This window comes from Turicibacter sanguinis (assembly GCF_013046825.1).
GTDB classification, from domain to species: Bacteria; Bacillota_I; Bacilli_A; order MOL361; family Turicibacteraceae; genus Turicibacter; species Turicibacter sanguinis.
Window position 1 is genome coordinate 621,201 of sequence record NZ_CP053187.1, and the last position, 57,671, is coordinate 678,871.

The following is a 57,671-nucleotide window of genomic DNA, read 5'->3' on the forward strand; positions in this document are numbered from 1 at the left end:
AACAATATCTGGCTGATACATCGGAACTAATTCATACAGTGAGCCACCTTCATAATAACGTAAGTCAATGAGTTTCATTTCACCAACCGTTGTGGATAAAAAAGCAGCCAATGGTAACATAAAGGAATCTTTAATCATTAAAATTTTAGGACCATTCTCATATAAATTATTTTTAATCCTTACTTCTCCATAATTTCCACCTAAATAAACCATATAATGGTCGGCCTCTATCCCTAGATCCTCAGATAACCAATGGGTTTGAAGAACGGTTTCATCAAATGTACCTGTTACCATATTCCCATCCCAAGTATAAGTTAAATTCGTTTCAAACATTGGCTTAATGACTATAAAATCATCCATTCCTGCATAACCATAACCGATTCGTTTTCCTAAAGAACCCAGAAATGATTGAGGATAACTAATCTGTTCATACTGATTTAAGTCCGTATAACCTTCATCTAACTCCAAACCATATCGCTCATTCAAAAATGAGACAACCTGTGTAAATCCCCAAAAGGCAGTCCTTGGTGTCCAGTGGTGATCAGTATCAAAAAATAAATCAGACGGTTCGATCCCACTTTGTAAAATACCCTCTCGTAAATCGAGATAATCAATCTTATCTTCAGACAACTTTCTTAAAAATTCATCTGCTCCCTCATTTGCATAGTTATAAGGTAATCCTTTACTAAAGGTCGTATAACCCTTAATAACTTTATCCGGTGGCATAATAAATGCTACATCCACAGCATACAAATCCAGATAATTTTTAAAATTTTTCATTTCTTGATTAATCTCACTCATATCATTAGGTCCTTTTGAAAAATAGGAAAAATGTAATTTTCCCTGTTCATCTCGGATCACATCAAAATTATCTACCTCATTTTTTCCCATCCATTTTTGAATCACTCCATAAAAATCTACAAACTGAATCTTCCCAATAAAATTCTCATTAAAGTAAGCTTCAAGTTGTGTAGGATTATCGAGTTCAACCTCCTTCGGTATCTGAATCAGATGAAAGATATTGAGTGCACTCATCCCTAAAATTGAAACCATCAATACACTAGTCGTCACTGACTTTACCTTCATCCTATTCACCTCCTAAAAATTAAAATAAATAAATGGATTATACGTTCCCTTAACTAAATAAGTAACACTAATCATGAACAATAACCACATTGCAATGGGAGAGATCCACTTCATTCCCTTAATAGGTTTTAGTGGAACCGCAAAAATTAATCCCGCCATTAAAAAAAGCCCATACTCTTTTAGATACATTAAATCCTGTGAAATCAAGAAGTGAGATTTTAATGGATTAAGCATGGAACCAAAGTATGAAAAAGCGTCGGTCATACTATTCGATCGAAATAAAACCCACCCAAACAATACGACCAATAGCGTATAAACTCTTGGCCAAACTCGACCTTTTTTTCGCATCCACTTCGTGAAAGGAAATAGCTTCTCAATTAAAATAAAAATAAAAAACCAAAGTCCCCATACAATAAAGGTCTCCTTTGCTCCATGCCAAATACCAGTTAATAACCAAACCACAAATAAATTACGAATCAATATATCCGGGTTACTAACACGGGAACCTCCGAGTGGGAAATAGACATAATCTCTAAACCATTGACCGAGGGAGATATGCCAACGACGCCAAAATTCAGAAACAGATTGTGCGATATATGGAAAGTTAAAGTTCTCATCAAAATGAAAGCCAAGCATCAACCCGAGTCCAATTGCCATATCCGAATAACCACTAAAGTCATAGTAAATCTGAAGTCCATAAGCTATAGCACCTACCCATGCAAACACCAATGACAATCCATCATTAACCTGTAAAAACGCACGATCGGCCACAATTGCAATCGTATTAGATAACAATACTTTTTTTGCTAATCCAATCACAAATCGGTTCATTCCCGTACTGAAATCATTCCAATTTTCTCGACGATTTTCGATTTCCCAAGCAATGGTATTATAACGAACAATAGGTCCTGCTATGAGCTGTGGAAAGAATGAAATATACAACCCAACATTTAAAATATTATGCTGGGCCTTAGCATTTTTCCGATAAATATCCACAACATAAGAAATACTTTGAAACGTAAAAAATGAAATTCCAATCGGTAATAAAAAATCAGGAATCGGTAACTGATAATTTCCTTGCGTATTAATGAACATCATCGTTGGTCCTAAGTACTTAAAGACAAATAAAATACCGATGTTATATAAAAGCATCCAAAACATGAGCCACTTACCTGCTTTAGATCCGTGCTCTACCTTCTCCGACCACAAGCCTAAAAAATAATTAACGACGATGGAAGTGATCATCAACCAAACAAAAATAGGCTCTCCAAAAGCATAGAATAAAAGACTAACAATTAATAAAAAGACATTACCAGCTCGGCGAAATGGTTTTAATAAAAAATACCCGATCCAAAAGAAGGGCAAAAATGCAAATAAAAAGATTGTAGATGAGAATAACATCATTCAAAACCTCGCTTTACCTAACTACCCTTTACAAGTAGTATGTGATAAAAAGACTTTATTAAAGATTGGCAGTCCATCTATTTGGGTAAAACATTCACCAAACTATTTCATCCATTAAAAAGACATTCTTTCATTAAAAAGAATGTCTTTTTCTAGATTTTGAAAATAAAATAATGCCTATAAAACCAATTAGGCTACAAATACTCACAACCAAAGTGACCTTTTGTAGGATCGTTCCTTCGTATGAAACCACAATCATCCCTTCGCCTACAATATCTCGAACAATGACACGAACGACTCCATTGTCTCCACTCCCAACCTCTAAAGATTCGTCATTCAATTTCGCCCCATATCCTTTGTAATAAAGTAATGGGACCTTAATCTCTAAATCAGGCTGTGTTTGTCCACTAAATTTAATCGTAATCGTCGTCCCCACTTGATTCGCAACATAATCAATATCCTGATTAACAAAGTACTGATTCTCACGTTCGATCATCAAATCATTATCTGTCTCAAGAGGAATATACTCCCCATTTCCAACCGTATAATGGCGATCTGTAATCGAATTTGATGAGGTATCGGTTCTCGCTAAAGGATCCACTAGAATTGGATCATAATAATTAATCGTTTCATACTCAGCTTGAACCCCAAGCCACACACTCCACGCTACAATAATGATACCTAGAATCTTTCCAATTTGACTTGATAACGAGTAAAACAAGGCAAAAGCCAACGTTAAAAAAGACGTCGCAATCATTAATAATCGCCATGGAAACTGAAGACGAGCAAAAATCGGGATATATTTCAAAACAAAATGCCACGGAAACAAATGACTTGTCATGATTAATACCATAAAACTAATGATAACTCCTATCCAGGCTACATTTTTTTGCCTTTGAGTGGCTTCTTGACGTTGTGCTAACATGCCGAGTAAGACAATCCCAATAATAGAAATCCCTACTCCACCTGGAAACCAATCATCAGGAGATCCACTAATCGAATACGTTAAAAACACATCCTTTAATGAAAATAACCAATTCAAATCATAATTTGAGTTGTCAGATACCCTAAATTTTTGATTCATTAACAGCTCAAACATTGGAAACAAACAATAACTAACCAATAAGATGGACATCATAGTCGCTTTAATCAAGCTCCATAATCGCTTTCGATGTCTAAATAATTTAATAATCGAGAATAAACAAATCGCCACCATAACTTCACACCACATCGAACCACTCAGTAAATGCGATAAAAAAACACCACTAAATCCAATAGTTAGCTCATACCATTTTCTCTCATCATCAAAAAAGATATAGTAAATTCCAAGAAGGATAAACGGAATAAACATAAACGCTAAAACTTCACCGAGTGCAGCTCGTGTCCACACATCCACAATGCGATATAAAGACACGGTATAAAGCAGCATTCCAAGTCGTGATGCCCACTCATGATGCGTGATTTTAATTAAAGCACGATATATAAATATGGCAGTCAGTGCAGTATAAACTAAAATCATGATTTTATAAGCTAAAATAACATCAACACCGACTAAACACAATAAAGCAGCGGGATATAAAAACAAATCGGGATACATGATTCCATTTGCGTAACCATAACCATAAAAGTAATCTGGATAAATTCGCACCGGAAATTCACCAAATTGTAATCCTTTTGAGATAGCTTCGATTCGTGATAAATGAAAAATTAAATCATGCCCGCCGGGAATCGTTTCGTTAAGTAATCCAAAACAACTTAAACAAATGGCGAGCAATAAAAAAATCCACAAACCTATATTGAATTTCTTCATGAAAAAACAAGCCTCCTAAAAAAACAGTCCTCCTTATATTTCCACTTTTTGAACATTATATACGGAAAAAGGAAAGTCTTTCGACTTCCCTTCTCTAATAATAAAATAAAGAGATCTCCCTTAGGAGCCCCCTTTGTTTTATATTTTTTTAAGTTTGGAACGGCCTATAATTACAATAAAAACAATGAAACTAATAATACTAATACCAAGCGTTATATGTTGTAATGTTGTTCCTTCGTAGGAAACCACAACTATTCCATTTTCTACAACTTCTGGAATAACAAAACTAACAGCTCCATTGCTACCTGATATCACTTCAAGTGATCGACCCTCTAGTTTAGCACCATAACCCTTGTAATAAAGTAGCGGCACTTCAACTTGTAAGTCTGGTTGAGTCTGCCCTTCGAATTCAATGGTAATCGTTGTCCCCTCTTGTTTTGTTTTGTATTCAATTTCTTGATTTACACGATATCGATTTTCAAGTCCATACATATTGATAATATTAGTTTTTAAAGGGACATATTCAGAATTTCCAACCGGATAATCACGATCATTAACTGCATACTCTGATATCTCCTCGCGAACTAAAAGACTTGAATCTACTTTCGTCATATATCTCAACGTTTCAATTTGCGCTTCTACCCCAACTATGACACTAAGGATTACCGTTAAAATCCCTAACACTTTAGCATAGCTCGTTGAATATGAATAAAAAATAGCAAAAGCTAAAACTAATAATGACGTTGCTATCATTAATAATCGCCACACAAACTGAAGACTTTCAAAGACTTTAGCATACTTTAAAACTTCATACCATGGGAAAATATCACTCATCATCACTAATACAACAAGACTAATGATGACACTTCCCCAGGCAACAACTGATAATTTTTTAGGAATTTCTTGAATCTGTGCTGCCAAACCTATCGCAATAATCCCCATTACTGAAAATCCAATTCCACCAGGAAACCACTCATTAGGATGACCTTCAATTTTTGAATCTAAAAAAATAGCCTTTAATGGTAAAACAGAATCACCTAAATAATACGCAATATCTTCAGACATTTTAAGTTTTTGGTCCATTAACTGTTCAAACATTGGAAATAGGAAAAAACTAACTAACAAAATCGTCATTCCTGTTGCTTTAATTAAATTCCATAATCGTCTAGGTTCTTTAATCATCTTTGGAATAAACACAATACAAATCACAACCATAACAGATGACCACATAGCTCCGCTCAGTAAATGAGATAAGAAAATTCCTGTAAATCCAATCGTTAACTCATACCATTGTCGGTCATCATCAAAAAAGATATAGTAAATTCCTAGTAAAACAAATGGAATAAACATAAACGCTAGCACTTCTCCCAGTGCTGCTCTTGTCCAAACATCAACAACTCGGTATAACGATACCGTATAAAGAAGCATCCCAAGTCTTGATGCCCACTCCTGACGGGTAATCTTTATTAGCGTACGATACATAAAAATAGCAGTCAAAATTGTACACACTAAAATCAAGCCTTTATATGCCCAAATGACACCTATCCCTGTTAAACAAAGAAAGGCAGCGGGATATAAAAATAAATCGGGATACATAAGACCATTTGCATATCCGTACCCTTTAAAATAATGTGGATAAATTCGAACCGGTAACTCTCCAAATCGGATCCCTTCAGATAACGATTCAATTCTCGCTAAATGAAACGATAAATCATGTCCCTTTGGCAAGTCATTCATAAATAATCCAAAGCAACTCAATCCAACAGCTGCAACTAAAAATACTAATAACCCTACATTCAATCTTTTTGTTAGAAAATTCATTCTCTAAACCTCCTGCTATAAAACAAAAACCTATTTTATCCAATTCAAAAAAGAAAGTCAAATGACTTTCCTTTTCTAAAATAAATTAAAATACCAATCTAATAACGACTGCCCATAAAACAAACAAATATACGAGGCCATTGCAATAAATGGCCCGAACCCAATGACTTTTGCTTTATCTTTCATAAATAATAAAATATAACTTAAAGCAATAACTGACGCGATAAAAATAGATAAAAAGGTTGGTGCTATCCCAAGAACAAAACCAACGACAGCATAAAGTTTGATGTCTCCACCACCTAGTGCCTCTTTCTTAAATAAAAGTTGTCCGAGTAATCCAATGACGTAAAGTGTCAAAAAACCAACGACTCCACTTACCAAAGCACTCATCAAATCGAGTTGTGGATAAAGCACATATAAAAAAACGATGATAGCTCCCCAAAACAGCAACACCTTATCAAGAATCAATTGATAATAAATGTCCGACACGGTGATGATGATTAGCATTGAGAGAAAGGCCCACGCAACAAAAATATGTCCTGTTTCAAATCCTTCAAAACCATAAAACCAAACCGGGAACACAAATAGAAGTCCCGCTACGATTTCTGATAATAAATAAATCGGCTTAATGTGCATCTGACATTCACGACATTTTCCACCCTGAATGATATATGAGAGAATCGGCATTAATTCAATAGCTGTCAGTTGATGTCCACACCCCGGACATCTCGAACGGTCGCTCACCCAGTTTTCTCCGATTGGCATCCGGTAACCCACGACGTGGTAAAAGGACCCAAGAGCAGCTCCCAAAAATAAAAGTAATAAGTAAAACAAACGAAAACCTCCTTTCATCATACTATACGCTACTTCTCTACCACTTCTTTTTATTCTAAATATGCTTTTGCATCTTCCATTCCAATGACCCCATACATCATCTGTTCTTTAATTGCCATTTCCATGGTTTGCATCCCCATCTCTTTACTCGTTTGGATGACACTTGGAATTTGATAAACTTTTTCTTGACGGATTAAATTTGCGATAGCAGGAGTATTGACCATAATCTCACACACAGCTTTACGACCATCACTATCTTGACGCTTAAATAGACGCTGCGCTACTACCCCAACTAGACTTCCAGCTAACTGCATACGAATTTGAGTTTGCTTCTCTGCTGGGAAAACATTAATAATACGTTCAATCGTTGAAGCAGCTGATGAAGTATGTAGCGTTCCAATCACTAAATGACCTGTTTCAGCTGCTGTTAAAGCAATTTGTATAGTTTCTAAATCACGCATCTCCCCCACTAAAATAATATCTGGATCCTGGCGAAGGGCAACACGTAATGCAGAATTAAAATCCTTCACATCTGATCCAATTTCCCTTTGATTAATCACACATTTATTATGTTTATGCTGAAACTCAATCGGATCTTCAAGCGTAATAATATGCTTATGGGCGTTTTGATTCACATAATTAATCATGGCAGCTAACGTGGTTGATTTACCTGAACCTGTAGGACCAGTTACTAACACAAGCCCGCGTGGTTTATCCATAAAAGCTTTTAAAATAGGAGGTAACTCAAGTTCTTCAAATGTAGGAATTTTATTTGGAATCGGTCGAATAGCCAGTGCCATTTGGCCACGTTGATAATAAGCATTTACACGAAAACGTGAAACCCCCGGAATACTATGAGAAAAATCTAGCTGATAATTTTCTTGAAAGCTTTCAAAATGATCTTGCGGAATAATTTCATGTACTAATGCTGTCACAATTGACGGTGCTAAGACGTCATCATTTAAGGGGCGTAATTCTCCCCTTAAACGAATCATCACTGGTACCCCTACTGTAATATGAATATCTGAGGCTTTAAGCGTAATCGCCTCCGTTAAAATCTCATTAATTGATTGCATATACTTTCTCCCTTAATTACTAAATATAAAACTATTTGAATTGTATTTTTGTAATAAAAAGCTACACATATTGTGTAGCTTTTTGTTTTTTTATTAGAACAAGTCTGGAAGATATGAATTAGGGTCTGGAGTTATTATGACCTCTTCATTTACACGTATAACAACATCCTCATTTGTTGCTCCAACTTGTAGAGTATTGGTTAAATAATTTATATCTTCATTTGCAACTAATCCCGTATAGTAAATTAACACTTTAACATCCGAATTCGTATTTTCTGGTAAAGTAATATGATACGCTTGTTCAACTTGAGTAACCATTGCACCCACAAAAGGTTTTATAGTTAAGGCACCTGAACTAGTATCTTTCTCTAATTTATAAATTTTTATTGAGTCTTTTTTAAAATTATTTAATTTATTACTAACTGTTAATATGGCATCGTTATTTCTGTGTTTTGTCGTATAAGTCGCTGCAAAATTCACTAGTGTATTTCCAGTCACTTGCTTCGGATTCTGATATATTGAAGGTTCTATTACAATTTGGTTATTAGATTGAGACTTAAACAAACCATGTACTAAGTCAAATCTTACTTGATTCAATTCAAAGCTTAATTTTTCAATATTTTCAGTATAAGATACAGATGCTGGATGCAAAGTCTCCCAATTAACCAATGATTCAGTTAAAGATTGTAATATATAATCATCTTCTGATAATGTATCCGGTTTAATTATTTTCACGAAATAATCTCCACTTGATACAGCATCAAAAATAACATTATTTGAATTCGTAACTCTTTGAGTTGTTAATATATTTTTATTACTATCTAGAAGTTGAATTGCAACTTCATAATCATTAAATAAAGTAGCTACGTTAGAGCTAAATTCAACAATAATCTGCCCACGTTTAACATTAAGAACTGCTGTTTTGGTATCGGGGGTTTCTGGTAATTCCACACAAGATTGACTATTAATGTTTAAACAGTATGAATAATTAGCTGATACATTTACCGCTTTATTGTTATCAGTTTGAATATCCGTATGGTTATTAACTATAAATTTGAACGTTTTATTTAAAGTTTCATTTTGACCAATATTAAAATTAAAGCTAGTTAATCCAACACTCGATGACTGTAATGAAATTAAAGAAGAAATAGGAGTTAATAAACTGAAGATTCCATCCTTAGCACTATCACCATTCGCCTTAATATTTGCTGTCACTACCGCCTCATCACCAATTAAATATCCTATCTTATCAGCCGTAAAAGAAACATCTAGCAATGCTTGATTCGTTAGTTGAATTACCAATTCAGCTGCTTGAGAACTTGCATGATGTTCATCAGTTGCAACAACTTTAATTTTTATTTGATCAAAGTTAGTCAATTTATTTTTAATATCAAACTCGACGTCTACACCTACTCCATTAACTCGAACAAATTCTGAATCTTTTTGTTCTAAAATTGATGTATCAGAACAGATGTTATTTGTGCATCCAAATACCTCAATTGATAACTTCATTTGATCTAAATCCATATCGTAAGGAATAACACTAAAGCTTAAATCACCTTGATGTTTTGAAATAACTGTACTCTTACTAATATTAACAAGTTCCACTGTTGGCGCATGATTAGCTCCACGTTCTGCCTTAATGATCGTATTAACAAATAATTTCATTTCTAAATCTGGATAAGGAGCATTTTCGCGTTTATTTTCTCCTGTACCGGAGAAAGTAATATTGTTTCGTGAATACGTATAGTAATTATTTCTAACATCGTATGGATTCATCCTACTATCAGATGACCCATATAACGTATACCAAGGGATAACTGCCTCATCCTCTAAATTTAATTGTAAATACTGTGCATGTGTCGTTCTGATTCTCAGTGTATTACCTGTTGTAATTAAATTAAAAGGATACTCAGTTATCAATGCAGCATTGGTTTCATAAATATTAGAAGCCTTCGAAACATTTCCCATACTCCCCGTATCTGCCCATACAGATGCAGACCCTGAATACTTACTCAAACTAGTAATCGATGGTTTATCGGGATCAAATGGAATATTACTTCCATCTAAATCTTTTAATGCCGTGTATACTCCATTACTTCCCAAACCATACCGTGATTGCCCTGAAATTCCTCTAAATAAATTAAGCATCGAATTTTTAGAATTCTCTATATTAGTATCTCTTTGATAAAACAGTGTGTCATGTGTCAACATTAAGCCTTGACCTGTTTCAACAAAGTCATAGATATTTTGAACACCTGCATCGTTAATTCCAAAAGTAGGACCACATCCTGTATAACAATCTCCAAAACCAAGAATTAACATATCATAATAACCATTTAATTCTTTAATCCCTACTTCAAATAATGACAAATTAGCTGTTTTATTCATAATCTGATTATATCTAGAAACACTTATAGTCGTAACTTCGATATTATAATCTTTTAAAGCAACATCATCTAATAAGGTTTGAAATTTAGGATTTCTACTCAAATCTAGCACTTCATATCTTCCGTTATTATCTAAATTACCATTTTCATCTGCTGACTCGTAATTAGACTGCGGAATAAGATGCAATACATTAATTTCTTTTTTAGGTCTATCTGGTAAACGATGAAAATTCATATCTCCTGTTACATATGTTTTGATTGGGTTTTTTGAATCCCCTTTAGTCACTTCTAATTTCCAACTTAATAATCCTAAAAAATCAGGATGAATATTATAGTGCAAAATTAAATCATTCAATGGTGTCTTTAAATTGTCACGTGATACAGCGACTTCATCATCAGAATATAATCCGTCGCCATTTAAATCTAAATATAAATTTATCGAAACATCTTCAGTTAAAATCTCTTCTACACTATTATTTAATGATGTTGCGCTAACAATCATCTTTCGTGTTCGATTAGCAGCAACTCCATCAGCTACATCAAGATTAGAAGATGTGATATCGGAAGCTGTTGCATCAGTTACCTGTAACAATAATTGCTTTTGTTGTACTAAAACATTGTCCTTGTAATATTGAACAATTCTCTCAATTGATAATTCAGACACTGAAGTTGTTCTTATTAAATTAGTACCTGATACGTCTACAAAATTTCGATACAATTTAGTGTCACTAATACTAGTTTCAAAAATATTTTTATCAATATAAACTAATTGGCCAGAGTCAATAAAATCAATAATTTCCTGTGCTTTGCGATTTGTAATATCATTTTCTTCAAATGATTCCGTTCTTGTAAAATTATAATCTTGATATTTAGTTTGCTTATTCAAGTCTGTTCCCCAATTTTTATTAACAATTCTTCCAAGCACAACAATATCATATTTACCATTTATCTTTTCGACTGTTCCAATAAATTCTGGCATTGTGATTCTTGTAATCTCTACTTTTTCACCATTGATAGTTAACTCTTCCGTCCCAGTTGTTAGCCCCTTTTTCGATCCTAATTGAAAATAATCAGCTGGTTCAATCTCAAGAATTTTAATACTATCATTCGTATAAGTTTCTCCAATATAGACACTAGGTGTCTCTATATTAATGTTTGGAACTTTATTTCCATTGAAATCATTATATACAAAATAATTACTTTCAGAAGAATCAGGATTATTAAATGTAATAGTTCCTGTACTCTGACTATTTACTCTCACTGTAAATTTAACCTCTATCGGTTTAGCTTCATAATTATAAGTCCCATCACTATTCTGACTTTTCTGTAGATACTCAATTTGAGGAACATTAATTTTATATGTTGTGCCACTCACATGTTCCAATCCACTTACGTGTGAGAATTTACTACCTAAGTCGAAATTCAAAGTTGAATTAATATTATTCTGAATACTCGCTCCGTTTATTCTATCCTTTATTGTTGTTCCATAAGTATTATTAATTTCATTCCCATCATTTTTCCCCACAATATAATTATCTTTTGTAGAGCTCATTTTGTTAAACCATTCATATAACACTTTATAATCTGTCTCAACTGTATTATTTGAACTATTGACAGCTAAAACTACAACATTGTATTGGCTAAAATTTAAATTAGGCAATGAATCTGTAGGATTTCCCATCGTAACTATTACAATATGATTACTATAACCATTACTCAATGAATCAAAAAATTTCGAAGCAGTAGATAGAGCACTCCCTAACTTTCTTTCATTAGAGTTACTAGATTTTAACCCACGAATAAAATTATGTATTTGATCATACCATCCATTCGGATGGATAGGGTCATCTACTTTTAATTCTACAGTATCGCTATAAGGTATAATAGCAAATTTCCCCTTATTACTCTTGAAATGATTAGCTATCATATTGTCTAAAGCATTCATCATATAACTATCTAAATATTTATTGTCTTTTGAAACATCAAATAAAATAGCAATATTTTTATCTTCTGTATTAGAAAAATTAGATTGAGAAAATGATTCAGGTGTTATCTGATAAGTTACTTCGATTTCATCACCGTGCTTAGCACTAACTATACTTTCTGATACTAATTCAACATTTATAAGTGGAGTTATATTACTAGATAAAGTTTCTGCTAGTTCATTAATTTGAAGTTCATCATTCTCCACTGTATTTTCTTCTAATACCTGTTCATCTATGCCACCTTCATTGGATTCCGAAATAATTTCTTCTATTCCAACTTTTACATCTTCTGTTATTGTTGTTTCTAATTGAGCTGCTAAAGCAATGAGCGGTTCTAAAACTCCTGTTCCCAATAATAAAGAAGCCACTAATATTAAATTTAAATACTTTGTTAAACTAGGGGTTTTTCTACATTTCATTTATTCATCTCCCCACTCTCCGTCATTTAATATTTCGAAATATAATTTGATTTTCAATCGCTAAACTCTCCGTATTTTTACCACTTTTCATACTTAATTCAATTTGATATTTCATAATTGTTCCTTTAACCTCAACACTCATACCATTAACATAATTTGATAATACTCTCTCTTTTAATGTGACTTGCTCCTCATTGCTTCCAATCTCAATCATTTTATAAACTAAGCTCTTTTCATTTAATTCAAATAAATGAATATTACTCTCCGTCAAAGAATCCTGTAAAATCAATTGATCTGATTCATTTGATACCACTCCACTACATTCAAGCGCAACCTTCGATAATTGTTCTTGGATCATTTGTGCATCCAACTGTAATTCAGACTTCATATCTACCTTGGATAAAATATTTGAATTTGAGGTAAATACAATCGTCACCGTTGCCATAATAATACCTAAAATCGCCATTGTCATAACTAATTCAATAAGGGTAATTCCCTTCTTTTTCATCTTCATCTTCATCTTTACACCACTACTTCACAAGTTCCCAACGACCTTTAGAAATAATCGCTGTTGCACTATAATCTGGAGTCTCTGTTGATTCAATAGACGTCGAAACTTTTCCAGAATCAATAAATAATCCATTAAATAACTCTGCATTTGTTGCTAAAATATTTTTCATAAATACTTCATCATATTTTAAATTCACCTTTGAATTTGCTTGTTTTATATCTAAATGTCCACCAACTATAAGGTTTCCAGTTAATTCAACATCTCCCTGGACTTCAACATCACCTTTCGTCACTAAAAATAAATAATTGTCTTTTATCTGTTGTCGCTCACTACTACCAATTTGAACATAAACTTGTCCAGCATGTTTACTAATTATAACCTTTAGATTTTTATCGCCATTTAATACGATAGTTCCAATATCTGTTTGAGTAACTGGCGTTTCAAATCCTTTAGCAGTCCAAATAATCTGATTCGCAACCGTACGTTTTAAAATATTAGAATCAGTTACTCCTCCCATATCATAAACACTCAATTTATAATCCTTTTCTTTAGCAACTCGAATTAATTCACCTACTTCAGTTTGGCCTGTTGTTCCTTGAACTCCATTCACTGATACAATAGCACCTGCTGAATAAAGATTAGTAGGCAGTTTAATTCCACCCGCATCCATTGTTAATAAATTACCTTCAGAAACTTTAACAAAATAGTCACTTTTCGATACACCTTCAGGTAAGCTTTCTACTAGCATCAAAGGATTATAATAACGGAATGTTAATTCTGAAGCATACTCTTCAACAACTTGGGTATACGCTAAATAATTAGGCTTAATGGCAACAGACTCACCTGTCTGATATTTATTTCCACTCGAATCCGCTACATCAATAAACGCTAATCCACCAATATAAGCTTCATCTGTAATTTCAACTGATGCGCCTTCCGCATTGACCAAAATACTACTCGACTCCTTGGATAATTGCTGTGTCTTATCTAAAGGAATATCCTGATCCGTAACATTCTTATTTGAAAATCCATAAAATTTATCTATCACAACACTTGAAGCTTTCGTGAAATTAGGACTCCCGTTGATTGTTAAATCATTTGATAACACCACATCATACTTCGTATCATTCTTCCCAATTACCTCTAATCTCACATCATCTGATGTAGCGGCTACATTTTTTCTACCAATATAAATATTACGTCCATAAACATTTCCATTTAATAAAACAATTGCTTTATCATATATCGCTAATGTTTCATCCGTTGCCAATACACCATTCAACGTAAAATCTGCTTTATCAATCAAAATACCATTACTATATTTTTCATACGTCACATCATTGACAATAGTTGAACAATTCTCTAATTGATTAACACAACGATTTCCACCAACCCAAACATCCCCAGTCACATCAAGTTTTACTTTACTCGTATCATTTCCTGCTATGGTTAGATTTCCATCAACAGTCAAAGCTTTTCCATTAAAAACAGGATATATATCAACTAAATATTGAGTATAATTCGGAATATGGAATTCAAATATTCTTGAGACTTTCCTCTCATTAACACTCATTTGAGTGTTATCTTCATCAGATTTAAATATTGACGTTACTTTTACTTTGAATTTTGTTTGATTTGTGACTAAATCGGTCATTATCTGACCTGATTCATCTAAAAGTTCCACTTCAATCTTTATTTCTTTATCCTTGGGATTAAAATCTGAACTTTTAAATGTTAGCTGTGAAACATCATTTACAATCGGATAAACTAAATTTGTTAATAAATAGGATACTAAACCATCTTCAACATATTGATTAGGTTCATGTTTATAACCCCTATCAAACAAAGCCTTGAAATACGTACTCTTAAATAGCACATTTAAATCAACGGGATCAGTTGAACGATTATTGGATTCAGTTGCTAATCTAGCGTTCGTTACTTCTATCGCCTCATTAATTGCATAATCTGATGCTTTTAATAAAATATCATATGCAATTTCAAGTCCCGACTCAGCTCCATAAAGATTCTCAACACGATAACTCTCATTTACTCGAGACTTATAATCCATCATCGTTGTCGTAACTGCCGTTCCACCAACAATCATTAAAAACATCATAAAAATCATAACTGTAATTAAACTTGAACCTTTCCTTTTCAACCTCTAACCCCCTTACTTATTCAAACTTTAATGGTACTACTCGAGTTCCTTTAAATAATAAATCTGTTGAATCAGGTTTATACACCTTTAGCTGTACTTCAAATAAATCTAATGAATCTGTAGCCTGTGGGGGAATAATATTCCCATTATTATCGTCACCACTTTCATCACCTTCAGAAATACTAAATTTGCAAACTGCTTCTCCTTCTAACACCTGAATATCAACCTTACCAACTGCCTCAATCTTATCTTCAGTTATCTGAATATGTCCACCGGCATCCTTATTACTAATACATCCATATATCGCTAAATCACTACTATTATTAATCTTGACTTTACTCAGCCCATGACTTTGATTATTATTATGAAATTCAATTAAAAGATTTCCAATCGTCAAAGTTCCTTCTAAATATTTAGATTCTCGATTATTGGATATTAACACTTTTCGATTTCCATCAATCGTAATAATTAACTCATCTTTATCTTGTTTATCAATCTTACTTTCTTGCTTGTTCTTTATTTGACCCATAATATTTTTATTTTCTACTAAGATAAACAATTCTTTCTCTGGCGTAGAGGCATTCGTCTCTATTAAAAGACGATTACCTTGTTCTATACCTAAATCATTAAAATCAATATCAATATAAAACTCTTGTAACGCTACTTCCTTAATACAATACTGACTTCCTTCACAAGAGTCTGATTCTAAAATTTCAACATCACTTTTGCCAAATAACTGATTCACGCCAACTACTAATTTATCAACACTTGCTAACTCTTCTAAAATACTTTGTCCCAGTAACGTTGCCTGTTGCTTCACTTCAGACTTCTTATTCATCTTAATACTCGAATTAACAAATCCCGAAACTGGTATAGCTAACAACGAAAAAATAGCTAAACTAATGACAACTTCAATCAAAGTCAATCCTTTATTTTTCCCTTTATATGTACAGATAGACTGTAGGATTTTTCCTACAGTCTTTCGCCTTTTTAGTTGTGATTCTTGATTTTGCATCTCCATCCCTACTTGTTATTTATATTTACTGCCCCATCTTTTAAAATCGTCACACGTGGGGTTACCGTATCATCATTCTTAATTTCAACATCTACTGTTTTATCTGTTTGATTTAAAATTTTAACTGCTACTCCTGAATTATCTGATAACGTCACACGCTCTTCACTTAAAATTTGAAGATTAATCGTATTACCCGGTGTAAACTCAACACCTTTAGATAACTCAATCGGATAAGATTGATCACCTAAAAAATACTTATAATAATAAGTCTCACCTTCTTGTGAAAACTGAATCTCAACACTTTCAACCTCTGAAGAATCCGAGAATAAATAAGACTGACGCGTTTCATCATTCGCTTGACCTACCGTAACACTCGGCATATCCGATGCACTTGAACGAACAACCATCATTAGATCATTTACCCTTATCCCTAAAGAGGCCAACTCTTCAATACTTGTATGATAAGCACCATTTGCTACACCCGTTGAAAACGGCATCTCTTTACCATACGTATTATTTAACGTCCAATCCAAATATGCTTGGTCCTGATTTTGCAACTTCGGTACCCCGTAAAATTCTAAATTAAAGCTTCCCGCTACCTCCGTCTCACTTTGTGGATTCAACGATAAATTCGTAATCACTAAATTGTATTTCCAATTCTGAATCGTATCAATAAACGTTTTAACTACCTCATAACTTCCATTAAACGTCATCGAAACCGTTAAAACCTCGGCACTAGCAGACGACGTTCCTACGTTAGATTCGTTAGATGCATCTTGATTTGCCTCGGTTGAAGAATCTTGTTGACTACCTGATTGCAATCCTTTAATCTCGTCCACCAATGGTTCTAATGAACTCTGTGGCTTCACATACTCGCCCGCCGTCAGTCCTTGTACTGTTTGCGCACTAATCGTTGAAAACGAAAATGTTGCCTTAATTCCTGTCTTTTCAATTATTTCGTCTAACTCTAAAATAATTTTTTCCTGAATGAGCGTCGGATAATAAGCTGATGTCCGCTCGCTAATACTAGCTGTTAGTCCCTTAATTTTTTCCTGTCGTTGTGGCAATGTTGCGATATTTGACATGACTTGATCATAGCGTGCTTGAACTTCCATTAATTGTCCCTCAAGCGTTGCAACTTTCTCTTTTTGAGGTGTTAACACAAATTGATAATAAAGAACAACAACTAAGACACACCCGACCACCATTAATAAATACTTTTCTCTTTGACTAATCTTCATCTTAGTTCACATCCTTTAACGTACAATTTAAACTAAAGCTATACGTATCCGTGCCACCAATTGAGCCGATATACACATCCGCAATAAAATCTAATTGTTTTAAATTATGTTGAACCTCTGCAATCGCCGTGCGTGATGTCGAGGTAGCTGAGATTGTAATATTCGTATTCGTAATACTCAAACTTCCAAACTGAACTTCAGATGGAATCGTCGAACTAATTAAATCTAGCTTCTGAGTCGTGATTAAATCACGTGATTCAATACTGGTTAACAGTGAGGTTAATCCATTATCATACTGCCCCAGTACTTCTGATAACTTAAAGGCAAGGTCTGATTCTTTAATTTGTTCTTGAATGGCAGGATCTAAAAGTTTGCTTTCTAATTCATCAATTTGGTGATTAATGTTTGAAATTTGAACTTGATTATAGGTAAATGTTCCAATTACAAACAAACCGACGACTCCCACTAAAACATAACTGTAAATATTTTGATTTTTCTGTTTATATCGCTCATTTTGATAGGTACTAAAAAAGTTAATATCTCGTCTCATACCACACCCCCTAAAAGCGAATCATTGCACCAAGTGCATTCGCATAATCTCCTAAAACATCCGGAGTTAACGCTTGATTAACATCCGTTAAACTAATATCTTTAAGTTTTGAAACTGGCGTATTCAAACGATTTTCCATATAAGTTTCTAAGCCTTTTAAGTGCGATAAACCACCTAATAGATAAACATGATCAATCGTATTTCCTACTGCTTTATTGCGATAAAACTGTAACACTCGCTCAAGCTCATATAACATTTCATCAATTGATAGAATGATAGCACGCTGTACGAGATTACTACTTCCAATTTCTCTTAAATCAGCTTCTTGCTTTAAAGATACCGCTGATTTTATTGACATATCCGGTAATTGATTTAATTTTTCATCGATGATTGCGCCACCAGATTTAATTAAACGAGTAAATTGAATATTTTCATCCGTAAAAATATTTAAATCAATTGATTGGGCTCCCATATCAACAAAAGCAACCGTACCTTCTGCTGTCGTAACTTGTTCTAATAAATCGCTATAAGTCGCTAACTTACTAATCGCGTTATAACTCACATCTAACGCATAAGGTTTAAATCCTAATTCTTTTAATAAATCATAATAGCTTCTCGCCATTTTTTCAGGGAATGTAATAACATTTAACTTTAAACGCTTCTCCCCCATGACTTCCACTTCACCTAAAATCACATATTGAATTAAATAATCAGACAAATTAATCGGTAAGAACTGTTGAATCTCATAACGAACAACGGTTTCCATCTCATCTGACGCAACCACTGGAATTAATAACTCACGATTAATAATTTGAGTTGAATTTAAACAACCAATCGCATCCTTAGCTTTCACACCATGATCACTTAATGCTTTAGATAAAGCCGTCACTAATAAACTAACATTTACAATACGCCCGTCTTCAATCGCACCTAGTGGCGTTTCAACTGAAAAACAATTCGTCACCTGTAACTGTTCACGAATATAACGACCTTCGACCACCTTAATGCTCTCTGATCCAAAGTCAAATGAAACAACAGGTTTTAGCATTGGCTTAGATTTCTTTTCTTTAACTTTAGTTGGTGCCTTCTTCTTAAATAAATCCTTAATATCCATCTGCGCTAACTCTTTAAAATCAAACTTCTTTTTCTCAGACATAATCTCTCACCCCATATTTCTAAACTTGATATTGATATAAGAAAGTGTAAAGCCGAAGCTTTACACTCTACTATTAAATAAAATTATTATTGTGCGTAACGATCTTTTGGATTAGGATAAATTTCTACAGCATTAGCTGCATCTACAGTAGCCTGGTCTACTGCTACAGTAGCATTATCATCTTCAACTACTAAAATTTTAACTTCACCATTCCCATTTAATCCCACTAAAAATTCTGTTCCTTGATATGTTTTTGGAGCTGAAACGCCTGCTAAATGACTTTCAACTAAATTAATACTTGTTGGTAAATTTTTTAAATCATAGTAAGAGAATGTTTCTCGAGTTGAAGCATCAGCTCCTGTACCATTGTTTGGTAATGTGATAGTTTCTTCGGCAACTAATGAAGTAACAACTGAATAAATTGAACGTGCATTTCCGATATCAGCTGACACATTTGCTTTTTGACGGATTTGTCCGAATGCTGGTACAGCGATTGCCGCTAAAATGGCGATAATTGCGATTACGATAATTAACTCAATTAACGTGAATCCGCGTTTTTTGTTACGTTTGTTCATAGTTTTTTCCTCCCATAATCTCTACTTTTTATATTCCAACCCAAAGTGTGCATGTCATCTTTAGGGATTGGCCTGAATCATTTACATTTGAGTGTACATCTCAAACATTGGAATCATGATAGCTAAAACAATAGCCCCGATAATGATCCCCATGACTACAATAAGTAATGGTTCAATTAAAGCAGTTGTTGCTTGAATTTGTGCCTCTAACTCATCGTCATAAAAATCGGCTGTTTTATTTAGTATTTCATCTAATGCTCCTGTTTCTTCCCCGATATGAATCATAGAAGATAACATCGGTGGAAAAATTCCAGCATCTTTCATCGGACCGCTTAGTCCCTCCCCTTTAACAAGTTCATCTCGAACTGTTAAAAGGGCTTGTTCTGCGACTGTATTTTGAACAACTTCCGAGACAATTTGAATGGATTGCGCTAATGGCATCCCACTCGAAAGCAGTGTTGATAACGTTCTTGTAAACCTTGAAACAATAATTTTTTGATTCAATGGTTTCACAATAGGCAATGCCAATTTTAATTGACTCATTGTGTATTTCCCATGATCCGTACGTGAATACATTCGATATACGAAGCTGATGGCAAATACACTGACAATCAGCACTAAAGCATTGGATGTCATAAAATCACTTGTCCAAAGGAGTGCTTTTGTTAACCAAGGAAGTTCGACTCCCATCTCATTAAACATTTCGATAAATGTGGGCATGACGAATGTTAAAATAACTGTCACAGCTCCTGCTGCTACAATTGCTAGAATCGATGGATATATCATTGCATTTTTAACTTTAGCATTCATCTTATTTTCTTTTTCATAGTACACAGACATACGTAGCAAAATCGTATCCAAATTCCCGCTGACCTCTCCCGATTGAATCATCTTCAGCAGCAATTCTGGAAACTCCTCTTCATGCTTTGACATCGATTCATACAATGACTCTCCGCGCTGCACATCTTCATGAACCTGTGTTAAAGCTTTTTTAAGTTCAGGATGCGTTAACTGTGTTGACAAGATATCCAAACAGTTATCAATCTGAACTCCGGCATCGACCATCGTGTAAAACTGACGACAAAATACCGCAATATCCTTGAGTTTAACTTTCTTTTTAAGACCCAAATTAATATTTGTACTTTCGATGACTTCCTCAATCATTAAAGGGTAATAGCCATTTGACGAAATAATCGCCAATACTTCATCTTTCGACTTCGCTTCATACACACCTTCTACCTTTTCATTCGTAGAAGTTAACGCGCGATACTTAAACTTCGCCACATACTCTCCCCCTAACGTTCAAAGACTGCCACATCCGCCAACTCTTCAAGCGTTGTGATACCATCCATGACTAATATCTTACATTCATCAGCAAGTAATCTCATATGATGCTGAAGTGAAATTTCTCTCAGTACCGTTGCATCTTTGTTTTGAGCAATCGCTTCTCGATGTGCCTTCGTAATCTCCATAATCTCGTAAATTCCTGTACGACCAATATAGCCAGTCTGTTGACAATGACCACATCCCACTCCCTTATATAAAGTCAGTGGTTTTAATGGATCTTCGCATAAGAAGTTCTTTTCGTGTACTGAAGCTTCATAGGCTTCCTTACAATGCGGACAAATCTTCTTAACAAGACGTTGTGCGATAACCCCCGTAATCGAAGATGCTACTAAGTAAGATTCAACTCCCATATCAACTAAACGATTAATCGTTGTTGGGGCATCATTTGTATGAAGTGTACTTAAAACTAAGTGACCTGTAATCGCAGCACGTGTTGCAATTTTCGCTGTTTCTTCATCACGAATCTCACCAATCATGACAATATCAGGGTCCTGACGTAAAATACTTCGAAGACCACTAGCAAACGTTAAACCAGCTTTTGTATTTACATTAACCTGATTTACACCATTTAACGTATACTCGACCGGATCTTCAACCGTGACAATATTTACTTTATCTGTATTTAAATCTTCTAAAATCGTATATAGAGTCGTTGATTTTCCACTTCCTGTTGGACCTGTTACAAGTATGATGCCGTGTGGATTCGATAAAATACGGTCAAGTTTCTCGATATTTTCGCCACTAAGTCCTAGACGTTCTCGACCAAACTGGTATGATGAACGATTTAAAATACGAATTACAATTTTCTCCCCACTTACAACGGGTAAAATCGAAACACGTAAATCAACATCATACTCTCCAATTCGCATCATAATACGACCATCTTGAGGCACACGTTTTTCAGCAATATTGAGACCTGCTAAAATTTTAATACGTGCAACAAGTGGTGCTAATGATTCAATTCCTAGTGTATTAACTAGACGTAAATCACCATCAATACGATAACGAATACGAATCTCATGTTCAAAAGGTTCAATGTGAATATCTGAAGCACGCATTTCAATTGAGTTTCTAAATAAGAAATCAACCATTTTAACAACAGGTGCATTTTTCACATCTTCTAAATCTTCAATATTGGTTGTCATTAAACGAGTTTGTAATGATTCCTTTGTTAAAGCTTCTGCTGCTTTAGAAACTTCTTCACTCGTATAAATAATCTTAATAAATTTAAAAATATCACTTTTTGGGGCAATGTAAACTTCAACTTCAAGGGCTGTTGCAATTGAGATATCGTCAATCGCAAAAATATTTAATGGGTCAGCCATGGCAACTTTAATTTTATGAACATCCATTTCAAATGGAACTAATCCGTATTTCTCACATAAATTTTGAGAAATAGCCTTAATCGCATGTTTATCAAAATCAATATTATTTAAATTGACTTGCTGAATCCCTGTTTGTTCTTCAACTGCCTCAATAATATCAAGTTCTGTTATAATCTTTTGATCAACTAGAATCTCTCCTAGCTTTTTACCCAGAATCTTTTGATTCTTTAAAGCTTCTTGTAACTGAAAATGATTAATCTTTCCAGCTCGAACTAATATATCTCCTAGACGTCTTTTTTCAGCTAACCCCATATCCTTCCTCCACATGTTGCGAAAATGTCAAAAATTACTACAATTATACAATAAAATAACATTTTCTTCAATATTTTACCTTTTTTCCTAAATTAATAAATTAAATTCAGATAAAATTCTATAATATTTTGTCCCATTAACATCGCAATAAAAGATCCCATTACCAGATAGGGACCAAAAGCCATTTCATCTTTCATTCCTTTTAATTTTAAACTTAATAATATCGCCCCAACGATACCACCTAAAACAAATCCCAAAAATAAAGTAATCACCAATCCTTGAGTTCCAAGATATAAGCCAGCTAATGCTGCAATTTCAATATCGCCTTCGCCCATCCCGCGTGTTAAAACTACAATTAATCCAATCACACCAAATCCAATGAATGCACCCATCAAATCATCTACTGGCCATGCTTGGGATTTAAAACTTTCTATCCCCATAAATAATAATCCGCCTAATGCGGTAATTAAAGTTGTTGATCGATACACATAAGTCGTTTTAAAATCAATCAAACCAATCAAAATCATTAAAACTGTAAAAAATAAATATTTATACAAGTCTAACTGTAAACCATATTTTTGATAAAGAGAAATTCCTATACTTCCTATTAATGCAGAAAGTAATAAACTATCTATGATTTCTTTCTGATTAAAATGTATCTTCCAGCTTGCCATCGGTAGCTCTTCGATTAATCCCGTAGCTGCTATTTTTATCATTGGACCTAGGCAAAGACTCATAATTAAAATAATACTGATCATGTCTAACCGTCCTTTTCTCCTTAATTTTAAGCATAAAAAAAAACGGCTCCACAAAAAAGGCAGCCGGTTGTACCAATAACTCCATATGTCCCAGGTACCCAAATACAGGACATATTTCAACATTTCCAACTAAAATAATATCATCTTTTCAAAAAAACATCAATTTTTTTAGAGTATTTCTATCACAACAATTTTTATTCTTTTACAAATTTTTCATTAATAACTAAAACGATTGCATCAAAAAAATAATCCATTAATTCTCAGAATTCTAATATTATTTAATTAACCCTCGATTCCTGAATTTCAATTAAATAACATTTTTATAACTTTATCCCTTAATTTGTAAATATTTTAGAAATATCTGGATAAACTAACTTCTGAGGTGAAGTTATGTGAAAAAGTTATCCACATTTTTTAAGACCAAATATTTAGTTGTAACAATGATTATGGGAATTGAGTTAGTGGCAATCCTGGGACTAACCGTTTATCAATATTTTAAATATCTCCCTGCCCCAGACATTAACGTCAATACAACCATTACTTTTTATGATTCAGATGGAGAAGTCTTTTTAGAAAAAACATACCCTAAAAATCAAAACTGGGTTACACTCGATGAAATTTCTCCTTACGTGATTGATGGATTTATTGCGACCGAAGACCGTAATTTTTATAATCATATGGGATTTGATCCAATTCGCATTGCAAAAGCCGTTTTAGTTAACATAACGACTGGAAGCAAATCTCAAGGTGCATCAACGATTACCCAACAGTATGCTCGTAATTTATTCTCGGACTTTGATAAAACATGGGAAAGAAAAATTAAAGAGGCATTTTATGCATTGAAGCTTGAAATTGCCTATGATAAGGAGACCATTTTAGAAGGTTATTTAAATACAATTAACTTCGGTCATGGTAACTATGGAATTGAAGATGCAGCCTTATTCTACTTTGACAAACATGCGAGTGAACTCACACTCGAAGAAGCATCTGTTTTAGTTGGGATTCCAAAAGGTCCTAGCTACTACTCTCCACTCATCAACTACGAAAATGCCATGTCAAGAAAACAAATCGTGCTAAAATCAATGCTCGTTGAAGACTATATTACACAAGAAGAATACGATCTTGCGCTTAACACAGAGGCAACCATTATTGGGGAACATCCAGAAGCACTTGAATATGATGCCCCATATTATGTCGATGCTGTTTTAAGTGAAGTGGATAAACTGCTAGATGGACAAATGATGTCCTATCGTCATTTAAATATTTGCACGACGCTTGATCGCGAGATTCAAACTTATGTCAACGATGCTATTGAAGACACGATTAAACAAGAGGGAGTTCAAACAGCCGTCATCGTTATGGACCCTCAAACTGGATATGTGAAAGCTCTCAGTGGTGGAACCAATTACGAAACCTCTCAATTTAATCGAGCGTTATATAGTCGACGTCAAATCGGTTCTATGATGAAGCCATTTCTCTATTACGCCGCCCTTGAGTATGGATTCACCCCTTCAACCACCTTTATGAATGAACCTACATCTTTCACTTATAATGATGGAGCAAACACTTATACACCTGGAAACTACTCAGGTGCCTATGCTTACGACGAAATTTCAATGGCTAATGCCATTGCTGTATCTGACAATATCTTTGCAGTTAAAACGCACATGTTTTTAGGAATGGATGTCCTGTCTGAAACCGTGAAACGCTTTGGAATCGAAGAAGAAATTCCACAGATTCCATCCGCTATTCTTGGAGTTAGTTCAATAAATATTATGGAAATGGCCGAGGCCTATAGTATCTTTGCTAATAACGGACAAAGTGTTGAACGAAAATTTGTAACTGAAATTACAGATGGACGTGGCTTCTATGTGTATAAAGATCAAGCCTCTCAAGGTGAACAAGTTTTAGATCAAACCAAAACGTATATCATGAATGAAATGATGACTGGAATGTTTGATATTAATCAAAACAATCATCTATCTGTAACAGGACTATCTATTATCCCAGAACTTACCCACCGATATGCTGGTAAAAGTGGAACAACAAACACCGATTCTTGGATGATTGGATATACTCCTGAACTTGTGACAACCGTTTGGACTGGATACGATGAAGGTCAGACACTCGATGGTGTTGAAGTCAATCGATATGCCAAAAATATTTGGGCATCTGTCATGGAAAACTCATTAAAAGAAAGTGGATCGACTTGGTTTGAAACACCTAAAAACGTTGTTCCAGTTTCAATCGAACCCGTATCTGGGTACCTTGCAGCAGATGACTGCGATAAAAAAGTAACGCTTTATTATGAAAAAGGAAATATCCCAACAACGACATGTTCAGCTCATGAAAAAGAAACAACTATTGTGGATAACGCAAACTAAAAAAGAAGATGTAAAAGTAGCTTTCTACTCTTACATCTTCTTTTTATCTTTTGTTTTCTAAATATTCTTTTAAAATATAAGGCATTTTTGCTTCAAGTACTTTAAACTCTGTCTTTAAATCCACTTTAATATTATCCACATCTTTTGAAATATTATTGATTTCCTCTTTTAAGCGTTGATTCTCTTCTCTAACAACCGCCCTAATCAAATCAATAATATTCTCTTCCTCTACCTTTTTCGCTTCACGTTCCATATCAGCAATAATTAAATTACAAATATAATTAGATTGATTCTTCTTTGACTGTAGATAAGGAATAACTGTAGGTTCGTAATGTTCGTTAATATTAAACGTTTTAAGCATGCTCTCAGATCCCTTCTTATCAATTAAATGGTTAACTTAAAACGACTTTTACATAAAAAATAGTCCATTCACAAACTCGATTAATACCATTGTTACTTGAATAATTTAACCTTTACTAAATCATATGCGACACGTTGCAAATCTAGACATTTTTTAAGTAATTTTTATTAACTTTCTTTATCCTTCCTCCCCATCAAGCCTTCATTACCTATATCAAAACAAAAACATTTCTTATCTATTTCAAGTCACAATTAATAGCTAACAAAAACATTTATAATCTATTCACCTGTTCATCTCAAGTAATGCCTAAATATTTTAAACTAATTCAGCATATACTAACTTTAGCTATAAAAAACTGATCTGGACTTCTATATTCAACTTATTTAACGTCAGGAGGATTCCCATGAAAGACAAAAATTTAATAGAAAAAATACAATTTGAAGCTGGTCAAATAACCGAAGGAATCATTTTAGGAACAGGAAAAGTTGTCACAGCTATCGAAGATGCTGCCGTCGATCTAACAGAAGATATTCTTGATACTGTCAAAGAAAACAATGAAGATTTAGCCGATGATATCGATGAATTAGAAGAAAAAATAGAAAAAAATCGTATCTCTAGTAAAGAATAAAAAAAGTCCAATCGATTGATTGGACTTTTTTTATTAGCTAATTTCAACATCAGCTGGTTGAATCGTTGTTTTTAAATCTAATGTTTGTTGTTCACGAACAACCGTTAATGTGATTTCATCACCTTCACGGAAATCATATAATTTTTTTCTAAATGCCATTGCGTCATCAACTGAATCACCATTAATCGCTGTTACCACATCACCAGCTTTAATTCCCATTTGTTCAGCAACACCACCATCAAATACTTCATAAATGAAAACACCTGTTTTTTGATCAGTTGAAATATTTAAAATCTCTTTTAAACGATCTGGAATCATACTCATATCTTGAATATAAACACCAAGTTGTGGACGGCGAACTTCACCGTAAATTTCTAAATCATTAATAATTGGAAGTGCAACATACGTTGGAATCGAGAAAGACATCCCCTCAACCGAACTTGTTGCAATCTTCATTGAGTTAATCCCAACTATTTTACCATCTAAATTGATTAAAGCTCCACCACTGTTACCAGGGTTAATCGCCGTATCTGTTTGTAAAACAGTCATTTCCCAATCATCATATCCGTCGCTATTTAAATCAACAGAAACCGTACGATCCTTACCAGAAACAATTCCTGATGTTGCAGAACCTGCAAAGTTTAATCCTAAAGGATTCCCAATTACAATGACCGTTTGCCCTACTTGTAAATCTTCAGTACTACCAAACTCAGCTACTGCATCAACTGTCACATCAGAAACTTTTAATACTGCTAAATCTGTATAAATATCGCTACCTAATAACTCGGCTTCAGAACGATTACCATTCGAGAACACAACCTCAAAATAATCACCGCTATCTACAACGTGTTGATTCGTTACAATATAAGCCGTATCTCCTTCAGCTTTATAAATAATTCCTGATCCCTCACCTTGTGTACGGTTATTTGCAAAATTAACCACACCAACAATAGCAGGCGATACTTTTTGAATTGCTTCAATGCGTTGAGATTCTTGAGTTACTACTTCACGTTCTACAACTTCTTGAATAATATTTTGATTATTATTATCCGTTGTTTGAGTCGTTCCTGTATTTCCCCCAACGCTCGCTTTATCATAATAGAAGTTCGCAATAAAGAAAACACTCCACGCCGTTACTAAAACAACTAAAGATGTGTATAAAACCTTATTCATTTTCATTCTACCATCCACCTTTCAATAAATTATCCGATTTTAAATAAAGCACAGGCATTTGCCATCGTCTGCTGACAAACTTCTTCATAAGGCACTTCTTTAACTTCAGCGATCTTTTTAGCCACCAATGAAACATAAAAAGGTTCATTCCGCTGCCCACGATGTGGATGAGGTGTTAAATAAGGCGCATCCGTTTCAATCAATAAATGTTCAAGTGGAATTTCACGAGCAACCGACTGTGGCTTTTTCCCATTTGTAAAGGTCACAGGTCCTGCTAATGAAATTTTAAAATTCAACTTAATGAACTCACGTGCTGTTTCAACACTTCCACTATAACAATGCATCACACCACCTACTGACGCAGCATCATACTGTTTCAAAATCTCAAGCGTATCTGCAATCGATTCTCGCGTATGAATCACAAGTGGCTTGTTCACTGACTGTGCTAAATGAATCTGGCGAATTAACACTTCCTTTTGAACATCATGTGGAGACGTCTCCCAATAATAATCAAGACCACATTCTCCAATCGCTACCACACGAGGATGCATCGCCTGTTTGGATAACTCCTCAAATAACTCATCCGTTAAATAAATTGCATCAACCGGATGCCACCCAACAGCTGCGTAAATAAAATCGAATTCTTCGGCTAACTCAATGGCTTTTTTGTTCGTTCTCGCATCAAACCCCACGACTAACATCTTTGAGACACCTTCGTCTTTGGCACGTTCGATTACTTCCATTAAATCTTCTTCAAACTTCTTATCATTTAAATGTACATGTGTATCAAAAAGCACATTATCACCTATCTTTAACCTCAAAATCACTCTTCATAGTTTCCTCATTACACACCCTTATCATACATGAATTTTCAGGGGATTTTATGATATTTATTTATAAAATATGTAAAATTTAGAGTGTCGTTTTCATTATATCAAAATCAGGTTAAATTTAGGTTAAATTTCCAATAAAAATATTAGGTTTTTCCTTTGAGCTATACCTCTATTAAACACAATCTTGCTTAAAATAATATTAAATCTCTATCTTATTTTGAAAAAATAAAGTCATAAATTTTCAAATAATGAAAAATAAAATAACAATCTGACCGTTTTCATCGTGTATTTCTTGAAAACTGACAAATATCAGCCTAAAATAGGATCAATTTCTCGAAGTTTGTAAACTCCAATAAAAAAATTCCAATCAGATAAACTGATTGGAATCATAGTCAATCTTCAATCCATTGGGCTAACTCTTCAGACGTTGCTAACACCGAATGCGTTTCACTAATTTGATGTTTTACCCCTTTTGAATAATCCACAGTATCTGAATCATATATCAAAATCTCTCGTGTCTTTTCATAAATCGGATCAGGATTTGGAATTGCTGATAATAATGATTTCGTATACGGATGAATTGGATTATTAAAAATATCTTCTCGTGTTCCAACCTCAACTAAATAACCTAAATGCATAACTCCTATTCGATTTGAAATATATTTGACCATCGATAAATCATGCGCAATAAACAAATAAGCAATCCCAGTCTCCTTCTGAATCTTTTTCATCAAATTAACCACTTGTGCCTGAATTGAAACATCAAGAGCACTAATTGCTTCATCTGCAATAATCAGCTTTGGCTCCATAATTAAGGCCCTTGCAATTCCAATACGCTGACGTTGACCACCAGAAAATTGATGGGGATAACGATAGGCATGATCACGGCTGAGTCCAACCTTATCAAGCATCTTAAATACCAGTTCATTGCGCTCTTCTTTTGACTGATATAAATGATGCACATCAATTCCTTGAGCAATCAAATCAAGTACCTTTTTACGTGGATTAAGAGACGCCATCGGATCTTGAAAAATCATTTGCATATTCGTTCTTAAATGCTTCTCATCCGCTTTGCTTAACTTTCCTGAGATATCCACACCATCAAAAACAATTTTTCCTGAAGTTGGTTCATATAAACGAATAATCGAGCGTCCCGTCGTTGATTTCCCGCTTCCACTTTCGCCAACCAAACCAAACGTTTCCCCAGGATAAATCTCAAAGTTAAGCCCATTCACAGCCTTTACTGTATAATGCTTATTAATTTTAAAATGTTGCGATAAATTCTCTACTTTTAATAAAGGTTCCATTACTGACCACCTCGCTTCATCTTCTCAATCCGACGTTTTAACGCTTCGGGCATCTCAACGTGCGGTGCTCGCTCATCCATTAACCAAGAAGCTACACGATGCTTTCCTCCTACATTATACATAGGCGGCTCTAATCGATAGTCGATATGTAAAGCTACCGCGTTTCTTGGCGCAAACGCATCACCCTCAACTTGATTCAATAAATTTGGTGGAGAACCTGGAATTGTGTATAAGTACTCATCATCCGATTCTAAATCTGGAATCGATGACAACAATCCCCAGGTATAAGGATGTCTTGGATCATAAAAAATCTCTTCAACTGATCCCTTTTCAATAATCTTACCGGCATACATCACCGCAACATAATCAGCGATATTAGCCACCACCCCTAAATCATGGGTAATAAAAATAATCGCAACATTCGTTTTTTCCTGAATCTCTTTTAATAACTTCAAAATCTTGGCCTGAATCGTAACATCAAGCGCCGTTGTCGGTTCATCACAAATTAACAACTCCGGTTCACAAGCTAATGCAATTGCAATCACGACCCGTTGACGCATTCCACCAGATAACTGATGTGGATACTGTTTATAACGTTTTTCAGGATCCGTAATACCCACTATTTCTAACAATTCAATGGCTTTCTTACGAGCTTCATCCTTTGAAATCTTATAATGTTCTCGCATTCCTTCAATAATCTGATGCCCAATCGTCATAGTTGGATCTAAAGAAGTCATTGGATCTTGAAATACCATCGCAATTCGCTTTCCTCTAATATGCTTTTGCATCTGTTTACTTGTAAGTTGTGTCAAATCACGCGTCACCACTTCACCATCTCGGTCGTACGAAAAAAGAATGCTTCCCTTCTCAACCTGACCGTTCTCACTCAAAATTCCTAAAATAGCTTTCGTCGTAACTGATTTCCCACTTCCACTTTCTCCTACAATCGCTAACGTCTCCCCCTGATATAAATCAAGGCGAACCCCACGTATAGCACTTACCTTACCAGCTGTCGTTCCAAACGAAATCTCTAAATCACGAATCGATAACACTCGTCGTCTTTCACTCATATCCACCCCCCCTTACATATCTTTCATTTTTGGATCAAAGGCATCTCGAAGTCCATCTGCTAACATATTAAAACTTAACATTAAAATAGCTAAGACTACGACAGGAAACATCAACATATGTGGATAAGCAAGTAATGACTTAAATCCATCACTAATTAAAACTCCAAGTGAAGCCATTGGTGGTTGTAACCCAAGACCGATAAATGCTAAAAAAGACTCATAAAAAATAGCATTCGGAATCGAGAACATCGACATGATGATGACCTGTCCAAAAATATTAGGTAAAATATCCTGACGAATAATTCCAAACGTTTTTACCCCTAGTGTTCGAGAGGCAAGAATGTAGTCGAGTTCCTTAAGTTTTAAAACTTGAGATCTCACGACACGGCTCATGCCAATCCACCCTGTAATCAACAAAGCAATCGTAATCGACATAATCCCTGGTTTCATGATAATAACTAGTAAAGTAACGATAACTAAGTTAGGAATCCCACTTAAAATTTCAATAAAACGTTGCATATAGATATCAGTTCGTCCCCCAACATATCCAGAAATCATTCCATAAGTCATCCCAAACACCATATCAATCAAAACAGCAAGCGCTGCAATATACAAAGAAACTCGCGTTCCAATCCAAACACGTGTCCAGATGTCACGTCCAAGCGTATCTGTTCCGAAAAAATAATAGACATTTTCAAGTCCACGTTGTTCATATACATTCACACCATTATGTGTTCCATCAAAAATTCCTAATTTTTCGAGGAATGGAATACGTGGTGGCAAGTTCACATGATCCATCATAACCGAATCATATGCATGAGATGAAAGCATAGGCGCAAAAATAGCCATAATAAGTAAAAATAAAATGAAGCAGGCTCCCACTACAGCCCCCTTATTCTTTCTAAATCGATGCAGTACATCTCTCCAAAACGACTGTCCTTCGTAAACAATGTCAGTCTTCATCGCCTCATCTTGGAATACTAGTTCAAAATCATTTTGTAAAAAATCTTGATTATGATTCATGACTACCACCTTCTTTCGATAAACGGATTCTTGGATCAATTACTCCATATAAAATATCCACAACTAGCATCACACCAATAAATAAAATACTGTAAATGAAGGAAAGTGCAATGACGACATTGTAATCATTCACCTGAATCGCAGTCACTAAAAGACTTCCCATTCCTGGAATCGCAAAAATCTTCTCAACCACGAGACTACCCGTCATTAAACTCACCATTAAAGGTGCCACGACTGTAATAACTGGAATCAAAGCATTTCGAAGCCCATGTTTAAACACAAGATGCATCTTCTTAACACCTTTAGCTTCAACCAATAACATATAATCAGATTTCAAGACATCGACCATTTCAGAACGTAAAAACCTCGCCACGTTCGCAATAACAAACATCGATAAGGCAATGGTCGGTAAAATACTTGAAATCATCGGTTTACTCATGTTGTAGGTGATTGGAAACATTTTTAATTTATATCCTAGATAAAAGCAAAGTCCAAGTGCAAACACATAAGACGGTACACTTACCCCAATAACTGAAATAACGGTTGCCGTTGAATCTATCCACGTATTTCGTTTAAGTGCCGCCACTAATCCAAGACATAACCCAATAATAGTTCCAAGCACAATCGCTTGAAGTCCAATTCGAATCGTAATCATCACACGCCCACTAATTAACGTACTCACTGGGACATCTTTTTGGATTGCATAAGAAACCCCAAAGTCTCCATCTAAAATGACTAATTTCAAATAATTAAAAAATCGCGTAAAAATCGGCTGATCGAGCCCATATTTTGCATTTAGCAAAGCCAGTTGGCTCTCTGTTAGCTTCTCATCATTAAAAGGTGAGCCCGGCATCAATTCAAGCATTAAAAATAAAAATAGCAAAATCAAAAAAATGGTGACCACCGAAATCGCTAACCGCTTCAACACATATTTCCACATCCCCATCACCCCCGTATAGATAGGTCCAGATAAGTTTTACACTGTAAAAACTTTAATTAGACTATAACCGCTCTTAATCATAAAAACTTCCGTACTAAGACCCCCTTCAAAATGGTAAAAAATATTACAGAGAGTTATCTCCCTGTAATATTTTTTGCTTAATCTTCTATACTTGCATTTCGATAAATAAATGGAACCCCTACTGAGTGAGTTTCAACACCTTTTAATTTTGGATTAATTAAATAGGTATTACCTTGTTGATAAAGTGGTGCTAAAGCTGCATCTTCACCAAGTAATATTGCTTCAGCTTCCTTCATCGCTTCCCAACGTGCTTCCACATCGTAAACTAAATCCCCTTTATCAATGCGTTCCATTAACGTATCGTACGCTTCACTTGAATAATTCGGATAATTATTCGTTACCCCTGTAATAAATAAATCTAAATAAGTCGTTGGGTCTGCATAATCTGGTCCCCATCGAGTTAATCCAAGTTCATAATCTCCTGTACGCATTAACTCAAGACGTTGTTTTTTCGGTTGAGATTTTAACTCAATCGTTAATCCAGGTAAATTTGTTTGTAACTCTGATTGAATAAACTCTGCACATTTTTTACTTGAATCAGTATCTTCAAATAATAATTCAAGTGTTAGGCTATCGATTCCAAGCTCAGCCTTTGCCACTTCCCAATATTCCCCTGCTTTAGCCGCATCATAAGCTAAATAAGTATCAGAAGTCTCACGGAAATCTTTAGCATCTGGTCCAGTCGCTAAGCTAACTGGCACAATAAAATCTGCAACAGTCGAACCATCATTTAACACTGTATCGGTTAATTGCTCTTTATTCACCGCTAATGCTAACGCACGACGTAAATTCACATTTTGTAATTCAGTCACTTCATGGTTTGGAGACATATACCATAAGTAACCTTCATGAATTAAATTGAACGCTTCATTATCTTTATAAAGATCCACAATTTCACCTGTTAAACGAACAATATCTAAGTTTCCAGATTCAAATTCAAGCGCTGCAGTTTGAGCATCTTTCATGATTTTATACTCAATACCATCTAGTTGAACGTCATCTTTTGCATAGTAAGAATCATTTTTCTCAACTTTAAAACTATTACCTTGAATCCACTCTGTCATTTTAAATGGTCCGTTTGCAAGTAAACTTTCTGGACTTTGCGCATAATTACTTCCTTGCTCAGTGACGAACGCCTCATTTAATGGTAAGAATGATGGAAACGCCATAAGCTGTAAGAAAAATGGTACAGGTAATTCAAGCGATACTTCTAATGTATAATCATCTACCGCTTTAACCCCAAGATCTTCTAATGGTTTTTCACCTGCATTAATCGCTGCCGCATTTTTAACTGCTGCCACATCCATGATGAACGCATATTCAGAAGCTGTGGCAGGATCAACAAGTCGGCGCCAAGCATAAACAAAGTCATTCGCTGTAACAGGTGTTCCATTATCCCACGCAGCATCTTCACGTAGATGGAACGTATAAGTTAAACCGTCTTCTGACAGATCATAACCTGTCGCAATCGCTGGGACGGCACTTCCCGCTGCATCTAATGTGTATAACCCTTCGATGGTTGCGGCAATCACCTCAAATGATAACCCATCGGTTGCAATATGTTGATCCATTGATGCTAACTCAACATCTTTTGCAACACGTAACACATTGCTACTTGATTCTTCTCCCCCTGAACAAGCAACAAGTGTTACTGCACAACAAAATATAAAAGTTAAGACTCGCAACTTTTTCATAAGTTTCCTCCCCTTTCATACTAGTGTAATAACGGCTACAAATGTAGCCTCACTCCCCTTCGTTAGCCCATAAAAATACAAAATTCAAGGAATTATAGCATTTTCCCCTTCGCTAATCGAAGTATAATTCACTATATTCACAAGATTTACACATCATTCCTAGAAAACGCTATTAATTTTTCTTTTCCTACATAAAAACCGTAAGAATAAATCTTACGACTTTTTAATATTTATTTAAGATTTTCTTCCATCCACAATGTGTTATTCCCCTATTAATCATCTATAGAGAAGCCATCGCTTAGACATTAAACTAAAAAAGTTGCCTTTCGGCAACTTTACATAATAAATACTCAGTCCATTACCTCTTATCACCCCAGCAGTTGCGGATAACTAAGAGTTCGTCCTTTGGACTCTCTACTTAGTCTGGGGACCCTCCCCAGCAGTTGAGGATTGTTCCCATTCTAAAGTTTATTTAATGTTTTATCAGATATCAACTCATTATCACCCCGGTGGTTGAGGATAACTAAGAGTTCGTCTTTTGGACTCTCTACTTAGTCTGGGGACCCTCCCTACCAGTGGAGGATAGCTACGATCTCACTTTGCCTTTATTTAATCTAAATTCATTCTATAACTTTTTATTGCCCATTAATTGTTATTAAAAAATAGTTCGCTAACCATACTTTATTTAATATCTCTTCAGCCTACAACCACAAATCACCCCAGCAGTTGAGGATTGTTCACTTCGTTCACTGCCGGGGGCCCCACTTTGTAAAGTAAAATAAAAAAAGTTGCCTTTCGGCAACTTTTTTATTTTACTTTACTTCCATTTGGTAATTCGTCAATGATTGTTGGTAATGTTAATTTTCCATCGTTAGATGCTGCTAATACCATACCTTGTGATAATTCACCACGTAATTTAACTGGTTTTAAGTTTGTAACAACTAATACTTTTTTACCTACTAGTTGTTCTGGTTGGTAGTGTTCAGCGATTCCTGATACGATTTGGCGTACTTCTGATCCTAAGTCGATTTGAGATACTAATAAGCGGTCTGCTTTAGGGTGTTGTTTACACTCTTTGATTTCTCCGACTTTGATTTCTACTTTCATGAAGTCGTCAATTCCGATTTGAGGAATTTCTTCTACTTCTACTGCTTTTTCTTCAACTTTTTTAGGTTCTTCAGCTGGTTTAACTGAACCTTTCATTTGTTCTTTGATGTATTCCACTTCTACTTCAACCTCCAAGCGTGGGAAGATTGGTGTTCCTTTAGAAACAACCTTAGTTCCTTCTGCTAATGTATTGTAATTATTTAAACTGCTCCATTCTTTAGACGCTGCCCCTTCAATTCCTAATTGAGCGAAAATTTGTGGCGTTGTGCGTGGCATAAATGGTTCAATCATGATAGCAATCTGACGTAAGCTTTCTGCTAAGTGACACATTACCGATTCTAATGCAGCTTTATTTGCTTCATCTTTTGCTAATACCCAAGGAGCTGTTTCGTCGATGTATTTATTCGTACGAGCAACTAACGCCCAGATATCAGATAAAACGATACTAAATTGCATATCTTCAAAATTTTTCTCAACTTTTTCAACTGTTGTTTTGATGAAGTCTTCTAATGTTTGATCAAATTCAGTTACTTGACCTGCATATGCTGGAATAACTCCATCGAAGTATTTATTAATCATAGAAACCGTACGGTTTAATAAGTTTCCTAAATCATTTGCTAAATCAAAGTTTACGCGCTCAACGAATGATTCTGGTGAGAATACTCCATCTTGTCCGAATGGTAATTCACGTAATAAGAAGTAACGCACAGCGTCAAGTCCATAACGTTCAATTAACATTTCAGGATATACCACGTTTCCTTTAGATTTAGACATTTTCCCGTCTTTCATCATGATAAATCCATGAGCAAAGATTTTTTTAGGCAATGGTAAATCTAAAGCCATTAAGAAGATTGGCCAATAAATCGTGTGGAAACGAACGATATCTTTCCCAACAACATGTACATCTGCTGGCCAGTATTTATTGAATAATTCTTCATTATCTGATCCGTAACCTAATGCCGTGATGTAGTTAGATAAAGCATCTACCCATACATAAATAACGTGCTTAATATCTCCAGGAACTTTAACTCCCCAATCAAACGTCGTACGAGAAACTGATAAGTCCTCTAAACCTGGTTTAATAAAGTTATTAACCATCTCATTTTTACGAGATTCAGGTAAAATAAATTCAGGATTAGCATTGTAATATTCCATTAAACGATCCGCATATTTTTTCATGTTGAAGAAATAAGATTCTTCTTTCACGACTTTCACGTCACGACCACAGTCTGGACATTTTCCATCCACTAATTGAGTCTCAGTATAATAAGACTCACAAGGTGTACAATATAAACCTTCATAGTGACCTTTGTAAATATCACCATTTTCCATGAATTTAGCGAAAATTTTCTCAACCATCTCTTCATGACGTTTTTCAGTCGTACGAATGAAATCATCATTTGTGATGTCCATCATTTCCCATAACTTTTTGGCTGCATCAGCAATTTCATCTACATAAGCCTGTGGCTCTTTTCCAGCTTCTTGAGCTTTTTCTTGAATTTTTTGTCCATGCTCATCCATACCCGTTAAGAAACGAACATCAAATCCACGGCTACGTTTATAACGAGCCATTGCATCAGATGCTACCGTTGTATAAGCTGTTCCGATGTGGAACTTTCCACTTGGATAATAAATTGGAGTCGTAATATAAAATGTTGGTTTAGACACTCAAAATCCACCTCTTTATCAAATTTAACTACACTCATTTATGTAATTTCAATGTTTTTATTATAGCATAACTAAGTCAAATTTAGACACTAAAAAAAGAATCCTCAAAAATACACGTGAAAATTCTAAAAAATTAGGTATTCAAAAAATCCACCGTTTTACAAACTATAACAATTAAGCTCGAAAACCCACGACTTACTTGGAATTTATCCACATTTTTAAGTCTAAATTCAAATATACATTAAACTATACACACGAACTGTACATTCACCCATCCTTCGACATCGTCATATGATATCATCATTTTACCAAGGGGGGATCTTATGAAAGGACAGCTAACAAAACGGGATATTACTTTAATCGAACACTGCAGAAAACATCTGCCAATCACAAGCGATATGGCGGCCATCCTTTTTTATCCGAACCGCTATATCGCACAACGACGTCTTAATACGATTCATCAATTAAGACAACTAAAACGAACCGAACGGATTGTAGTCAATCAACCTTATATTTATTACCTTGATAAACGAGATATCAGGCATCTACCTTTCACCAAATTACTTTACGACCTTCGTCAAAATGAATACGATATCTCAGAGTATGACTTTGATGGACGTACACTGACTGCTATTATCCACAAAGATGAACTATCTTACAAAATTAATAGCACCATTCAAAACATTGAACAAGTTTATAAACGGCTATCCCTAATAGCAAAAAAAAATCCCTCACAATAAAATCTGTGAGGGATTTTTAATATCCAACTTCATCTAAATAAATATCCACATCCTCACCTTTACAAAAAGCAATAATCACTTCCTGTAAACGTCTTGGACAAAACTGATACTGATCAAACTTTCGAATCGGAATCCATTCTACATCAACCTGGTTACAATCTGGGTAACTTCCATTTTGAATTTCAGTCTCATCCTCTGGATAGCAAACAAAAATATGTTCAATCGTATGTTCGCATGCCTCATAATTAGATAAATAGTCGCGTACAAACAACAAATCATGAACCTTAACATTAGCATTCACCTTTTCAAAACAATGCCTTTTTATAGAATCAAACATGTCTTCCACATGACCTATCTTTCCACCCGGTAACATATAATAACAAACTTGCTCATCCAAAACCTTTAAACAAAGCAACTTTCCTTCCTTCACTATCACAGCACGAACAGAACAATTTACCACCAAAAAACCGCCCCCTCATACAAAAAAATAGCCCTTACATCATTATATTTCGCCAAAATAAAAAGTGACCTAAATATAGTGAAAAAAATAAAAAAAGCATACCTCAGTATGCATTTGCTATTATCTAAATTAAAACCATTTTGCCGATGCTGGCAAAATGGTTTTGTCCCACTACATATAAATCACTACTTATTTCTAAAAACACTACAAGAGTTCATGACTTTCTGCATATGTTATCCCTACATCAGACTGAAACCTCGTATTACCCCATTAGTGGAGGAAACCTAAAAAGCTAATCTCCGATTACGCTTTTTAGGATGGGTCCCCATGATCAAATCTCATTTTTCGGATGGTTGTAATTTTTCCGTTTTGTTTGTAAACACGGGGAACACGGTCGCTTAACATACATAAAATTTCATAACTAATGGTTCCAATTTCATCTGCTACACGTTCAACTGGCATTCCATCTCCGATTAAGGTTACCATTGTTCCCATCTCAACTTCGTGTGGAAGGCGAATCATGAGCTGATCCATGCAAACACGTCCGATGATTTCACATTCCTTCCCTTCAACAATAACATTTCGGCCTTGATGAGCACGAATCCAGCCATCGGCATAGCCGATTGGAACAACTCCAATCCACTCGTCATTCTCCGCTGTATAAGTTGCCCCATATCCAACTTTGTCTCCCTTGTTGATACGTTTAACCTGAGTAATTTTAGAATATAGCCTTAGGGCTGGTTTTAAATCAAATTCAAGTGGAATAAACGTCGCATCTGGATTAATACCATAAAGACCAAGTCCTAAACGAATGGCGTGATCAAATTCAAATTCTCGTTGTAATAACGTCGCTGTATTTTCAATATGAACATATTTAATAGAACTTAAATCTAAATCTTCGATTAAAGATTCAAAGGTTTTAATCTGATATTCTAAATAATCCGCATCACAATCCGCTGTCGCCATATGAGTAAAGACTCCCTCAATCTCAACATTTGGTGCTGCTTTTAATAATTCAAATGTTTCTTTTACTTTTTCTTTTGTTGTTAATCCTAATCGATGCATTCCACTATCGATTTTCAAATGGACTTTTACAGGCGTTTCTAATGGTAACTCAACTAACTTTGAAATCCAACACTCATCGTGAGCTGTTAGGGCAATATTATACTGCGCTGCAATACTAACATCTTTTAAGCGAGTCATTCCTAAAACTAAAATAGGCGCTTCAATCCCAGCTTTTCGAAGACCTAATGCTTCATCAAGTCCACTAACCGCTAAATTCGTAACCCCCGCTAAAAGTGCAACCCTAGAAACCTCAACATCGCCATGACCATAGCCATTTGCTTTAACAACCGCAAAAATCTTTTTATTTGGATGCAACTTTTTAATTTGTTGTACGTTATAAACAATTGCATCTAAATCAACCTCTGCCCATGTGTCACGATAAAATGACATACATCTCACCTCTTAGCTTGTTTTCAACCTACTCATTAATTAACATGATACGCACGATAAACTTCGTTTTTCGCCAAACCACGTTCCTTCGCTACACGCTTAATACTCTCATTTGTACTGAACCCTTCAGAAACATAATGTTCAACATGATCAACAACTTCAAGTTCCTGCCACCATAACGTTTCTTCCTTCGTTTCAGTTGATCCTTCAACAATCACAACCATCTCACCGCGTAAATCATCGACAATATTCAAACATTCTTCAACCGTTCCGCGAACAAACTCTTCATACTGCTTTGTTAACTCACGTGCAATCACAATACGACGATTTCCTAAAACCTCTTGCATCGCTTGTAACGTCTCCTTAATACGATGAGGTGACTCATAATAAATCGTTGTAAAGGGTTGATACTTTAACTCTTCTAACTCTTTTTTCTTCTTCGACTTCACACGATTTAAAAATCCATAAAATAAAAATGGCTGTGGAACTAATCCTGATGCAATCAATGCACTTAACGCCGCATTTGCACCTGGAACTGGAATCACCGCAAACCCAGCTTTAATCGCCTCTGCCACAATCTCATAACCCGGATCTGAAATGCAAGGTAATCCTGCATCACTTACAAGCGCAACATTTTTACCCTCACTTAATAGCTCTATGATATAGTCACCTTTTGTTCCCTTATTATGTTCATGATAACTCGTTAACGGTGTCTCAATCTCATAAACATGGCACAATTTCTTTGTATGACGCGTATCCTCAGCTGCAATCATATCCACTGATTTCAAAACCTCAATTCCACGAGGCGTCATATCCCCTAAATTACCGATTGGTGTTGCCACCAAATATAAAGAAGCAAGGTCTTGTTTAAAACTTTTTTGAATCTGCATAATCTTCACTCCATCTATATCACACGCCATGTGCTCTACTAAATTTATTCTATGTGGAAATAGAGAATTTTTTGCTTTTTTAATTCAGTTATTATTTTTAAGAATAGGCTCCTGAACTATTGGGGATAGAAGCTCCTATCATCCCGTAAAAAAATTCTTTCAATTCATTGATATCTCTCTATAACCAATATCTCTTTTTAATTATCTAAGGAAAAAGTGCTAAACACATTAATTAGATTATCTCTATAAAAAATTCATCTCACTAAACACTTAGAGACTTATCTATTATAGCAGATTTTTCCCTTAGATATTAACGCGTTTAACACTAATTACCTCGATATTTATGATTTAAAATATATAACAACACCGACATCGATAACGTCATCATATTCTCAAAATCTTTTTCTACACTAATCACCGCAGGCTCTTGATTTAACTCAAATGTCAGATTCGCTACATAATCATAAATCTCCTGCTGATTTTGAAATGGAATAATGGCCATTTTACTGAAATCTTTTAACTGGCGTGATGCATACAAATGTAACTTTCCTTCATATTGAATATGCTGTCTAATTGAATGTGATGCGTGCAAATAATCATTCGCATGATAAATACACGTATAGTCACAGAAAAAGTGAATTAAAATACCTAACTTTTCTGAAAACTCTTCTATCTCATAATCTTTTTCAATCATAATATCAAGCCACTTAAAAATAACCGTCACATTATCCCGATAATAATGACTAAACTGACGATACTTTTTCTTTAAATCAGGTTTAACATTACCAAATACAAATTTTCGTCGACATACACATTTTTGTAACTCTTTTGGAAGTTCCTGATATAAAAATTCTCCAACTAGTCGATGAGTATTCGCAATCATACGACCATCTCCACTCTTTTTACTAATATTATTCTCTTAATTATAAAGAGTTATGTCGAATTTTGCTACATAATAGACGAAAATAATTGAGCTAATGATTCCAGAGCGCGCTTAAAAGCAGATCGTTTTATCCACTGTGAATAAATAACCTCTGTGCTTCTAGACAAATCAATATTAAAATCATTCAGTATACTCTGAATCGATTCCGTATGATAAAGCATTACGTTTACTTCAAAATTCAAATAAAAACTTCTGATATCCATATTCGTTGTTCCAACAGAGGCTACTTCCTCATCTACTACAATGACCTTAGAATGACAAAAAACACCATCATAAGTAAAGATTCGAACTCCAACTTCAAGCAATGGTTCAAAATACGATTGCGTCGCATAGTATACAAACTTTCGATCTGCACGACCTGGGACAATAATGCGAACATCAATTCCTGCCAAAGCTGCATTTTTTAGTGCCGTTATGACATCAAAATCAGGAATCAAATACGGGGTAATAATATAAACACTTTTTTCAGCTCCCATAATCATCCTAAAAAAAGCTTGTTTAATCGCAGCAAGTGTTGACTGAGGTCCTGAGTCAATAACTTGAACTCCTCCATCTTCAACCTCTGTCACCTTTTTATAATAAAGATCATTCGTTAGACGTTCACCCGTTGCAAAAAACCAATCACCCGAAAATAAAACAGCAAAATCACGAACCGCCTCTCCCTCTACCAAAATAGATGTATCCCGCCAAAATCCAAATTTCTTAGAACGATGAATATACTCATCTCCAACATTAATTCCACCTGTAATCGCAAGTCGACCATCCACTACAACAATTTTTCGATGATTTCTATGGTTAACCTTATTCGTTAAAAATGGAACTAAAACTGGGTCAAATTCAGCCACAACAATTCCCGCTTCTCTCATCTCCCTTAAAACAGAGTGCTTCATCTTTCGAGAGGTTCCAAGAGGATCAAATAATAATTTAACGTCAACCCCTGCCTGTGCTCGTTCTTTTAACGCATTAATAACTTCCATCCCAATATCATCACTATTAAAAATGTAATACTCAATAAAAATAAATTCCTGCGCATTTTTAATTGCATCAATTAAAACAGGGAATTTTTGATCTCCATTTGTTAAAATTCGCGTCTTCGTTCTAAATGAAACATCACTTCGACATGTCATTGTATTTAAACGAACGAGCATCTGTGACAATTTACTCATTTCCGTCTTAATATCCGACGTCTCATAATCACTCGATGGGACAACATAGTCTGGGCCTAATTCCTTCAATCTACGACGATACCGAAATGTCTCACGAAAATTATGTCCAAGCATTAAATACAAAATAATCCCGATAACCGGAAACAAGGCGATAATAAATAACCATGGCAACTTATTTTTAGAATCCGAATAAATAAAAATAACGAGCCACGTTAAGACTGAAGCCACCGATAGAATCATATAAACTAGTCCCCAAGTTGCTGCTACTACACTATCAAACTGTATCGAATAATAAAATCCAGCCAAATAAACAATCATTGTTAAGACAATTAATCCAATCATAACAAGCGACTTCTTCAACTTCAATCACCTACATTACCCATGATAACCATAGTTTATCCATTTTTTATGTAAAAATACAAAAAAGCTATCCTGTGGATAGCTTTTAATGGTTTAAAATGAATTTCCAACCAAAGGAAAGCAACGATCTTACTCAACAGAGTAAGCCGTCTAACCTAAGGACTCTATTCCTTTTTTCCTAACATAAATAAATCTAAAATTTCTTGGCTATAATTTAAACTTGTTTCATTCTCATAAACAAACAACGGTTGATCAATACGTAGATTTCCAGGATTACCACCCTTGATTCCTTCAATTAATAACACATTTGCCTCACGATTAATACGTGGATAAACTAATCGCATACGCTTAGGCTCAATCTTATACTTTCTAAACGTTTCAATAATATCGACTAAACGATCTGGGCGATGAACCATTGCAAAACGTCCACCATGCTTTAATAATAATGAAGCTTCCTTCACCACATCATCAAGTGTCGCTAAAACCTCATGACGTGCAATGGTTAAATAATCATTCTTATTCAAATTACTATCTGGATTTACCTTAAAATAAGGAGGATTACAAGTGACCACATCATGAGCATACTTTCCAAGCTGCTCATGAATTCCTTTTAAATCACCCTTCACAATCGTAATACGATTCTCAAGACCATTCACCGCCACATTACGCGTCGCCAAATCATAAGACATATCCTGAATCTCAACACCTGTAATATGTGCCTTAGAACGAAGCGATAAAAATAACGGAACCGGCGCATTACCCGTACATAAATCCACAATCGACTTTACACCCTTATTAATCGTCGGATAATCACCAAGCAACGTTGAATCAAGTGAAAAATTAAACATCTCTGGATTTTGAATAATCTTCAATCCATCATAACCTAATAAATCATTTAAAACCTCGTTCTCCTTTAAAAATTTCTGCATGAAATTCACCACCTACAAACTTAAACTCGCTAAATGCCACCTAACATGAACACCAAGCGAGTCCTAAAAATTACACCATAAGATTATAAAAAAACAATATTCAAACATTATCCACAATTTATAAAAATTAACGCCAAACTAAAAATCTCTATTTACCTCATCAGGAAACAATCTACCAATTGAGAATTAGATGATCTTCACCAATCTCTAGGGAACTTTTACGCTTACTAGCCGAATATAACGAAGCTTAGTAAAAAGTTATCCTTTAGAGTTACGCGAGATTAACCGTCCGGTTCAGCTTTTTAGTCCAATCTAGCTTTACCGAACAATCTCACTATAAAGTTCCCCTCACTCTTCATCATCAAAAAGCGATGATTCGGGTGATGGTTCACTTTTACGCGAGATTAACCGTCCGGTTCAGCTTTTTCTTTAGTCCAGTCGAGTTTCGTCAAGCAATGACCTTCAAAAATCGGACACACCGACCATTTCTCTTTGAGAAACTAAGTCGCTGGTACTTGCATTTTTGAGGATCATTAACCGCTTGACTCAACATCCTAGTCCATCAGTTCTTTTAGTTCTGGGTCGAATGGGATTTCTTCTTTTTTGACTTTTCGATCTAGAATTTTGATGATTTCAGATGCTTCGTGTTTACGTGTTGTATCTTTGTAATCAACGAGTAATGTTTCTGAAATCATGTTGATTGAACGAACGCGTCCTTCTCCGAATTCGGTTAACACACGATTTCCAACGTCAGGTAATCGTTGCATTAATTCAACATATGTTTCATTTTCATATTTTAAACAGCATAATAATTTACCACAAATCCCTGAAATCTTAGATGGATTTAATGATAACTGCTGATTCTTTGCCATCTTGATCGTTACCGTTGCAAACTCCCCAAGGAATGAGGTACAACATAACACACGCCCACAAGGTCCAAGACCACCAATCATCTTGGCAGCATCACGAACCCCAATTTGGCGTAACTCAATGCGTAAACGGAACGTATAAGCTAAATCCTTAACTAACTGTCTAAAGTCAACTCGTCCCTCAGCTGTAAAATAGAAAATTAACTTCGTACGATCAAACGTATACTCACAACCTAAAAGTTGCATATCTAATTTATTCTTAATAATTAACTGCTCACAACTAGCTAAAGCCTCAACTTCATCAGCCTTATTTTTACGATGCTTTTCAATATCCTCGTCCGTTGCAATTCGCATAACAGGTTTTAACGGTAAAAAAACATCCTCTTCATTCACAAACTTAGGACCGATCACAACCGTACCAAACTCCATTCCACGAATCGTCTCAACTAAAACATAATCACCTTTCTTTAACTCAAAACCGTTTGGATCAAAGAAATATTTTTTTCCAACTTGCTTAAACTGTACCCCTACTACTTCATATTGCATCAATAAATCCTCCCTTCATTTCTAAAAATAGTTGATCAAAACAAAGCAACACATTTGCGTTAGCCATCAAATGCTTTTCTGCATCCATCAAGGCTCGTAGCTTCTTCAAACAAATTGCAAGCGAATTAGCTTCTTCACTACTCGAAAGTGGCGCCGTATACATACGATAACGCAAATCCTTTGTCTTACCCACCTTTAATTTCAAGACATCCTCATAATAAATCATATAAAGCTTCAAAAATAAAAACTGAGCATCCTTCTCTTTAACTAAATCTTGATGCCTAGCTAGCACAATTGAGGGATCAAAATTCGTCTTTACGAAACAATCCTCAATTTTCAAAACAAGCTCAATCAACGAATTAAAATGCGCTGACTCTGCTAACTCGATACCTTCATCTATATTTTGAGTCAAAGCCGAAATAATCGGAGCATGTTGCGACACTCCCGCTTCAACATATTGCTGTATTAAAGATTCATTCGATAAAGACTTAAATGAAAGAATGACAGACCGTGAACGAATCGTCGGAAGCAACTTCTGCTTGTTCTGCGTCAACATAATCGCATAAGTATTCGCCTTCGGCTCCTCTAAAAACTTAAGCAAACTATTTGCCGCACTCACAGACATCTTATCAGCATCCTCAATAATATAAACCTTTGCACAATCCTCCGCTGCCATCTTTGAAAACTCCGACTGAAGCTCTTGAATCTGCTCTTTCTTAATACTATTTCCATCCGGTCGAATCATATAAACATTCACATGCCCATCAGACTCAATCATCTGACAATGACGGCACGTACCACAAATCCTATCATCCGACTCGCATAATAACATTTTAGCAAAATTCTTCGCAACAAACAACTTTCCAACACCTTTAGGTCCCTCTAAAATGTACGCATGCACCAGTCTATTTTTTTGATAACTATTGATTAAAAAGCGCACCACCTCTTGCTGGCGATCCTTAATTGTCTCCCAACCTTTCACATCCATCACCACCTTTCATCAATCCTTTATTATTTACCTAACTTCTCTAAAATTAACTGACAAATTTCATTTGTCACCGCTTCGATTGATTGCGTTGCATCAACCGTTACAATACGTTCACTAAACAAATTAGCTTGAATTTTATACCCTTCATACACTAACTGATGAAACTCAAGCCCTTCTAAATCCAAACGATTAACCTCACGACCACTATTAGCAGCAATACGCGCTAGTCCATCCTCTGGCTTAATATCAAAAAAAATCGTCATATCGGGCATAAACCCTTCAATCGCAAACTGATTAATCTCGCGTACTTCATCCATCCCAATTCCACGAGCATAACCTTGATATACAATCGAACTATCTACAAAGCGATCACATAACACAATCTTCCCTGCATCCATAGCCGGTTTAACCTTTTCAACTAAATGTTGACGACGCGCAGCAGCGTAAAGTAAAGCCTCAGTACGACTATCCATCTCTGTATTCTCACGATCTAAAATAACCTCACGAATTTGTTCCGCAATTTTAATCCCACCAGGTTCACGTGTATACAGAGTCTCAATCCCAAGCTCTGATAACTTTTGGATTAATTCATTTGCAATAGTTGTCTTTCCGGCCCCTTCTCCGCCTTCTAATGTAATAAAGAATCCGCTCATCATCATAACTCCTTTAGCTAAATAAATTTCAAATCCCATTATCTCATAAATAAAAACTTTTTGATAGATGGAATTATTCCCCGTTTAACGTAAAAAATAAAAACATCAGACACCAAAGGAGTTATCATGATGAAAAAAAACATACTACTATTTCTCACCTGTTTCCTACTTGTTTCCTGTGGCAATCAAAAACCAAGTACAGAAAACCACACCCAAAAACAACTCAACATCCTAACAACCGTCTACCCACTTACCTACTTCACCGAAAAAATAGGCGGACAATACGTAAACGTCAACTCAATCTTAACCCCTGAAAGTGATATCCACAACTACCAGCTAAACGACAACGTTACCAACCAAATCCTATCCTCACAACTATTCCTCTATATCGATGACACACTTGAACCATATATCGGGGACATTTCATTACAATTCCAAGAAAAGAACTTAAATTACATTGAAATCATCAGCCTCATAAAACAACAAACAGCTCCTGAAATTGGGGAAGCCCAAACCCTCATCAGTGGCACTCTCTCAACAACAGAATCACCCGCTCGAAAAGATGACAATCTAAACACCATTATTTCAGACTATCACCTTCCAGACAGTCGTAGCCAAACCAATGACATCACCATCATGTACGAAAGTCCTTATAATCATCTATGGCTACATCCTAGCTACGCCATCATGATGTGTGAAATCATCCGTGACGAACTTATCAAACTACTTCCAGAGTACAAACCAACCTTTGACAAGAACTTCGAAGAACTAAAAGAAAAACTTCTCGACCTCAACAACGCCTTTCTATCCCTGAGCACTGCTCCGAATCATTACTTCCTCGTTACACATGCTGCCTACTCAACATGGGCTGGATATGGACTCATTCAAATTCCAATCACCGATATGTATGAAAGCCCACTCCCACAACAAGAATTAGAAACTGTACAACGACTCGTATCAGACCTAAACCTCTCCTACCTATACTTTGAAGAAAACATAACAAACTATAAAGCCAAACAACTCCAAAGCGAACTCCACCTAAAAACTGCTACGCTCTACAATCTTGCAACACTCACCTACGACCAAATAAACAACGGAGACGACTACTTCTCTCTCATGTACCAAAACATCAAAAATCTAGAACTCGAACTCTACGAATAAAAAAAGAAGTAGGACCCAACATCCTACTTCTTTTCTAATATCTAAAAATTATCCATTGATTTTAACATCAGTAATTTGATTAAATACAACACGCTTTAAAGTTGAATCCGTGATAACTAATAATTGCTCATAATGCTCATCATAATGAGAAATCGTTCCTGATACAACAAAGCTATCACCATTTTCATCCGTTACCGTTAATTCAACTGGTAACTTCTCATCAAACGCACGTCTTAATCCTTTATATCCTAATGTTTCTTTAGTTGCAATAACCTGTGTATATTTTGAAAGGTCATCAAGATTTAAAGCGTCATTAGGTTGAATCATGCTTTGCGTCGACTGCTCCTGTCGACTAAATAATTTATTTATGAATTTTAGTGCCATATTTGCCTCCTGTATAATTCAACAAATAACTCGTTGCTTCCCTTATATCACCCTATCTATTTAAATTATAACATAAACTGTTTGATAAACAAACATTCTCATTATAATTAACCTTTCATTTTTTTCCTCACCTAGGTTATGAACACCTTATTTTTACAATTATTTTTCATTATCTACATAATCCGTCAAAGGTTTCAACATCTCTTCTGGATAATCAACTCGTTGCAGATACAACCCTTGCGGCTTAGCAGTATAACCTGCCAATTTTCGATTTTTGGCCTCGATAATTGTCTTAATATCTTCGGGTTTTTTCTTACCTTCTCCGATTTGAATCAACGTACCGACCATAATACGAATCATATAACGTAAAAATCCATTCCCAACGAAAATAAACGTTAACTCGCCATCCTCATCAATGAGATCTGCCTGGTAAATCGTTCTCACCTTATCAATATCATCTAAATTACCACAGAATGACGTAAAATTATGAGTCCCAAGCAAATACGTCATTGCCTCTCTCATCTTTTCCACATCAAGTGAAAAGCGGTGATAATAAACATAATTACGCTTCATTGGATTATACTCATTTAAAGACAATCGATAACGATACTCCTTAACCTTTCCATGATAACGAGAATGAAACTCAGGATGAACCTCCTGACTATCAATAATATAAATATCTTCAGGTAAGATCGAATTCAATGCCCGAACATATCGACTACCATCCATATTCACCACACTATCAAAATGGAAAACTTGACCGTATGCATGCACACCCGTATCCGTGCGTCCCGAACTATGAATCGTAACCGGTTGCTTACTAATCTTCTCTAAAGCTGCCTCAATTTCACCCTGTACCGTTCTTTGACCCGGTTGACGTTGATACCCATTAAACAAAGTACCATCATAAGCAACCGTACATTTAATTCTTTTCATAATGACCCACCTTTAGAACACAATTGCACCAACAAAAATAACTAAACAAACAACAATTAATCCCGTATCTGCCACATGCCAGCACAAACGATTAATACTCGTCTTAGGACGTCCTGGAACATAACCACGAACCTCCATCGCATTCGCCAACTCATCCGCGCGTTTAAACGACAAAATAAACAATGGCACCAATAAAGAAATCAACTGCATGACCTTATCCTTGAACTTACCTTCCTTAATATCTACACCACGAGAAGCCTGCGCCTTTAAAATCTTCTGCGTCTCCTCGAATAATGTTGGAATAAATCGAAGCGCAATCGAAATCATCAACGCCAACTCCGATACCGGCAACCCCACCTTCTTAAATGGCTTGAATAAAGACTCAAGCGCCAACGTCAAATCAGATGGTTTAGTCGTAAGTGTCAACAAAGTAGAAATAAGCACAACAATAATAAGTCGGATACTCATAAAGAAACCAAGATTAAGCCCTTCATCATAAATGCCGATAGGCCCCAGACTAAAAAGTAAATTTCCTTGCTTATTAAATAGAACCTGTAAGAAAAACGTCAAAATCACAAAGAACCAAATTGGCTTCAGACTTCTAAAAAAATAATCCAAAGGGATCTTCGTCAACTTCATCGCAATTAACTCAACCACAACTAAAAGTCCAATAAAAAACCATTGCTCAATTAAAAAACTTGAAATCACAAATAAAGATGTTGCAATAATCTTTGAACGAGGATCCAGTCGGTGCCAAAATGACTGACCCGGTAAATACTGTCCGATAATAATTCCGTTCACAAACTAGCCCCTCTCTACTAAATCTTCAATTTTTAAAACAAACTCCTCTGTTGTTAGAGGTAAATCCTCAACAGATAATCCGAGCTTTGAAGCAAAATTATAATAATTCTGCGCCACTAACGGTAAAGTAATCCCGCACTCTCCAAGTAACTCAACCTCTTTAAACACCTCTTTTGGTGACCCTTGTAACTTCATCTCACCACGATGCATCACAATAACATGCTCTGCATACTCACATACCAGATTCATATCATGAGTAACTAACACAATAGTCTTACCATACTTCTGATGCAAATCATTAAAAATCTGCATCATCTCATGTTGTCCTTGAGGGTCAAGTCCAGCAGTGGGCTCATCAAGGACCAAAATATCAGGATTCATCGCTAAAATTCCAGCTATCGCAACACGGCGCATCTGTCCTCCACTCAAATGAAAAGGAGACTGCTCCAAAATACTATCGTCCAACCCAACAATCTTAGCAACCTCTTTCGCCCTTTGACGAGCTTCCTCTTCAGAAACTCCATAGTTCATTGGACCGAACATAATATCTTTTTCAACAGTTTCTTCAAATAACTGATACTCAGGAAACTGAAATACTAAGCCAACATGCTGACGAATCGCTTTTAAATTTTTGTTTTTCTCATCCGATTTAATCGTTTGTTTTCCGACAGTAATCACACCACTTGATGGTTTTAACAAACCATTCATATGTTGGATAAGCGTTGATTTTCCAGAACCAGTATGTCCAATGATTGAGACAAACTTATTATCTTGAATATCAATATTAATATCATAAATTGCTCGCTGTTCCATTGGCGTATTTAAATTATAAACATGACTTACTTTTTCAAACTTAATGCCCATAACTTATTCATCAACTCCTCATCGCTCGTACAAATATCCTCAATAATACCTTTATCTTTCAAATCATAAGAAGCTTTAACAGCAAAAGGAACATCTAATTGTACAGATTCTAATAACTCTTTCTTTGCAAACACTTCTTTTGGTCTTCCCTCTAAAATAATTTCTCCATCATTCATCACAACAATACGGTCACTAAACACAGCTTCATCTAAATGATGCGTAATCATAATGATCGTCTTATTATGATCTTCAGCCAATTCACGAACTAAACTCATCATATTTTGACGACCTTGTGGATCAAGCATTGCAGTTGCTTCGTCTAAAATAATAACATTAGCTCCAAGAGCTAAAACACCCGCAATTGCAACACGTTGTTTTTCTCCTCCACTTAAGCGATGCGGTTCACGGTCTAAAAAGTTTTTCATTCCAACTTTTTCAGCATATTCATTCACAAGGCGATGCATTTCATCATATTCAACACATTTATTCTCTAATCCAAATGCAATATCATCACGTACAGTACTTCCTACGAATTGATTGTCTGGATTTTGAAAAACAATCCCTATTTTTTGACGAATATCATAAACTGATTCTTCATCTAACAATTGATTATCCACATAGATTTCACCCTCATTAGCTTTAACTAACCCAACGAGTAATTTCGATAAAGTCGACTTTCCAGAACCATTATGACCAAGAATTGTTACAAATTCACCTTTATTAATTAATAAATTATAATTTTTTAATACAGTTTGATTCTCTTCATAACCAAATGTTACATTACTTAATTTAATCATTGCATTTTCCAAAATATCTCGCCACCTTATCCTAGATTGCTACTCCGTCAATTCCACTATCTACATTTCCTACTATTTCAATAACTAGATAATGTGGTGCACAAATAATACTTTGTCCTGTTTTACTTAAAGTTCCAAATAAAATACATTCATGATCTGGACAATCAGCTTCTTCAATATGAACACCTTTAGCATTAACAATTATCTTATTATAACCTAGCTCTGTTTCAATTTCATAAATATGTTCCTTACCATCAATAGGAACTCGTGCATATTCTGATCCTTTTAAAGAAATAACCACTTCTTGATCTACCTGGGGCTGTAAACTAAACATAGCGAATAGTCCACCACTAATAATTAAAACAGCAATTATAATATATACATCTAACCTTTTCATCCACTTACCCTCCAAGTCATTAATATCTGTAAAAAAATACTTATTCACATAACATTATAACAATTTTATTATTTACTTGTCATTCTAAAGAAGAGGAAAATATGTGTATTACTCTTTCAAAATAACCAGTTATAAATATATTGATATATAACAAATGTATAACTAAAAGGAATAATTTGTAAATGTTGTTTTTTTTTGATAAACTAGAACAATCACATATAAGGGAGTGAAAAAATGTTTAAAAAATTTATTTCTTACTATAGGAATCATTTAGGATTATTTATTCTAGATATGATAGCCGCGCTACTTATGGCAGGTATCGACTTAGTTTATCCTTATTTTACAGGGATATTTATGGATGATTATATTCCAAATGGAAAAATTCAATCTATGGTTATAGTAAGTCTTACTTTATTAATATTATTTATTATTCGTTTAATATGTTCACACATCGTCAACTATTGGGGGCATATTATGGGATGTAAAATGGAATTTGATATGAGACAAGATTTATTCAAAAAATTTCAATCCTTGAATTTCAGTTATTATGATGAAAATAAAACCGGTGTTATTATGTCCCGATTAGTAGGAGATTTAAGAGATATTACAGAGTTAGCACATCATGGACCAGAAGATATCTTTATATCTCTGATCATGATTATAGGAAGTTTTATTATATTATTTAATATTAATGCTGTATTTACCTTATCGATATTTCCTATCATCATTTTAATTATCATCTTCTCAATGTGGAGACGGAATGCAATGATGCAAGGATTTAGAGCTACACGAAAAACACAAGGAGAAATCAATGCACAAATTGAAAGTAGTATTGGGGGAATCCGTTTAACAAAATCATTTGCAAATGAAGATTACGAGTACAATAAATTTACTGAAAATAATTTAAACTATGCTAACTCATGGAAAAATGCACTATTCCAAATGTCAATCTTCTCAAGCGGAAATACCTTTTTAATAGATATTTTGAATCTCATATTATTAATTATGGGAGGAATCCTCGTTTATAATAATACATTAACATTTGGAGATTTTACTGCGTTTCTCCTATACATAAATTTCTTAATTAAACCAATTCAACGCTTAATTAATTTTATGCAACAATTCCAAACAGGATGGGCAGGATTTGAAAGATTCTACGAAATTATTCAATTAAAACCCAAAATTAAGTCAAAAGAAAATGCTATTTATTTAAATAATCCGAAGGGAAATATTATTTTTAACCATGTAAACTTTAAATATGAAGCAAATGAAGAACATGTGTTAACAGATTTTAATATTAATATTGAATCTGGTAAAAAAATAGCTTTAGTTGGAGAATCAGGTGTTGGGAAATCAACTATCTCTCTACTAATTCCAAGATTTTATGATGTAACATCTGGAGAAATATTAATAGATGATATTAATATAAAAGATTATGAATTAAGCTCTTTAAGAAAAAATATTGGACACGTTCAGCAAGAAGTATATATTTTCTATGGCAATATCCGTGATAATATTTTATATGGAAATCCACAGGCAACAGAGGAAGAAATAATTATAGCTGCCAAAAAAGCTCGTATTCATGACTTTATCATGTCACTAGAAAATGGATATGATACTATTGTTGGAGAACGTGGAGTAAAGCTTTCTGGCGGGCAAAAACAAAGGATCGCAATTGCACGAGTATTTCTTAAAAATCCTGCAATACTCATTTTAGATGAAGCGACATCAGCATTAGACAATATCACAGAGATGTTAATTCAAGAGGCATTGGAAGATTTAACAAAAGGTCGAACAAGCATTATAATAGCCCATCGTTTAAGCACTATAAAAGAAGCAGATGAAATCTTAGTCCTTTCAAAAAATGGAATCTCAGAAAGAGGAACACATGAAGAGCTATTAAATAAACAAGGATATTATGCTGAACTCTATAATACCCAATTCAAAAATTTATAAAAAAAGAGAGCGAATGCTCTCTTTTTTATCTATTAAAGTTTTCCTACTAAGTCTAAGCTTGGAGTTAAAGTTTCAGCTCCTGGTTGCCATTTAGCTGGACATACTTGATCTCCGTGCTCAGCAACGAATTGAGCTGCTTGTACTTTACGTACTAATTCTTCAGCATTACGTCCAATTCCTAAATCATGAATTTCATAAGCTTTAATTTGACCTTCTGGGTTAACGATGAATGTTCCACGTAAAGCTAAACCTTCTTCTTCAATCATAACACCAAATCCACGAGCTAAAGTTCCAGTTGGATCTGCTAACATTGGATATTTGATTTTTGCAATTGTTTCAGAAGCATCAGCCCATGCTTTATGAACGAAGTGAGTATCTGTAGATACAGAATATACTTCACATCCCATTTCTTGGAATTTAGAATAGTTATCTGCTAAATCTCCTAATTCAGTTGGACAAACGAAAGTGAAATCTGCTGGATAGAAGAAGAATACAGACCATTGTCCTTTAATTGTTTCGTTAGTTACTTCTTTGAATTCACCATTGTGATAAGCTTGAACTTTAAAATCTACTACTTGAGTATTGATTAATGACATTGTAATCCCTCCAAATTCATTATAGTAATAATTACTGATATTGTTATTATATATTAAGCAATTTAAAAAGTCAAATATAATGATTAAAATAATAATAATTTTTTAAAATCATATTTATATATCAGTCCAAGATATTAGGGGTTATCGTATCTGTATTAAGTTTCAGGATAATTTTATTTATTCCTGATTTTCAGTAATAAGAAATTTAGTTGATATAAAAAAGACATCATAACGATGTCTTTTCCTAATAACCTTATTATTCAAACTACTAGAAATAATAAACATAAAATATTTATCTAGAATCCATTGCTCATTCTCTCCACCACAATGTGTTTTCCATATATTAACATAGTTAGATTAACTCTCCTATCCTATTACAATGTTATTGATTAAAACCATATTGAAAGAATAAATTTTGATATTTTATTCATATTGTAATAGAAAATTTTTAAATATTAAAAATAAAGATTATTTAAAAGAGTTTAAATTAAATAGGCTCACTAGCTTTATATTTAAAGAAAGTATATCTTATCAATCCATATTCGTCTTAAAAGTCTCTCTTGTTGAAAAGAACTATTACATTTTTTATAAAATATAATATGGTATTACTTTGAAAACTCAAAAAAAATACCAGAGTCAAAATTATGCACCATCATAAAGTCTATCCTACACTCAACAGTTAATCCATTTATAGCTTTTATGAGTCTCAGGATTTCACTTAAAGTCATTCACTGTAAATAGATTATACTTTAACCGACAGCACTATTTAAAAAAGAATAAAAAAAGACTAGTTCTTAATAAAACTAGTCTTTTTTTATATGCTATAGTATTTAATTTTCTAAACAAAAAAAATGATAACCAATTATCATTTTAATCATTAATATGGTGCGGGTGACAGGAGTTGAACCTGCACACCAAAGGTACTAGAGCCTAAATCTAGCGCGTCTGCCAATTCCGCCACACCCGCATCTATAAATGGTGTCCTGCAGAGGACTCGAACCTCTGACCCTCTGATTAAAAGTCAGATGCTCTACCAACTGAGCTAGCAGGACTTTTATGGTGGAGGATGACGGGCTCGAACCGCCGACCCTCTGCTTGTAAGGCAGATGCTCTCCCAGCTGAGCTAATCCTCCAAATGGTGGCTTGGGACGGAATCGAACCGCCGACACAAGGATTTTCAGTCCTTTGCTCTACCGACTGAGCTACCAAGCCTATTCAAATGGCGGTCCAGACGGGAATCGAACCCGCGATCTCCTGCGTGACAGGCAGGCATGTTAACCGCTACACCACTGGACCTTTTTGGTTGCGGGGACAGGACTTGAACCTGCGACCTTCGGGTTATGAGCCCGACGAGCTACCAACTGCTCCACCCCGCGATGTTATTTAATTAATATGGCGGAGGAAGAGGGATTCGAACCCCCGCTACGCTCTCACGTACTGTCGGTTTTCAAGACCGATCCCTTCAGCCGGACTTGGGTATTCCTCCGTATAACTAAAACTAATTGGTGGACCCTGTAGGACTCGAACCTACGACCGATCGGTTATGAGCCGATAGCTCTAACCAACTGAGCTAAGGGTCCGGGTCTTACTATTAATTCTATCTGGTAGCGGAGGAGGGACTCGAACCCCCAACCTCACGGGTATGAACCGTACGCTCTAGCCAGTTGAGCTACTCCGCCATCATGATTATTCTATTTTTAAAATTGGTGGAGACTAGGGGGATCGAACCCCTGACCTC

The 57,671-nt window shown here is 34.9% G+C and carries 47 protein-coding genes, 10 tRNA genes and 1 riboswitch (2 of these 58 cut by a window edge); of the genes, 5 read left to right on the plus strand and 52 right to left on the minus strand.

The genetic code is table 11. The features are described 5' to 3' along the window. From HLK68_RS03050 to HLK68_RS03130, 17 genes are all read right to left on the minus strand, one after another. Window positions 1-1,086: the 5' portion of an alginate O-acetyltransferase AlgX-related protein gene (locus HLK68_RS03050; protein ID WP_132942583.1), read on the minus strand. It extends 63 nt beyond the left edge of the window; the window shows 1,086 of its 1,149 coding nt (coding positions 1-1,086); it begins with the start codon at window positions 1,084-1,086; its stop codon lies beyond the left edge, outside the window. Between the two features lie 12 nt (window positions 1,087-1,098). Next, entirely contained in the window at window positions 1,099-2,487 is a 1,389-nt protein-coding gene (locus HLK68_RS03055; RefSeq protein ID WP_132942602.1) for an MBOAT family O-acyltransferase, read from the minus strand. A gap of 136 nt (window positions 2,488-2,623) precedes the next feature. Further along, entirely contained in the window at window positions 2,624-4,300 is a 1,677-nt protein-coding gene (locus HLK68_RS03060; protein ID WP_006784572.1) for a hypothetical protein, read from the minus strand. A 138-nt stretch (window positions 4,301-4,438) separates the two neighbouring features. Beyond that, window positions 4,439-6,121 carry a hypothetical protein gene (locus HLK68_RS03065; RefSeq protein WP_129821614.1) on the minus strand — a complete coding sequence of 561 codons (1,683 nt, stop codon included), beginning with the start codon at window positions 6,119-6,121 and terminating at the stop codon, window positions 4,439-4,441. 75 nt (window positions 6,122-6,196) lie between these two features. After that, entirely contained in the window at window positions 6,197-6,955 is a 759-nt protein-coding gene (locus HLK68_RS03070; RefSeq protein ID WP_132942584.1) for a prepilin peptidase, read from the minus strand. 50 nt (window positions 6,956-7,005) lie between these two features. Next, window positions 7,006-8,031 (minus strand): type IV pilus twitching motility protein PilT, encoded by a 1,026-nt coding sequence (locus HLK68_RS03075; RefSeq protein ID WP_132942585.1) that lies wholly within the window; start codon window positions 8,029-8,031, stop codon window positions 7,006-7,008. Between the two features lie 93 nt (window positions 8,032-8,124). Continuing rightward, on the minus strand, window positions 8,125-12,825 hold the full coding sequence (locus HLK68_RS03080; protein ID WP_132942586.1) for a DUF5057 domain-containing protein: 4,701 nt from the start codon (window positions 12,823-12,825) through the stop codon (window positions 8,125-8,127). Between the two features lie 22 nt (window positions 12,826-12,847). Beyond that, complete coding sequence (locus tag HLK68_RS03085) at window positions 12,848-13,345, minus strand: PilW family protein (RefSeq protein WP_132942587.1); 498 nt, start codon at window positions 13,343-13,345, stop codon at window positions 12,848-12,850. 10 nt (window positions 13,346-13,355) lie between these two features. After that, complete coding sequence (locus HLK68_RS03090; protein WP_132942588.1) at window positions 13,356-15,494, minus strand: pilus assembly PilX N-terminal domain-containing protein; 2,139 nt, start codon at window positions 15,492-15,494, stop codon at window positions 13,356-13,358. A gap of 16 nt (window positions 15,495-15,510) precedes the next feature. Then, window positions 15,511-16,509, minus strand: a complete 999-nt coding sequence (locus tag HLK68_RS03095; protein ID WP_170837661.1) for a type IV pilus modification PilV family protein — start codon at window positions 16,507-16,509, stop codon at window positions 15,511-15,513. 8 nt (window positions 16,510-16,517) lie between these two features. After that, window positions 16,518-17,750 (minus strand): type II secretion system protein GspM, encoded by a 1,233-nt coding sequence (gene gspM / locus HLK68_RS03100; protein ID WP_132942590.1) that lies wholly within the window; start codon window positions 17,748-17,750, stop codon window positions 16,518-16,520. Between the two features lies 1 nt (window position 17,751). Beyond that, a complete protein-coding gene (locus tag HLK68_RS03105) occupies window positions 17,752-18,300 on the minus strand; it encodes a PilN domain-containing protein (protein ID WP_132942591.1) in 549 nt (182 codons plus the stop codon). A 10-nt stretch (window positions 18,301-18,310) separates the two neighbouring features. After that, window positions 18,311-19,456: a type IV pilus assembly protein PilM gene (pilM, locus tag HLK68_RS03110; RefSeq protein WP_132942592.1), complete on the minus strand. Its 1,146-nt coding sequence runs from the start codon at window positions 19,454-19,456 to the stop codon at window positions 18,311-18,313. Window positions 19,457-19,542: 86 nt separating this feature from the next. Then, window positions 19,543-20,031 (minus strand): prepilin-type N-terminal cleavage/methylation domain-containing protein, encoded by a 489-nt coding sequence (locus HLK68_RS14660; protein ID WP_132942593.1) that lies wholly within the window; start codon window positions 20,029-20,031, stop codon window positions 19,543-19,545. Window positions 20,032-20,112: 81 nt separating this feature from the next. Further along, window positions 20,113-21,315, minus strand: coding sequence for a type II secretion system F family protein (locus HLK68_RS03120; protein ID WP_132942594.1), 1,203 nt, complete (start codon window positions 21,313-21,315; stop codon window positions 20,113-20,115). Between the two features lie 11 nt (window positions 21,316-21,326). Continuing rightward, entirely contained in the window at window positions 21,327-23,015 is a 1,689-nt protein-coding gene (locus HLK68_RS03125) for a GspE/PulE family protein (RefSeq protein ID WP_132942595.1), read from the minus strand. 92 nt (window positions 23,016-23,107) lie between these two features. After that, window positions 23,108-23,773 (minus strand): prepilin peptidase, encoded by a 666-nt coding sequence (locus HLK68_RS03130; RefSeq protein WP_132942596.1) that lies wholly within the window; start codon window positions 23,771-23,773, stop codon window positions 23,108-23,110. Between the two features lie 52 nt (window positions 23,774-23,825). Beyond that, window positions 23,826-23,909: riboswitch (cyclic di-GMP riboswitch) on the minus strand. Window positions 23,910-24,165: 256 nt separating this feature from the next. Between HLK68_RS03130 and HLK68_RS03135 the strand changes: the two genes are divergently transcribed. Then, on the plus strand, window positions 24,166-26,157 hold the full coding sequence (locus HLK68_RS03135; protein ID WP_132942597.1) for a transglycosylase domain-containing protein: 1,992 nt from the start codon (window positions 24,166-24,168) through the stop codon (window positions 26,155-26,157). 43 nt (window positions 26,158-26,200) lie between these two features. Here HLK68_RS03135 and HLK68_RS03140 read toward each other — a convergent pair whose 3' ends face one another. Continuing rightward, complete coding sequence (locus HLK68_RS03140; protein WP_006783512.1) at window positions 26,201-26,518, minus strand: hypothetical protein; 318 nt, start codon at window positions 26,516-26,518, stop codon at window positions 26,201-26,203. A gap of 403 nt (window positions 26,519-26,921) precedes the next feature. Here HLK68_RS03140 and HLK68_RS03145 point away from each other — a divergent pair, with 403 nt between their 5' ends. Beyond that, window positions 26,922-27,146, plus strand: coding sequence for a hypothetical protein (locus HLK68_RS03145; RefSeq protein ID WP_009606894.1), 225 nt, complete (start codon window positions 26,922-26,924; stop codon window positions 27,144-27,146). Window positions 27,147-27,179: 33 nt separating this feature from the next. On the opposite strand, the gene HLK68_RS03150 is transcribed toward HLK68_RS03145, so the two are convergent. The 8 genes from HLK68_RS03150 to metG form a co-directional block, all read right to left on the minus strand. After that, window positions 27,180-28,325: a S1C family serine protease gene (locus HLK68_RS03150; RefSeq protein ID WP_132942598.1), complete on the minus strand. Its 1,146-nt coding sequence runs from the start codon at window positions 28,323-28,325 to the stop codon at window positions 27,180-27,182. Between the two features lie 23 nt (window positions 28,326-28,348). Continuing rightward, on the minus strand, window positions 28,349-29,116 hold the full coding sequence (locus HLK68_RS03155; protein ID WP_009607654.1) for a TatD family hydrolase: 768 nt from the start codon (window positions 29,114-29,116) through the stop codon (window positions 28,349-28,351). 428 nt (window positions 29,117-29,544) lie between these two features. Beyond that, window positions 29,545-30,459 carry an ABC transporter ATP-binding protein gene (locus HLK68_RS03160; protein ID WP_006785954.1) on the minus strand — a complete coding sequence of 305 codons (915 nt, stop codon included), beginning with the start codon at window positions 30,457-30,459 and terminating at the stop codon, window positions 29,545-29,547. Continuing rightward, complete coding sequence (locus HLK68_RS03165; protein ID WP_009607655.1) at window positions 30,459-31,529, minus strand: ABC transporter ATP-binding protein; 1,071 nt, start codon at window positions 31,527-31,529, stop codon at window positions 30,459-30,461. Before HLK68_RS03165 ends, HLK68_RS03160 begins: the two co-directional genes overlap by 1 nt. A gap of 12 nt (window positions 31,530-31,541) precedes the next feature. Further along, a complete protein-coding gene (opp3C, locus tag HLK68_RS03170; protein WP_009607656.1) occupies window positions 31,542-32,552 on the minus strand; it encodes an oligopeptide ABC transporter permease in 1,011 nt (336 codons plus the stop codon). Further along, window positions 32,542-33,492, minus strand: coding sequence for an ABC transporter permease (locus HLK68_RS03175; RefSeq protein ID WP_006785949.1), 951 nt, complete (start codon window positions 33,490-33,492; stop codon window positions 32,542-32,544). Before HLK68_RS03175 ends, opp3C begins: the two co-directional genes overlap by 11 nt. Window positions 33,493-33,650: 158 nt before the next feature. Further along, window positions 33,651-35,267, minus strand: coding sequence for a peptide ABC transporter substrate-binding protein (locus tag HLK68_RS03180; RefSeq protein WP_006785948.1), 1,617 nt, complete (start codon window positions 35,265-35,267; stop codon window positions 33,651-33,653). Between the two features lie 807 nt (window positions 35,268-36,074). Further along, window positions 36,075-38,042: a methionine--tRNA ligase gene (gene metG, locus HLK68_RS03185; protein WP_009607536.1), complete on the minus strand. Its 1,968-nt coding sequence runs from the start codon at window positions 38,040-38,042 to the stop codon at window positions 36,075-36,077. Window positions 38,043-38,365: 323 nt separating this feature from the next. On the opposite strand from metG, the gene HLK68_RS03190 reads away from it, so the two are divergent. Next, a complete protein-coding gene (locus HLK68_RS03190; RefSeq protein ID WP_009607535.1) occupies window positions 38,366-38,782 on the plus strand; it encodes a hypothetical protein in 417 nt (138 codons plus the stop codon). A gap of 16 nt (window positions 38,783-38,798) precedes the next feature. On the opposite strand, the gene HLK68_RS03195 is transcribed toward HLK68_RS03190, so the two are convergent. The 9 genes from HLK68_RS03195 to tmk all read right to left on the minus strand — a co-directional run bounded on the left by HLK68_RS03195 (window position 38,799) and on the right by tmk (window position 48,041). Then, window positions 38,799-39,242, minus strand: coding sequence for an NUDIX domain-containing protein (locus HLK68_RS03195; RefSeq protein WP_006783727.1), 444 nt, complete (start codon window positions 39,240-39,242; stop codon window positions 38,799-38,801). Between the two features lie 312 nt (window positions 39,243-39,554). Next, complete coding sequence (alr, locus tag HLK68_RS03200; RefSeq protein ID WP_055163952.1) at window positions 39,555-40,697, minus strand: alanine racemase; 1,143 nt, start codon at window positions 40,695-40,697, stop codon at window positions 39,555-39,557. A gap of 35 nt (window positions 40,698-40,732) precedes the next feature. After that, window positions 40,733-41,587, minus strand: coding sequence for a 16S rRNA (cytidine(1402)-2'-O)-methyltransferase (rsmI, locus tag HLK68_RS03205; protein WP_202795338.1), 855 nt, complete (start codon window positions 41,585-41,587; stop codon window positions 40,733-40,735). 325 nt (window positions 41,588-41,912) lie between these two features. Continuing rightward, window positions 41,913-42,470 (minus strand): zinc dependent phospholipase C family protein, encoded by a 558-nt coding sequence (locus tag HLK68_RS03210; RefSeq protein WP_006783719.1) that lies wholly within the window; start codon window positions 42,468-42,470, stop codon window positions 41,913-41,915. Between the two features lie 65 nt (window positions 42,471-42,535). Then, on the minus strand, window positions 42,536-44,056 hold the full coding sequence (gene cls, locus HLK68_RS03215) for a cardiolipin synthase (protein ID WP_006783718.1): 1,521 nt from the start codon (window positions 44,054-44,056) through the stop codon (window positions 42,536-42,538). A 164-nt stretch (window positions 44,057-44,220) separates the two neighbouring features. Further along, complete coding sequence (locus tag HLK68_RS03220; RefSeq protein WP_055163958.1) at window positions 44,221-44,985, minus strand: tRNA1(Val) (adenine(37)-N6)-methyltransferase; 765 nt, start codon at window positions 44,983-44,985, stop codon at window positions 44,221-44,223. Between the two features lie 554 nt (window positions 44,986-45,539). Continuing rightward, a complete protein-coding gene (locus tag HLK68_RS03225) occupies window positions 45,540-46,400 on the minus strand; it encodes a PSP1 domain-containing protein (protein WP_006783716.1) in 861 nt (286 codons plus the stop codon). Continuing rightward, the gene (holB, locus tag HLK68_RS03230) at window positions 46,390-47,382 is read right to left on the minus strand and encodes a DNA polymerase III subunit delta' (RefSeq protein ID WP_006783715.1); all 993 of its coding nucleotides are present in this window, start codon (window positions 47,380-47,382) and stop codon (window positions 46,390-46,392) included. The genes HLK68_RS03225 and holB overlap by 11 nt, the downstream gene beginning before the upstream one ends. Before the next feature lie 29 nt (window positions 47,383-47,411). Next, window positions 47,412-48,041: a dTMP kinase gene (gene tmk / locus HLK68_RS03235; protein ID WP_350022481.1), complete on the minus strand. Its 630-nt coding sequence runs from the start codon at window positions 48,039-48,041 to the stop codon at window positions 47,412-47,414. Between the two features lie 129 nt (window positions 48,042-48,170). On the opposite strand from tmk, the gene HLK68_RS03240 reads away from it, so the two are divergent. After that, window positions 48,171-49,202 (plus strand): metal ABC transporter solute-binding protein, Zn/Mn family, encoded by a 1,032-nt coding sequence (locus HLK68_RS03240; protein ID WP_237701253.1) that lies wholly within the window; start codon window positions 48,171-48,173, stop codon window positions 49,200-49,202. A 48-nt stretch (window positions 49,203-49,250) separates the two neighbouring features. On the opposite strand, the gene HLK68_RS03245 is transcribed toward HLK68_RS03240, so the two are convergent. From HLK68_RS03245 to HLK68_RS03270, 6 genes are all read right to left on the minus strand, one after another. Then, window positions 49,251-49,586, minus strand: a complete 336-nt coding sequence (locus tag HLK68_RS03245) for a hypothetical protein (protein ID WP_006783712.1) — start codon at window positions 49,584-49,586, stop codon at window positions 49,251-49,253. A gap of 159 nt (window positions 49,587-49,745) precedes the next feature. Further along, entirely contained in the window at window positions 49,746-50,522 is a 777-nt protein-coding gene (gene truA, locus HLK68_RS03250; protein WP_129821692.1) for a tRNA pseudouridine(38-40) synthase TruA, read from the minus strand. Window positions 50,523-50,534: 12 nt separating this feature from the next. Next, window positions 50,535-51,323, minus strand: a complete 789-nt coding sequence (locus tag HLK68_RS03255) for an energy-coupling factor transporter transmembrane component T family protein (RefSeq protein WP_006783710.1) — start codon at window positions 51,321-51,323, stop codon at window positions 50,535-50,537. Window positions 51,324-51,326: 3 nt separating this feature from the next. Then, entirely contained in the window at window positions 51,327-52,187 is an 861-nt protein-coding gene (locus HLK68_RS03260) for an energy-coupling factor ABC transporter ATP-binding protein (RefSeq protein WP_132942599.1), read from the minus strand. Continuing rightward, window positions 52,163-52,996, minus strand: coding sequence for an energy-coupling factor transporter ATPase (locus tag HLK68_RS03265; RefSeq protein ID WP_006783708.1), 834 nt, complete (start codon window positions 52,994-52,996; stop codon window positions 52,163-52,165). Before HLK68_RS03265 ends, HLK68_RS03260 begins: the two co-directional genes overlap by 25 nt. 19 nt (window positions 52,997-53,015) lie before the next feature. Beyond that, a complete protein-coding gene (locus HLK68_RS03270; protein ID WP_132942600.1) occupies window positions 53,016-53,381 on the minus strand; it encodes a NusG domain II-containing protein in 366 nt (121 codons plus the stop codon). Between the two features lie 234 nt (window positions 53,382-53,615). Here HLK68_RS03270 and HLK68_RS03275 point away from each other — a divergent pair, with 234 nt between their 5' ends. After that, window positions 53,616-55,337, plus strand: a complete 1,722-nt coding sequence (locus HLK68_RS03275; RefSeq protein ID WP_132942601.1) for an ABC transporter ATP-binding protein — start codon at window positions 53,616-53,618, stop codon at window positions 55,335-55,337. Between the two features lie 32 nt (window positions 55,338-55,369). Here HLK68_RS03275 and ahpC read toward each other — a convergent pair whose 3' ends face one another. The 11 genes from ahpC to HLK68_RS03330 all read right to left on the minus strand — a co-directional run. Then, window positions 55,370-55,933, minus strand: a complete 564-nt coding sequence (gene ahpC / locus HLK68_RS03280; protein WP_006783705.1) for an alkyl hydroperoxide reductase subunit C — start codon at window positions 55,931-55,933, stop codon at window positions 55,370-55,372. An 883-nt stretch (window positions 55,934-56,816) separates the two neighbouring features. Beyond that, window positions 56,817-56,900, minus strand: a tRNA-Leu gene (locus HLK68_RS03285). A 9-nt stretch (window positions 56,901-56,909) separates the two neighbouring features. After that, window positions 56,910-56,985 (minus strand) — tRNA-Lys (locus tag HLK68_RS03290). Between the two features lie 5 nt (window positions 56,986-56,990). Continuing rightward, window positions 56,991-57,066: transfer RNA gene (locus HLK68_RS03295), tRNA-Val, on the minus strand. Between the two features lie 3 nt (window positions 57,067-57,069). Beyond that, window positions 57,070-57,145 (minus strand) — tRNA-Phe (locus tag HLK68_RS03300). 8 nt (window positions 57,146-57,153) lie between these two features. Further along, window positions 57,154-57,229, minus strand: a tRNA-Asp gene (locus HLK68_RS03305). A 4-nt stretch (window positions 57,230-57,233) separates the two neighbouring features. Then, window positions 57,234-57,309: transfer RNA gene (locus HLK68_RS03310), tRNA-Met, on the minus strand. Window positions 57,310-57,326: 17 nt separating this feature from the next. Continuing rightward, window positions 57,327-57,419, minus strand: a tRNA-Ser gene (locus tag HLK68_RS03315). A gap of 17 nt (window positions 57,420-57,436) precedes the next feature. Beyond that, a tRNA-Ile gene (locus tag HLK68_RS03320) sits at window positions 57,437-57,513 on the minus strand. A 22-nt stretch (window positions 57,514-57,535) separates the two neighbouring features. After that, a tRNA-Met gene (locus HLK68_RS03325) sits at window positions 57,536-57,612 on the minus strand. 25 nt (window positions 57,613-57,637) lie between these two features. After that, window positions 57,638-57,671, minus strand: a tRNA-Ala gene (locus HLK68_RS03330); it runs 42 nt beyond the window's last position.

Coding starts and splice junctions, on each gene's coding strand:
- HLK68_RS03055 (WP_132942602.1), bottom strand. CDS start 2,487: ATGTTATTCTCATCTACAATCTTTTTATTTGCATTTTTGCCCTTCTTT.
- HLK68_RS03060 (WP_006784572.1), bottom strand. CDS start 4,300: ATGAAGAAATTCAATATAGGTTTGTGGATTTTTTTATTGCTCGCCATT.
- HLK68_RS03065 (WP_129821614.1), bottom strand. CDS start 6,121: ATGAATTTTCTAACAAAAAGATTGAATGTAGGGTTATTAGTATTTTTA.
- HLK68_RS03075 (WP_132942585.1), bottom strand. CDS start 8,031: ATGCAATCAATTAATGAGATTTTAACGGAGGCGATTACGCTTAAAGCC.
- HLK68_RS03080 (WP_132942586.1), bottom strand. CDS start 12,825: ATGAAATGTAGAAAAACCCCTAGTTTAACAAAGTATTTAAATTTAATA.
- HLK68_RS03085 (WP_132942587.1), bottom strand. CDS start 13,345: ATGAAGATGAAGATGAAAAAGAAGGGAATTACCCTTATTGAATTAGTT.
- HLK68_RS03095 (WP_170837661.1), bottom strand. CDS start 16,509: ATGCAAAATCAAGAATCACAACTAAAAAGGCGAAAGACTGTAGGAAAA.
- gspM (WP_132942590.1), bottom strand. CDS start 17,750: ATGAAGATTAGTCAAAGAGAAAAGTATTTATTAATGGTGGTCGGGTGT.
- HLK68_RS03105 (WP_132942591.1), bottom strand. CDS start 18,300: ATGAGACGAGATATTAACTTTTTTAGTACCTATCAAAATGAGCGATAT.
- pilM (WP_132942592.1), bottom strand. CDS start 19,456: ATGTCTGAGAAAAAGAAGTTTGATTTTAAAGAGTTAGCGCAGATGGAT.
- HLK68_RS14660 (WP_132942593.1), bottom strand. CDS start 20,031: ATGAACAAACGTAACAAAAAACGCGGATTCACGTTAATTGAGTTAATT.
- HLK68_RS03125 (WP_132942595.1), bottom strand. CDS start 23,015: ATGGGGTTAGCTGAAAAAAGACGTCTAGGAGATATATTAGTTCGAGCT.
- HLK68_RS03130 (WP_132942596.1), bottom strand. CDS start 23,773: ATGATCAGTATTATTTTAATTATGAGTCTTTGCCTAGGTCCAATGATA.
- HLK68_RS03140 (WP_006783512.1), bottom strand. CDS start 26,518: ATGCTTAAAACGTTTAATATTAACGAACATTACGAACCTACAGTTATT.
- HLK68_RS03145 (WP_009606894.1), top strand. CDS start 26,922: ATGAAAGACAAAAATTTAATAGAAAAAATACAATTTGAAGCTGGTCAA.
- HLK68_RS03150 (WP_132942598.1), bottom strand. CDS start 28,325: ATGAAAATGAATAAGGTTTTATACACATCTTTAGTTGTTTTAGTAACG.
- HLK68_RS03160 (WP_006785954.1), bottom strand. CDS start 30,459: ATGGAACCTTTATTAAAAGTAGAGAATTTATCGCAACATTTTAAAATT.
- HLK68_RS03165 (WP_009607655.1), bottom strand. CDS start 31,529: ATGAGTGAAAGACGACGAGTGTTATCGATTCGTGATTTAGAGATTTCG.
- opp3C (WP_009607656.1), bottom strand. CDS start 32,552: ATGAATCATAATCAAGATTTTTTACAAAATGATTTTGAACTAGTATTC.
- HLK68_RS03175 (WP_006785949.1), bottom strand. CDS start 33,492: ATGTGGAAATATGTGTTGAAGCGGTTAGCGATTTCGGTGGTCACCATT.
- HLK68_RS03180 (WP_006785948.1), bottom strand. CDS start 35,267: ATGAAAAAGTTGCGAGTCTTAACTTTTATATTTTGTTGTGCAGTAACA.
- HLK68_RS03190 (WP_009607535.1), top strand. CDS start 38,366: ATGAAAGGACAGCTAACAAAACGGGATATTACTTTAATCGAACACTGC.
- alr (WP_055163952.1), bottom strand. CDS start 40,697: ATGTCATTTTATCGTGACACATGGGCAGAGGTTGATTTAGATGCAATT.
- rsmI (WP_202795338.1), bottom strand. CDS start 41,587: ATGCAGATTCAAAAAAGTTTTAAACAAGACCTTGCTTCTTTATATTTG.
- HLK68_RS03210 (WP_006783719.1), bottom strand. CDS start 42,470: ATGATTGCGAATACTCATCGACTAGTTGGAGAATTTTTATATCAGGAA.
- HLK68_RS03220 (WP_055163958.1), bottom strand. CDS start 44,985: ATGCAGAAATTTTTAAAGGAGAACGAGGTTTTAAATGATTTATTAGGT.
- HLK68_RS03225 (WP_006783716.1), bottom strand. CDS start 46,400: ATGCAATATGAAGTAGTAGGGGTACAGTTTAAGCAAGTTGGAAAAAAA.
- tmk (WP_350022481.1), bottom strand. CDS start 48,041: ATGAGCGGATTCTTTATTACATTAGAAGGCGGAGAAGGGGCCGGAAAG.
- HLK68_RS03240 (WP_237701253.1), top strand. CDS start 48,171: ATGAAAAAAAACATACTACTATTTCTCACCTGTTTCCTACTTGTTTCC.
- HLK68_RS03245 (WP_006783712.1), bottom strand. CDS start 49,586: ATGGCACTAAAATTCATAAATAAATTATTTAGTCGACAGGAGCAGTCG.
- truA (WP_129821692.1), bottom strand. CDS start 50,522: ATGAAAAGAATTAAATGTACGGTTGCTTATGATGGTACTTTGTTTAAT.
- HLK68_RS03260 (WP_132942599.1), bottom strand. CDS start 52,187: ATGGGCATTAAGTTTGAAAAAGTAAGTCATGTTTATAATTTAAATACG.
- HLK68_RS03270 (WP_132942600.1), bottom strand. CDS start 53,381: ATGAAAAGGTTAGATGTATATATTATAATTGCTGTTTTAATTATTAGT.
- HLK68_RS03275 (WP_132942601.1), top strand. CDS start 53,616: ATGTTTAAAAAATTTATTTCTTACTATAGGAATCATTTAGGATTATTT.
- ahpC (WP_006783705.1), bottom strand. CDS start 55,933: ATGTCATTAATCAATACTCAAGTAGTAGATTTTAAAGTTCAAGCTTAT.